Origin of the sequence: Actinacidiphila bryophytorum (assembly GCF_016916835.1) — a bacterium.
Taxonomy (GTDB): Bacteria; Actinomycetota; Actinomycetes; order Streptomycetales; family Streptomycetaceae; genus Actinacidiphila; species Actinacidiphila bryophytorum.
In genome coordinates this window covers 286,391-342,285 of the sequence record NZ_JAFFIX010000002.1, presented here as the reverse complement: position 1 = coordinate 342,285, position 55,895 = coordinate 286,391, and the positions used below count along the sequence as shown (strand labels likewise).

Sequence of the window (55,895 nt, the reverse complement as noted above, 5' to 3'; positions counted from 1 at the left end):
CATACCGAATTCCATGAATATGTTGCGATCGATCGCGAGCGCTTGTCCTTGATGCTGATCGTCGCGGCGGACGATTGATGTGGGGGCTCGATCAGTCCTAAGTTTGTCCGGGAGCGAACTCAGGCTGCCGGCAGGGGCTCTACCAGTTCACGTTCGACGGGACGGATTCGCCGGGTCGGGATGTGATCTGCGCCCTGCGTCCGCTCAAAGTGGCTTGGTGGCAGCCGGGTGGTCTGCCACCATGCGGCCATGCCCATCCCGGCCCCGAACGGCGACTACGCGCTCACAGCGATGTACTCCGTAGCCGACGACGCCTGGTATCTGGAGTTGGACCTCGTCGTTGATCACCAGACCGTCGTGGTGGCAGTTGTTCCCGACGAGGACCCGGCGCGGGAGCCCACGGTGTGTTTCAACCCTGCCGGACGCCAGGTGGACATTCCGTACGAGGTCATGCGCTGGTTCATGGGCCAGGTCGCGGAGGAGATTCGCACGTCTCGCGCCTGGATGCGGCTACGACCGGATCTTGTCGAGGTGATCCACGGGTTGCGCCAGGAGCACTGGGGCGCGGTGGACGACGACGAGTTCCCCAGTGTTCTGGCCGGCGTGCGTACCGCCGTCGCAGAGACTGATCTTCCGGCCGTGCTGGCAGCAGCCTTCGGGCGGAATCTCGACGGCACCCCAGCCGACGACGTGCAGGCGCTCCTGGCTGCACATGACCACGAAGCAGGCCGTATCTAGCAGGCTCTGCTTCGCGGTTTTGGTCCCGTTGCGTACGCGAGGGTGGAGTGATCACCGCCTTCGCGTCGGTGCATAGCTCGGCGAGGGAAGCACGGGGGTGGCAGTCGGCGGGGGCGTCGGGCGCTGGCCGGGCCGCTGAGCTTGGTAGAGCGGGGCGGCGGAGAGGTTGGCCTCGTGGCGGAGGCGCCAGAGGAGGACGTCGGTCAGGGAGTCTGCTGTCGTGAGTTCGCGGTTTTCCACAGCCCTGTGGAGGAGGGTGGCGGGGTCGTGGCCTGCCTGGGCGGCTTCGGTGAGGGTGGCCGCCAGGGCCGGCCAGTTGGGTTCGGCCTGGATGCGGGCCGCCTCGTTGGGCAGCACCGCTTGGACGGTTGCGGCTGCCTGGTGCCGGGCGGGAGCTGGGAGGGTCTGGCCCGTGGCACGCATCGTGGCGAGGGGTGTCGTGGCTGCTGCCTGGTAGGCCGCGCGGAGGTCGGTGGCCGTCTGGCGGGCGGCTGCGGCCTGTTGAGCGTGGCCCAGGGCCGCGTGCCAGTGGGCTGCCATCACGGCCGCCGTGATCAGGACGCTCAGGAGCATGGCCGTCGCCGCGCCGTCCTCGCCCTTGCCGAGGGCCGGGCCGGACTGGATGAGGTCGCGGGCCGCCTTGCGTAGGGCTTGGTTGTGGGTGTTGGCCGCCTGGATGCGCGAGCGGGTGGCTCGTTCGAAGGTGCGCGCTGCCGCTTGGAGTTCGCTGCGGGTCGGGGCTGCGCTCGTCTGCGCGAGGGCGTCGAGGACTTCGCCGATGCCGGTGAGCTGGTCGGCCGCGGATCCGTCGTCGTCCTTTGCCAGGGATCGGAGGGCGTCTGCTGTGGCTGTGGTTCCGGCGCGAAGGGCGCGGGCTGGGTCGGTGATCCCCTCGGAGGGGGCCGCGGTGGAGGCCAGGCGTTTGCGGATGCGGGGGAGGGACAGGTCCGGGGCGAGCTTGGAGCCGGAGAACCAGATGGGCTTGCCGTCGCGGTTGCGGTCGCCGGGGAGGGCGACGGTGAAGCCGGTGACGTCGCCGGAGGGGGCCACGCGCTTGGTGATCCGGACGCCTTGTGCGGTGAGGCGGTGGAAGAACTCCTCCTCGGTCGCCGCGCCTGCCAGGGCGCGGCGGACAGCATCGCGGAGCTGGTCGCGGGCGGGGCGGTCCAGGCCGCGGAGGTCGGCCTTGCGGCGTTCCGCGCTGGTGGCGCGCTTGGCCGCGGTGCCGTCACCTGGGTGGAGTTGGCGCAGGCCGTAGTCCTTCTCGATGGCTCGGGCCTCGGTCTGGACGGCTCGCTTGTCGAAGTTGCGGCGGGCGGTGCGGTCGTCCTCGCGGACGAGGGTGGCGGCGATGTGGATGTGGTCGGGTGCGTGGCGTACGGCGATCCAGCGGCAGGCCTTCGTGTCGCCCTCGGGTGCGATGCCGGCGGCGTGCACGATGCGGCGGGCGACGGTGGCCCACTCGTCGTCGGTCAGGGGCCGGTCGTTGGCAGCGGTGCGGACTGAGCAGTGCCAGATGGTCGTCTTCGGGCGCTGCTCGCGGGGCAGCGACTTGACCGGGAGGTCGAGTTGGCGGGCGAGCTTCGTGATGGCCTCGCGTTCTGCGGTGGGGCCGGGGTCGGGGGCGAAGCCGTTCCAGGAGGCGATCATGTGCTGGTCGGTGTGCTCGTTGGCCTTGCCGGGACCGTAGAGGTACGTGAGCAGGCCGTACGTGCCGCCCGCGCCTGTTGTGATCTTCGGGATCACCGATCTGCTACTTCCCCGCCACGGCGGCTGCCGCGGTGTCGACGGTATCGAGGGCGTCGCGGACGAGTCCGAGGGCGCGTTGGGCCTGATCGTGGAGGAGGCCGGTGGCGGGGAGGTGCGGGAGGAGCTGGGCGAGGTTGTTGCCGACGGCGGCGAGCTGGCGGTTGGCGTTCATCAGCTCCTCGAGCTGACGGCGTGTGTCGGCGATGGCCGCCCGGGGGTTCTGCGCGCGTGCGGCCAGGAGCGTGGCAGCTGCTGCGTACCCGCCGGGCTTGAGGCCGCAGGCGCTCGCCGCGGTGGTGAGGTCGGCCCATTCGCTGTCGCTGAAGCAGGGGTGGGTGCGGTTCCGGCGGGCGGTGCGCGATCGCTGTCGGTGGTGGTGGGTGATGTCCGCGGCTGGCGTTGTCGGGCGGGTTGGCTGCACTCCGGCCGTGGGGAGGGTGGTTACGGCCGAGGTGACGTGCGCGACGGCGAGGGTGACGCGTTCGAGGAGGTGGACGGCCGGAACCGGGTTTGGGGTGCCGCCGGAATTCAGGAAGTGGGCCAGGGAGTTGAGCTGGCCGCCGATCGCGTGGAGGGCGGTGTTGGCGTCCATGAGGGCTTCGAGGTGGTGGCGTTCGTCGCCGAGGCTGGTGCGCCGGTCGGCGCGGGAGTAGGCGATGGCTGCGGCGCTCGTGAAGCCGCCGGGCGTGAGCTGGCAGGCCGTGGCCGCGGTGGTGATCTCCGTCCATTCGTCGTCGCTGAAGCAGGGATCGACGCGGTGGCGGCGCGGTACGACGAGGCGTCGGCGGTGGTGCGCGGCGGCTTCAGTGCAGTTGAAGGTCGAGGGAGCGGTGGGGCGCGGCGTGGGCGCGGTGGCGTCGTAGGTCCTGCTCGGCACCCCTGGGCCGAGAGCCGACGCCACCCCCTTCGGGAGGGCGGCGTCGAGCCGGTCCGCCACCCCTGGGGCGGGCGCCATCCCGGGATGACTCATCCCGGGACAACTTGCTCCGCCGTGCGGTCCGTCGTCGTGGGCGTGGGCGGGGTGGGGGGCTTCTGCGTGGGCCTGACCTGGCGCGAGTGCCCGGCGGTTGCTGCTGGGGTGGTGCGGCATGGCGACTCCTGGGGACGGCGGGGGTTCTCGGTTGCCGAGGCGGGGGCGTCTGCGGTGGCAGCAGGACCACGTACGCGGACGCCCCGCCTTCTGGAGGGGCTCAGGCAGTGGGCAGTTGGGCCTGTTCGCTCCGGCTCTCTGCGAGGCGGGCGACGGCTTGGGCGACGCGGTCGTTGCCGGCCGAGAGACCGGCGGCCTGGATCGCCTCGCGGGCCTCGGCCCTGCTCACCTGGGCCGAATCCGGGTACGCGGTGGCGATGACGGTCGCCAGTTCGTCGATGCTGGCGTCGGCTCGTCGTCCGGGGCGGCCGGTGCCGGTCCGGGTGCGTGGACGGCTGGGCGCAGTACGGCGAGTGGGCGCCGCTTTCCGGCCGGAGGTTTCGGCCGGCGCCTTCCCGCTCGGTGCGGGCGATGCGGCCGCCGGAACCTGCTCCGTAACGGCCGGACCCGGGCCGGGGGTTCCGGCCGGGGCGGATTCCGGCGAGGGAGCGTGTCGCGTGACCAGGATGTGGAGGTGTGTGGCACCGCCGAGTGCCAGCGGGGCGATCGTGGAGAGCACGCCGACGGGGGCGTTTCCCAGGACCAGGATGTGGGTGCCGGGGGAGTTCAGGCGGATGGCGTGCAGGGCGTTGGCCCACAGGCTGGCGCTGCTCGCGGCGGCGAAGAGCGTCCAGGCGTAGCGGCGGGCGCTCGGCGGGGCGTCGCGCAGGAGGAGGATCGCGCGGACGCCGTAGCCGATGAAGCCATCGATGATGATCGGGAAGAGGTAGGCGAGGACGGGCCGTACGTGGGAGGCCAGGGCGACCTGGCGCAGCGCGTCGAAGGACAGCGTGCACGCGGAGCCGCCCAGCAGCAGGATCGCGAGGCTGTCGAGCGGTCGGGCGCGGCGTCGTCGGGTGCGCTCGGGTATCGGGGCGGAAGGCGTCGGCGACACGGACGTGGACATGCGGGCTCCAGGCATGGCGGGTGGGCGGCGCAGCGCGCGCGTCGGCGCGGGCAGGCGGCAGCGCCCGGCGGTTCGGGGGGAGTGGCGCGCGTCAGGGCAGGGACGGGCGCGGGGCGGCGTTGGCCGTGAAGGGGGAGGTCAGGCTCTCGCGCCGGTCAGCGTGCCCGCGCGGCTGTTGAGGGCGGCGCGGACCAGGGCTCGGCCGCGGGCGGCGGTACGGGCGCGCTCGTCTACGGCGTCGGGCGGTGGGGCGTCCGCTTCAGCGCAGGTACGGCAGGTGCCCTCGTACGGGATCGGGCGCGCGCAGCCGGCGCACTCGTGCGAGCGGGGCTTCGGCGGTCCAGTGATCGGCTCTGGTGCTGGGGGCAGCTTGCGGGTGAGGCGGTCGCGCAAGAAAGCCGACGCGCTGTGGACCCGTTCGGGCAGGCCGCTGAGCAGGGCGGGGGAGAGGTCGCGCGGGCCGAGGCCGCGCTCCAGCCAGGGCGTCACCAGGGGCGCGAGCGTCATGGCCTCTGCCGCGCCGAGGCGCAGGCGAGGCTCCGCTGCGGTCACGCGGTGGAGCAGGGCCGCCGCTTCGGTGCTCGCCGCGTTCGGCGGCTCGGCCTGGGCGAGGGGTGGAGACGGGATCTCCTGCCGCCCTCCCCGACCCGCGCCGGGTACGGCGTCGATCGGTGTCCGCTGCGCGGGGAGGGTGGGTTCTTTCCCACGGTCCTTTACGGAGTGGGCGTCACGGTCGGCGGTGGCTGGTCGACCGGAGCCCGGACGTACGGCACCCGGTCCCACCTGCGGGGTGTCGTAGACGTGGGTCTCGCTGACGAAGGTGCCGTCCGGGCGGCGTACCCGTTCGACGCGGTAGTAGCCGAAGGCGGTCAGTTCGCGCAGGGCCTTCGCCACCGCGAGGCGGCCTTGGGGGCTGGTGTCGGCCATGTGGCGGCCGTCCTCGCGCCAGCCGTCGGGGCGCGAGAGGAGGTCGGCGAGCAGGCCGCGGGCGGTGTAGGACAGCCGCCGATCTTGCAGCAGCGTGTTGGGCAGGACCGTGAAGCCGCGCGCATGGCGGCTACGATGAATCTGCATGAGGAGTTGCGTCTCCTTGTGCCGGACCCCGGAGCGTTGGCGCGCTGCCGGGGTCACCCTATTAAGTTCACTGGTGACAGAACGTACCACGCAGTTCGCCCAAGATCGACTGCTCTTGGGCGCCTTGTTGCCCGGCGGAACGTTCCTCCCGTGAGCGAGGACGACCTCGCGGGCTTGAAGCGTGTGCACGGCGTCCTCCCTCGGTCGGTGGCCGGGGCTCGGCCCGGCGGTGGGAGCGGCACGGTACACCCTTTTCCCGGACCGCCCTCAGATGCCTGTCCGACCGGCGGCCTTCTGGTCTTTACCGGGGGGCCAGGACGCGCAGGGCCGAAGGTCCGCACAATGAGTTCATGCGCGAGCAGGGTGGGGACGCGGCGGTGTGGCGGGTGCACCCGCGACTGATGGTCTGGGCCGGGGTGTTCTGGGGGCTCGCGGTGCTGGCCGCCCTGGGCGCCTGGCTGGCGTGGGCGACTGATCAGGCCGGGGGGAGGGCTGTGCAGGCTCTTGTGGCGACGGCTCTTGTCGCGGCGGTCTCCCTGATCTGGGAGCTGGTGCTGCTCCGGCCGCGGGTGGAGCTCTGCGGTGAGACCCTGGTGATCGTCAACCCGCTGGCCACGTATCGGCTGCGCCGTGAGGACGTCGTGGCGGTGACCGATGGTCTGCACGGGGCGGCGGTCTTCCACCGGAGGGACGGCTTCAAGACCCGCGCGGTTGCCTTGGGCGAGGCGTCCGCCGGCATCAAGGACGAGCGGCTCTCCGAGGTCCGTGCGGTGCTCGGGCTCTGAAGCCACCAGGTCATCCGAAGGCGCAACACGGCAGCTGTGGGCTGGTTACCCGTTGTCCAGGCGCTGGAGGATCTGCTCGAAGTCGCCCTCGTCGAGTGCGCCGCTGATCGCCTCGGCCATGTTGACGACGCCGGCCTCGCGAACGATCAGCCCGTCCGAGCACCAGAAGTAGCGACCTCCCGCCTCCTCGCCGGTCTGCGCCCACCTCTCCATCAGACGCTGCACCTCGGCGACGGTGAATACGGTTGCGCTCCAGCGTGAGCCGTCTGTCAGTCGGACCTCGACGTCGACGTTGCACACCGCGTCCAAGTCCTCGCCCGCACTGGGCAGGAAGGACGCCACGAACCTGTCTGTACGAACGCGGTACCAGGGCCCGTCCCACCAGCCTTCGGTCGTGTCTGATCGCGCGTTGTCGGTCATCCGGCGAGTATCTCGAGCAGGCGACTGGGGCATCAACGAACTTGCTGCGCGGGCCCAGGACCTGTCCGGGTTTCGTGTTGCCGCCCCCCGATGACCGCTCGACCAGCGAGAAGCTGTACGCGGATCAGCTTTCGCGTGGCGGCGGAAACGGACAGTACGCCCTCTCCCGGATGGACCTCCGGCACGATCCACGGCCGCGGCTCATCGCAACTCGTCTGGAGGCTGATCCGTTTGGGCGACGGGGTTGCCCTGGAGGTTGTGGTCGGCGCAGGGCCATGGGCCTGTGGCGAGCGGGGCGAGCGGCGTGGGTACGAGGTGAAGTGCGTTGCCGAGGGTGAGGGAGACCATGCCGTTGCCGAGGATCAGGACGCGGCTGGTGACGCCCGTGCCGGGAAGTTCGGCAACTCGGTGGGCGTTCAGGTCTGCGTCGACGGCGGTCAGTTGGCCGTTGCGCCAGTAGACGGTGGTGCCTTCCTGGTCCACTGCGGCGGGTGCGGTGTAGTAGCCGGGCAGGTCCGGGCCGCTGGTCAAGGTGCCGTCGCGCTCCAGTCGCCGGAATGTCGAGCGGGCGGACATATCGTTCGTCATTTCGATGATGGAGACCACGCCGCTGGCGCCCATCGTGAGTACACCGTGGCTCGGCCAGTCGGCGACGCGGCGGCCGTCGGGGGTTATCCGGGCTGTCTCGAAGGCTCCGTAGCCTTGGGCGCCGATGAGGAAGCCGCCGTCCTGGTCGATCGCCTTGTGCCCATCGGGTGCCGGCGGTGTCGCGGCCGACAGCTTTCCCGTACGTAGATCGAGAAGGAACGTGCGGGCGAGCCCACTGCCGCGGTCCTCGAACGATGCGGCCACAGAGCCACCGCTGATCATCAGCGGCTCGTGGTAGGCGACCGTGACCTCGCGTGGGGTCCATCTCGGCTTCTGCCGTACCTGCCAGCCGGAGTCCTCGCTCATCTCGACTATCCCGGAGTACGAGAGATCACCGAGGCGAATGGGTGTCGACCACAGAGGGCTGCCGTCTGCACGGTGGCGGGAGACCCGTGGCTCACGCCTCGGCCCGTCCCCACGCAGCGGTCCGCGCGCGGCGGTCCACAGGATGCAGAAGCCGTCGGGCAGCAGCGCGAAGGTGCCGATGTCCTCGCCTGGCTGGCTGGGCGGAACTACGGAGTTGACGGTGCGGCCGTTCGCGTCGACTTCTTCCAGAACCCTCCAGGCTGCTTCGGGCCGGGACACCCAGACGGTTCCGCGGCCGGTCGCCAGCGCCCAGGGGCGACCGGTTCCCGGGAACGAGCGCTGCCACTCGATATGTCCCCTCTGGTCGACGGCGGTGAGGACGGTTTCCAGGGGGTTCGAGCCATAGCTGACGGCGAAGAGCAGGCCGGTCGGGTCATCAGCGACGACATTCCACGCCTGGCCAGGCAGGGCGACGTGCGGAGGAGCACTCATGGCCTGCATCCTGCCTGGCGCCCCCGGGCATTGCCACCATGGCCGCCAGGCACGAGGGCGCGCACCTGACGTCGCTCGCACTCCGGTGACCTCGACCTCGTGCCCCTTGCGAGCGAAACAGGGGAGGAGCGGACGTGGTCCGTCGGTTCGAGCGGCCGGAGCGTGTCCGGGATTTCGTGCTACCGTCCCGCGGCGACCGTCCGACCAGGGCGAAGTCGTACGCGAATCCGCTTCCGCACGGCCGCGACGGCGAGGTACAACAGCACCTCCGTCGTCCGCCGCCCGTGCACGTAGCGCCGAGAGGGGAGGGTTCATGCGCGTGTCAGTCCCGTCGCGCCCGGCCCTCCGTCGGCGCTCCAGAGCGCTGGTCTGACCCAACTCGGCCGACGCCTCCCGGTTTCGGGGTGTCGGCGTCTTCGTCCGACCATCCCCTGACTGCTGATGGCATTCCCCCACGCCGTCGCGAGGACTCGCCATGCCTCTACCCGCTCCCGACGAACTGCCCGTCCTCTACCGGCCCGCCCAGATCGCCGACGTCATCGGCTGCTCCGAGTGGTGGGTCAGGGAGCAGGCCCGCCGCCGCCGTATCCCGTTCACCAGGCTCGGCGGCAGCTACCGCTTCACCGCCGGCCACCTCGCGGAGATCATCCGGATCTTCGAGGAACGGCCCCTGGCCCCGCCCGATGCCGGCACCCTGCCGTCCGCCAGGTCGGCCTACCGACCGGCCCGCGCGGCGCCCGTCGCGGCCGAGTCACGGCTCAACGCCCGCCCGCCGCGCCGACGGCGCGCGCCCGCAGGAACCCAGACCACCACCCCGGAAGGAGCCAGACATGGGATACGGCGAGAAGCGCGGCGACTACTGGCGCGCTCGCTACAAGATCGCGCCCGGCAAGTACCGCACCGTCGCGGACGCCAACGGCGAGGTGCTGCGCTTCCGCACCAAGCGGGCTGCCGAGCAGGCCGCCAACGAGGAGGAGGCGAAGGTACGTGGCGGGCGGTGGCATGACCCGGCGGCGGCGCGGATCACCTTCGGGGAGTACGCCAACCGCTGGTTCACCCTGCAGGACCTGGCTCTCTCCACCATGCAGAACTACCGGCGCCACATCGAGGAGCACCTGCTGCCGTACTTCAACGACCTGGAGGTCGGCGAGATCAACCGGCACCACGTCGAGCAGTGGGAGCGGCAGGAGCGGGGGCGAGGCTATGCGCCTGCCACCTTGAAGACCTGGCGCAGCACCCTGCACTTGGTCCTTGGTGACGCCGTGGACGACGGGCTGCGGGAGACGAACCCGGCCGCGCGGCGCAGGGGGCGCGGCAAGCGTGCCGGGCGCTCGCGCAACCGCGGGCCGGAGAAGGTGATCACCGACGCGCTCGGCATCCTGCTCATCGCCGAGCGCGCCGCGCTGCTCACCGGGCGGGACGACGAGTTCGTCGCCCTGGTCACCAAGGGCTACACCGGCATCCGGTGGGGCGAACTCATGGGGCTGGAAGCGCAGTTCATACGTCCCGGCTCCCTCCGCGTCGAGTGGCAGCTCTACGAGCTGGACGGGGGCGAGTTCCACCGGTGCCCGCCTAAGGACGACTCCTACCGGACCATCGACACCCCGGACTTCCTGTCCGGGCTGCTCTCCCGGCACGTCGCCGCCAAGCGGCCCGAACCTTGCGGCTGCCATGACCTTCGGTACGCCTTCAACGGCTACTCCTCCGCCAACGGCGCCGCCCGCCGGCCCGGCGCGAAGATCGTCGACGTGGCCCGCAAGGCCGGGGTCTCCGCCGGGACCGTTTCCAACGTCCTCAACTGGCCCGACAGCGTTTCCGAGGACACGCGGGCGCGGGTGGAGGCTGCCATCGCCGAGCTGGGGTACGTCCGCAACGCCAGCTCGGGGGAGCTCGCGCCCCACTGGCGGCGCAGCGGCTTCGCCTCGTGGCTCTTCTATCCGGCCACCACCGGCTCCTACCCGACCCGCGCCCCCTCCGACGCCCACCCCGTGCCGCTGCTCGCCGAGCCCTGGCCCGGCATCCCGGCCCGAGGCAGGGGCGCCGCCCAGCGCGCCCAGGCCTGCTGGGTGCCGATCGCCCCGGGCCTGACGCCGCACGGGCTTCGGCACACCCACCGGACGATCATGGAGGAGGCCGGCACCCCGCCCAAGCTCATGGACGAGCGCCTCGGCCACGAGGACGGCTCCGTCCAGGCCCGCTACTCCCACGTCACCCCGCGCATGCGCGCCCGGCTCATGGACGCGCTCACCGAGCAGTGGGAGGAGGCACTCGACATACGCCGCACAATGAGTCCCGGCTCCCCGGTCGCGGCGCTCGACGCGCTCCTGAGATCGGGAGAAAGACCAGGCCAGAGGGTGGAAGAAGAGCGCCCCCGACCAAGATCTTCTCCCAATTTTCTCCCAAGACCCCCTCGGAACGCCGTGAGGGGCGGTCTTCCGAATCGGAAGACCGCCCCTCACCTGCGTGTTCACCAGTCGGGGTGGCGGGATTTGAACCCACGGCCTCTTCGTCCCGAACGAAGCGCGCTACCAAGCTGCGCCACACCCCGGTGCAACGGGGATTACTTTAGCGGACCGCGGGCCGGAGGCGAAATCCGGTTTAGGTGGGGGTGGGGGCGGGGGTCAGGGTGAGGAGGGTGGCCTCGGGGGGGCAGGCGAAGCGGAGGGGGGTGTAGCGGTTGGTGCCGCAGCCTGCGGAGACGTGGAGGTAGGAGGTGGAGCCGGTGGCGGTGTGGGTGGAGAGGCCCTTCACGCGGTCGGTGTCGAGGTCGCAGTTGGTGACCAGGGCGCCGTAGAAGGGGATGCAGAGCTGGCCGCCGTGCGTGTGGCCGGCCAGGATCAGGGGGTAGCGGTCGGCCGTGAAGGCGTCGAGGACGCGCAGGTAGGGGGCGTGGACCAGGGCCAGGTTGAAGTCGGTGTCCGGGTCGGGGCCGCCGGCGACCGCGGCGTACCGGTCGCGCTTGATGTGCGGGTCGTCCAGGCCGGTCAGGCCCAGGACGGGGCCGTGGTCGAGCTTGAGGCGGCCGCGGGTGTTGCTCAGGCCGACCCAGCCGGCCGCGTCGAAGGCGTCGCGCAGGTCGCCCCAGGGGTTGCGGACGACGCCGTGGCCGCCGGCGCTCTTGCCGTTCAGGCCGTGCTGGCCGCGAGCCTTCTCGACCAGGTAGCGGCCGGGGTTGCGGAACTTCGGGCCGTAGTAGTCGTTCGAGCCGAAGACGTACGTGCCGGGGAACCGCAGCAACGGCCCCAGGGCGTCCAGGACTTCGGGGACGGCGGTGGGGTCGGAGAGGTTGTCCCCGGTGTTCACGACCAGGTCGGGGCGCAGGCCCGCGAGCGACTGCAGCCAGCGGCGCTTCTTGTCCTGGCCCGAGACCATGTGGATGTCGGACAGCTGGAGGATCCGGATCGGCCGCATCCCGGGGGGCAGCACCGGGATGTCCACCCGGCGCAGCCGGTACGACCTCGCCTCGAAGCCGGCCGCATATGCCACGCAGGCCGCGCCTGCCGCCATCACACCGAGGGGTACTCCGTATCGCGCGCGCATACGCCCATCGTGTCAGAGTCCGGCGGGGAAAGGCGCCGGGCCAACGCGTCGCTAATAGGGGCGCACCGCACGGCACCGTGGTGCGAAAATCGGGGTATGACCACGACGCTCAAGCAGCGACTCCAGGACGACCTGACCACGGCGATCAAGGGCCGTGACGAACTGCGCTCCGCCACGCTCCGGCTCACGCTGACCGCCATCACCAAGGAGGAGGTCGCCGGCACCACGGCCCGGCAGCTCTCCGACGACGAGGTGCTGACGGTGATCACCCGGGAGGCGAAGAAGCGGCGCGAGGCGGCCGAGGCGTTCGAGCAGGGCGGTCGCGCGGAGTCGGCGCAGCGGGAGCGGGCGGAGGGCGAGGTCCTGGCCGAGTACCTGCCGCAGCAGCTCACCGACGAGGAGATCGCCGCGATCGTCCGGGAGGCGGTCGCCGAGTCGGGTGCCAGCGGGCCGAAGGGCATGGGCGCCGTCATGAAGCTGGTCAACCCCAAGGTCGCCAAGCGCGCGGAGGGCGGCCGCGTCGCCGCCGAGGTCAAGCGCCAGCTCGCCGGCTGACCCGGCGGTACGTCAGCGGTACGCCAGCAAGTACGTCCGCGCCTCCGGGCCACCGGCCCGGCCGTACGCGCATCGCCCGCGCATAGGCCTATGCATAGGCACACGTAAGGGGCGCCCTCCAAGGAGGGCGCCCCTTACACGCTCACCCGCTCAGCCGAGCCCGCCCGGCGTCACGAGCGCCGCACTGCTCACGGCCCGTTCCCGCCGTTGCCGCCGCCCCCGGCCCTTCCGTTGCCGCCGCCCGTGATGCCGGGCGGGATCGTGAAGGTCGGGAAGGGGTTGGGCAGGCCCGTGCCGCCGGGACCCGTGCCGCCGGGGCCGTGGCCCTTGCCGTTGTCCGGCGGCTGGTTCGGGTCGGTCTTGGCCGGCGGGTCGGGCAGCGGCACCGTCACGAAGTGCTCGCGCTCGGTGCCCTCCAGGGCCCCGAGCATCGCGTCGCGCCAGATGGGCGCCGGGCCGGTCGCGCCCTCGACCTTGTCGAAGGTCTTGGGGCCGATCTTGACCTTGATGCCGCCGTTGTCGGGGGCGCCGGCGTACATCGAAAGGCGGCGGCCCTTGATGCCCTTGCCGAACGGGTCGCCCAGCCAGACCGCGGAGGCCAGGGACGGGGTGTAGCCGGCGAACCAGGCGTCCCTGCGGTCGTCGGTCGTACCGGTCTTGCCTGCCGTGTCGCGGCCGGGAAGGTCGGCCGCGGTGCCGGTGCCGTCGTCGACGACGCCCTTGAGCATGCTGTTGAGGGTGTCCGCGGTGTTCTGCGACATGGCCCGGCTGCACAGGGTCTTCGGCACCGCCATCTGCTTGCCGTTCGGGCCGGTGACGGCCTCGATGGCGGTCGGCGTGCAGTAGACGCCGCGGTTGGCGAATGCCGCGTAGGCGGCGGCGACGGTGAGCGGCGAGACCTCGTTGACGCCCAGGGTGAGCGACGCGGCCTGGATCAGCGGCTTGCCGTCGGCCCGGACGAAGCCGAGCTTGGACGCCATGTTGACGATCGGGCACAGGCCGATGTCGGCTTCGAGCGCCACGAAGTACGTGTTGATCGAGTGCTTGAGCGCGTCGGGCATGGAGTACGGCCCGACCTCGGACTTCGACTCGTTCTTGGTGCCCTCGCCGGGGTGGGCGTGGACGACCTGGCCGGCGCAGTTGGTGACGTCGGGGTAGATCTCCAGCTCGTTCGGCGACGGGTAGGTCTGGTCCGGCTTGTAGCCGGCCTCCAGGGCCGCGGCCGCCGTGATCGGCTTGAAGGTCGAGCCGTTCTGGAAACCGCCGCTGTTGCCCATGTTCCGGTCGACGGACAGGTTCAGCTGGGTCTGGTTCTTGCCGAAGCCGTAGGGCTTGCTCTGGCCCATGGCGACGATCTTGCCGGTGCCCGGCTGCACCATGGTGTCGGCGGCGACGAAGTTGTCGCCCTTGTACACGTGCTCGCCCAGGCCCTTGAGCAGCGCCTGCTGCGCCTTCGGGTCGAGCGTGGTCCTTATGGTGAGACCGCCTATGTCCCACGCCTTCTGCCGGTCGGTCTTGGTCTTGCCGAAGGCCGCGTTCTGCAGGAACGTCTCGCGCACGTAGTCGCAGAAGAAGCCGGCGCCGTTGGCCGCGGTGATGCAGCCGTTCTTCGGGGAGCTGACCTTGAGGCCGAGCGGCGCCTTCTGGGCGGCTGCGGCCTGCGCCGGGGTGATGTCCTTGAGCTGGGCCATCCGGGCCAGCACCGTGTTGCGCCGGTCGAGCGCGGCCTGCTCGTTGCTGATCGGGTCGTAGCGGCTCGGCGACTGCACCATGCCGGCCAGCAGGGCGGCCTGGGTCAGGGTGAGCTTCTTCGCGGAGGTGCTGAAGTAGCGCTGGGCGGCGGCCTCGATGCCGTAGGCCTGCTCGCCGAAGAAGGTGATGTTGAGGTAGTTCTCCAGGATCTTCTTCTTGCCCAGCTCCTTCTCGACCTGGATCGCGTACTTCATCTCCTTGATCTTGCGGCCGACGGTCTGCTGGGTGGCCTGGGCGACCTTGGTGGCGTCGTCGCCCGCCTCCTCCACGAAGACGTTCTTGACGTACTGCTGGGTCAGTGTCGAGGCGCCCTGGGTGCCCCCGTCCGAGGCGTTGTTGCTGAGCGCGCGCAGGATGCCCTTGAGGTCGAGGGCGCCGTGCTCGTAGTAGCGCGAGTCCTCGATGTCGACGATGGCCTTGAGGATGTTCGGGCTCATGGCGGTGATCGGGACGACCGTGCGGTCGCGCGAGTAGACGGTGGCGATCAGGCCGCCCTTGGAGTCCAGGATCTTGGACGCCTGGCTGAGCGGCGGCGCCTTCAGCTCGCCGGGCAGGTCGTCGAAGCCTGCCGCCGTGCCCTTCGCGGACAGGCCGAGCGCACCGGCGGCCGGCAGGGCTATTCCCGCCAGGACCGCGCCGGCCAGAACACTGACGCCGAGGAACTTGGCGGCCTGCTGGGCCGTCGTGAGCCCCCCGCCCGAACGCTTGTGAGCCATGGAAGCAGCCTACGTGGCGATTCCCCGGACGTACGCCCAGGTGTTCGCCTAGTCTGTAACAGACAGGATGCGAACGTCGGCGCATCACTGTCTCCCGTCATCACTCTTGTGAGTGATGAGAGGTGCCCGAATTTCGGTATATGCCGGGGGACTTGGTCCTTTCGGCGGGTGATACCTGACCGTATCGCCCCATATGTCCGATGCGACCAGCAGTCACTCCGTTGGGTGATCTGCTGGGCACGCATAGTCCATTCGGGCCATGCAAGATTGGGCCTGAAAGGGCTGTTGCGTCGCGCCTACCTTCCGTAACGTCCCAACTGGCGCCGGTGAATATGCCGGTTGCCGCCGTGGGGGAGCCTCGATTCGGGAGAGGACGGCGCCAGCATGAGCAGCTGGGTAACCGACTGGAGCACGCAGGCCGCATGCAGGACGACGGATCCGGACGAACTGTTCGTCCAGGGTGCGGCGCAGAACCGGGCGAAGGCGGTGTGCACCGGATGCCCGGTACGCACCGAGTGCCTGGCCGACGCGCTCGACAACCGGGTGGAGTTCGGCGTGTGGGGGGGTATGACCGAGCGGGAGCGCCGCGCACTGCTGCGCCGCCGCCCGATGGTGACCTCCTGGCGAAGACTGCTGGAGACCGCCCGCACCGAGTACGAGCGCAGCACCGGTCTGCTGCCGCTCGGTGACGAGGACGACTACGCCGCGGCGGGCTGACCCTCCGCGAGTTCCTGACCGATCGCCCGCAAACCCTCCAGGTCGTGTACGTCGCCCGGCAGGGCGGTGACATCCACCATCGGTACTTCGGGGTGCACTGACACGAAGCGGTCGCGGGTGCGTCGTTCACGCGCGACCACCTGCATGCGTTCCGCATGGAGGCGCAGGAGTCCGGCGGCGAGCCGCTCCGAGTCGTCGGTGCCCGCCGGCAGGTCCTGCCGGGAGTCATCATGCCCGGCCCGTTGATCCACAATGCCGCCGCCGGCAAGATTTTCTTCGCCTTCCGCGCCGGAGTGCGCCCCGGCGCCGTCGACGGTGCTTCCGTCCGTGCCCTCGGCCTCGCTCTCCGCGGCGCGCTCGGCCACGTAGTCCTCCAGCGCCTCCGCCGCCGCCAGCGCGCGCTCCGCGGTCAGCTGGGCCGCCCCGCTGCCGTGCACCCGGTTCAGTACGAGGCCGGCCAGCGGCATGTCCTCGTCGGCGAGCCGCTCCACGAAGTACGCGGCCTCCCGCAGCGCGTCCCGCTCCGGGGCCGCGACGACGAGGAAGGCGGTGCCGGGCGCCTGGAGCAGCCGGTACGTGGCGTCGGCGCGGGTGCGGAAGCCGCCGAACATCGTGTCCATCGCCGCCACGAAGGTCTGCACGTCACGCAGCAGGCCGGCGCCCATCACCTTGCTCAGGGTGCCGGTCATCATCGACATCCCGATGTTGAGGAACTTCACCCCGGCCCGGCCGCCGACCTTCGCCGGGGCCATCAGCAGCTTGATGAAGCGGCCGTCGAGGAAGGAGCCGAGCCGCTTGGGCGCGTCGAGGAAGTCCAGCGCGCTGCGGCTCGGCGGGGTGTCCACGATGATCAGGTCCCAGGCGTCCTGGGCGCGCAGCTGCCCCAGCTTCTCCATCGCCATGTACTCCTGGGTGCCGGCGAAACCGGCCGACAGCGACTGGTAGAAGGGGTTCTCCAGGATCGCCCTGGCCCGCTCGGGGTCGGAGTGCTGGACGACGACCTCGTCGAACGTCCGTTTCATGTCCAGCATCATCGCGTGCAGCGAGCCGCCGGCCGACCGATCGATTCCAGCCACTTCGCGCGGTGTGTTGTCCAACTCCGTCAGCCCCATCGACTGCGCCAGCCGGCGGGCCGGGTCGATGGTCAGCACCACCGCGGTACGCCCGCGCTCGGCAGCCCGTACGCCCAGGGCCGCGGCCGTCGTGGTCTTGCCGACGCCGCCCGAGCCGCAGCAGACGACGATCCGGGTCTTCCGGTCGTCCAGCAGCGGGTCGATCTCCAGTACGGGGCTCTGCAGGCTCATCTCAGGCGTCCTCGTCCTCGTCCTCGTCCTCGTCGTCGGCGTCGTCGGCGTCCTCGATGTCGTCGTCCTCGGGGCCGCCCGCCGCCGCTGTCCGGCCCTTCGCGCGGGCTGCGGCCTCCATGACGCCGGGGACGGCCTGTTTGCGCAGGCTGTCGGCCAGCCGGTAGAGGCCGCCGAGGTCGACGCCGTCGCCGAGCAGGTCCAGCTCGCGCACCGGCAGGCCGAGCGCGGCGATCTCGGCGCGCTGCTCGCGCTCCAGGACCACCCGCTGGGCGTGCTCGTGGGCCTGCGCGAGCAGCGGGTCCACCAGCCGCTCCGCGACCCCGCCGCGCCTGGCCCCGCCCAGGCCCGCCTGCGACAGCGCCTTGGCGACCGCGGTACGCCGCTTGCCGACGGCAACGGCGCTGCGGTCGGCGGCCGCCTTGGCCAGGTCGGCGTCGCCCAGCAGCACAGGGCGCACCATGTTGACGATGACCGCGCCCACCGGAAGGCCTGCGGCCCGCAGCTCGGCGACGCCGTCCATGGTCTCCTGGACCGGCATCTCCTCCAGCAGCGTCACCAGGTGGATCGCGGTCTGCGGGGACTTGAGCACCCGCATCACCGCCTGCGCCTGGTTGTGTATCGGCCCCATCCGCGCCAGGCCCGCGACCTCGTCGTTGACGTTGAGGAAGCGGGTGATGCGGCCGGTCGGCGGGGCGTCGAGCACGACGGCGTCGTACACCGGCCAGCCCGCCTTGTCCTTGCGGCGGACCGCCTCGCACACCTTGCCGGTGAGCAGCACGTCCCTGATGCCGGGGGCGACGGTCGTCGCGAAGTCGATCGCGCCGAGCTTCTTCAGGGCGCGGCCCGCCCGGCCCAGCTTGTAGAACATGTCCAGGTAGTCCAGCATCGCCAGCTCGGCGTCGATGGCCAGCGCGTGCACCTCGCCGCCACCCGACGCGGAAGCGATCCTGCGCTCCTCGTACGGCAGCGCCTCGGTCTCGAAGAGCTGCGCGATGCCCTGCCGCTCCTCGACCTCCACCAGCAGGACCCGCCGGCCCTCCGCCGCGAGGGCGAGCGCCAGCGAGGCGGCGACCGTGGTCTTGCCCGTGCCGCCCTTGCCGGTCACGATGTGCAGCCGGACGGCGGATGACTGGTGAGCGCTCACCTTGCGAGCCTAACCACTGGCGGGGCGGGCCACGCCCTGGGTCCCGGCGAGGCGATAAAGTCGCGGCATGGCGAAGAAGTGGGAATACGCGACCGTGCCGCTGCTCGTGCACGCGACCAAGCAGATCCTCGACACCTGGGGTGACGACGGCTGGGAGCTGGTCCAGGTCGTGCCGGGACCCAACTCCGAGCAGCTCGTCGCCTACCTCAAGCGGGAGAAGGCGTGAGCGGGGCCGTCGCGTCCCGGCTCGCAGAACTGGGCCTGACGCTGCCCGAGGTGGTGCCGCCTCTGGCGTCCTACCAGCCGGCCGTACGCTCCGGCGCGTACGTCTACACGTCCGGCCAGCTGCCCATGGTGGAGGGCAAGCTGCCGGCAACCGGCAAGGTGGGTGCGGGCGTCACGCCCGAGGAGGCCAAGGAGCTGGCGCGCGTCTGCGCGCTCAACGCGCTGGCCGCGGTCAAGTCGGTCGTCGGCGACCTCGACCGCATCGCGCGCGTGGTGAAGGTCGTGGGCTTCGTCGCCTCCGCCCCGTCCTTCACCGGGCAGCCGGCGGTCGTCAACGGGGCCAGTGAGCTTCTCGGCGAGGTGCTGGGTGAGAAGGGGGTTCACGCGCGTAGCGCCGTGGGGGTCGCGGTTCTGCCCCTCGACGCCCCCGTCGAAGTCGAGCTCCAGGTCGAACTCGCCCCCTGAGCGGGGGGCTTTTTCGGCGGGGCCGAGCACATATTCGGCGGGGCCGAGCCACCAGGGCGTTGCCCTTGCGCAGGGCGGTGAGCGTTTTTCAGGGGGGCGGGCACGCCCTGGGTGCCTCCTCCGCAGAGGGCGAGCGTTTTCAGGGGCGCGCCGCAGATCAGGTGCAGCCCCGCGCCCCCCAAGGGTTGCCCCCTTGCGGAGAGGGGAACGTAGGGTCGGCGCATGGGGAAGATGAGTGTGCCGGCGGCGTGGCCGGAGCGGATCCGGGCGCTGACCCGGGGGGAGCTGCAGCCGGTGGTGCCGCGGCGGGCGGCGACGGTCCTGCTGCTGAAGGACGACGGGCACCTGCCCGTCGTCCACATGCTGCGGCGCCGCGCCTCGATGGCCTTCGCGGCGGGCGCGTACGCCTTCCCCGGCGGCGGGGTGGACCCGCGCGACGAGCGGCCGGTGCGCTGGGCCGGTCCCGCGCTGGAGGAGTGGGCGGCGGCGCTGGGCGTCGGCCCGGCGGAGGCGCAGGCCGTGGTGTGTGCGGCGGTGCGCGAGACGTTCGAGGAGTCCGGGGTGCTGCTGGCCGGCCCGGACGCCGGCACGGTCGTGGCGGACACGACGGGGGAGGACTGGGAGCGGGACCGTACCGCCCTGGTCGCGCACGACCTGGCGTTCGCCGACTTCCTTGACCGTCGCGGCCTGGTGCTGCGCACCGACCTGCTGCGGGCGTTCGGGCGCTGGATCACCCCGGAGTTCGAGGAGCGCCGCTACGACACGTGGTTCTTCCTGGCGGCACTGCCCGCGGGCCAGCGCACCCGGGACGTGTCCGGCGAGGCGGACCGCACCGCCTGGCTGCGCCCGGCCGACGCGGTGGCCGGCTACGACCGCGGCGAGCTGGCGATGCTGCCGCCGACCGTGAGCATGCTGCGGGACCTGCTGCCGTACGGCTCGGTGGCCGCGGCCCTGGACGGCGCGGCGGGGCGCGACCTGGCCCCGGTGATCGCGACGGCCGCCGTGGACGCGGCCGGCGCGGTCGTACTGACCTGGCCCGGGCACGACGAGTTCACCTTCACCCTGGCCGCGCCGGGGGGTGGGGCGCAGTGACGTCGGGGACGGCGCCGGGGCGGCCGCGGGCCGCGATCGGCGGGTGGGCGACGGCCCGGGCGCTGTGCGTCCTGGCGCCGAACGCCTCGCCGATGACGCTGGACGGCACGAACACCTGGATCGTCGCCGAGCCCGACTCGCCGCTCGCCGTGGTGATCGACCCGGGGCCGCTGGACGAGGGCCACCTGGCCGCCGTCGTGGCCGCCGCCGAGCAGGCGGGCAAGCGGGTCGCGCTGACGCTGCTCACGCACGGGCACCCCGACCACGCCGAGGGCGCTGCCCGTTTCGCGGAGCTGACCCGCACCCGGGTGCGCGCACTGGACCCGGCGCTGCGGCTGGGGGACGAGGGGCTGGCCGCGGGCGACACGGTGACGACCGGCGGCCTTGAGCTGCGGGTCATGGGCACTCCAGGCCACACCGCGGACTCGCTGTCCTTCCTGCTGCCGGCCGACGGCGCGGTGCTGACCGGTGACACGGTGCTCGGCCGCGGCACCACCGTGGTCGCCCACCCGGACGGGCGGCTCGGCGACTACCTGGACTCGCTGCGGCGGCTCCAGGCGCACACCGTGGACGGCGGTGTGGACACCGTCCTGCCGGGCCACGGCCCGGTGCTCGGCGACGCCCGCGGCGCCGTCGAGTTCTATCTCGCCCACCGTGCCCACCGGCTCGCCCAGGTCGAGACCGCCGTCGAGTCGGGCCTGCGCACCCCGGCCGAGGTGGTCGCGCGCGTCTACGCCGACGTCGACCCGGCACTGTGGCCCGCAGCGGAGCTCTCGGTCCGCGCCCAACTCGACTACCTGCGCGAACACGGAATCATCGAGCTGCCATGACATCTGCCCCCGCCGTCTTCACCCCGCACTCCCGCGCCTTCGCCGCCGACCCCTACCCGGCCTACGAGGAGCTGCGGGCGGCCGGCCGCGCGCTCTACTACGAGCCGACGCGGCAGTGGCTGATCCCGCACTACGACGACGTCAACGCGCTGCTGCGGGACCGCCGGCTCGGCCGCACCTACCTGCACCGCTTCACGCACGAGGACTTCGGCCGCACCCCGCCGCCGCCCGAGCTCGAACCCTTCACCGTGCTGAACGACAACGGCCTGCTCGACCTGGAGGCCCCGGCGCACACCCGCATCCGCCGGCTGGTCGCCAAGGCCTTCACCCCGCGCCGGGTGGAGGAGCTGGTGCCGACCGTGCAGCGGCTGGCCGCCGAGCTGGTCACGGCGCTGTACGCGGACGGCGGCGGCGACCTGCACGCCAAGGTCGCCGAGCCGCTGCCGGTCGCGGTGATCGCCGAGATGCTGGGCATACCCGCCTCCGACCGGGACCTGCTGCGGCCCTGGTCGGCGGCCATGACCGGGATGTACGAGCTGAACCCCGGCCCCGACGCCGCCCGCGCCGCGGTGACCGCCAGCGAGGAGTTCTCCGCCTATCTGCGGGAGCTGATCGCCGTCCGGCGCACCGAACCGGGCGAGGACCTGATCAGCGCGCTGATCGCGGTCCAGGACGACGGCGACGTGCTCAGCGAGCAGGAGATGGTCTCCACCTGTGTGCTGCTGCTGAACGCCGGCCACGAGGCCACCGTCAACACCACCACGCTGGGCTGGCTGACCCTCTTCCGGCACCCCGACCAGCTGCGGGTCCTCCAGGAGGTGCCGCAGCGGCTGCGGGACGGCGTGGAGGAGATGCTGCGCTACGACACCCCGCTGCAGCTGTTCGAGCGCTGGGTGCTGGACGACATCGAGGTCGGCGGGACGGTGATCCCGCGCGGCTCCGAGGTGGCCCTGCTGTTCGGCTCGGCGAACCGCGACCCCGCCCGCTTCGAGGACCCCGACCGCTTCGACGTGACCCGGCCGGCCTTCGACAACCGGCACGTCAGCTTCGGCGCGGGCATCCACTACTGCCTGGGCGCCCCGCTGGCCCGCCTCGAACTCAGCGCCTCCTTCGGCACCTTCCTGCGGCACGCCCCCGGGATGCGGCTGCTGTCCGAGCCGCGCTGGCGGCCGAACTACGTCATCCGCGGGGTGGAGGAGCTGCTGGTCAGCTGGTGAGGTCCCGGCGCCGCAGCCCGGCCAGGCCCGCGGCCAGCGCCGCGGCGGCGACGAGTATGAGCCAGGCGTACGGGGTCGCCGCCACGTGGCTTCCCGGCAGGTCCGGCAGGTGCGTGAACGGCGACACGTCGAGCACCGGCTGGGGCAGCCGCAGCACCGGGCCGAGCTGGCCGAGCAGCACGCACGCCGCCAGCAGCCCCCAGGCGGCGGAGGCGGCCCGCGGCCGCAGCCCGAAGAGCAGCACGCCGAGGCCCACGAGCACCCACACCGCCGGCGCCTGGCCGACCGCCGCCCCGGTCAGCCGGGGCAGCTGCCCGCCGACGTCATGGACGGCCAGCCCGTACGCCAGGCCGGTCGCGGCCCCTGCCGCGGCCAGCAGCAGCACCGGGCCGAGCAGGGCGTGCGCCAGGTGGCCCGCCGCCCAGCGCAGCCGCCCCACCGGGTGGGCGAGCAGCGCCTCCGCACCGCCCGCGCTCTCCTCGGCGCGCAGCCGCAGCAGGCTCTGCACCGCGTAGCCGCCGGCGGCGATGCCGTAGACGCCCATGACCGTGGCCAGGAAGGCGTCGGTCAGGCCGGTGTGGCCGCCCATCCGCTCGATGATGTCGCCGACCTGGCCGTTGTCTCCGACGATGTCGCCGACCGAGTCGGTGACCGAGCCGTAGACGGCCCCGGCGACCAGCAGGCCCGCGCCCCAGCCGTACAGGCTGCCGCGCTGGAGGCGCCAGGCCAGCCCGGAGGGGCCGCGCAGCAGCCGGCCCGCGCCCGCGGGTCCCGGCCTTGCGGGCAGCAGGCTCGCCCCGATGTCGCGCCGTTCGACCAGCGCATAGGCGGCAGCGCAGCACAGCGCGGCGAATCCGGCGACCGGTGCCAGCACCCACCAGGACTCCCCGGCGTAGGGGTGCAGATGCTCCAGCCAGCCCAGCGGCGAGGCCCACACCAGGGGCGAGGACCCGCCGGTGCTTCCGGCGTCCCCCGCCGCCCGCAGCAGGAAGGCGGCCCCCAGCACCGTGCCCGCCAGCCCCCTGGCGAGCCTGGCGCTCGCGGTGAGCTGGGCGGTGACCGCGGCGACCGCCCCGAAGGCCAGGCCGCCCGCGGCCAGTTGCAGCCCCAGCGCGACCGACCCGGCGGGGCTCTCGCCGAGCACCGCCATGCCGGCTGCGACCACCAGCGCGACCACGGCGTCGGCCGCCGCCGTCGCCGTGAGGGCCGCGGTCAGCGGCGCCCGCCGGTCGACCATGGTGGCGCCCAGCATCTCCTGGCGGCCGGTCTCCTCCTCCTCGCGGGTGTGCCTGACGACCAGCAGGATGCTCATCAGCCCGGCGAGCGCCGCCCCGATGACGCCGATCCGCCAGGCGGTGAGGGCGCCCACGGAGTGGGCGTCGTAGATCGGCCCGTAGAACGCCCGCAGCGGCCCGCTGGCGTTCGTACTGCGCTGGAAGTCGGTGCGGTCGGCCTGGTCGGCGTAGAGCGAGCGGTAGGACACCGCGCTGCCGACGGCGGTGGCGGCCAGAGCGTAGATCCAGCCGGGGATCATGACGCGGTCGCGGCGCAGCGCCAGCCGGGTCAGGGTCGCGCTGCCGGCCGGGGCGCTCACCGGGTGCCCCCGTGCCCGGCTGCCGCGCCGGCCGGGACCTGGCCGGCGTCGGCCGTGTAGTGCCGCAGGAACAGCTCCTCAAGGGTGGGCGGGCGGCTGGTCAGGGTGCGGACCCCGGCGCCGGTCAGGGCCTGCAGCAGGGTGTCGAGCCGGTCGTTGTCCACCTGGAGGGTGACCCGGGTGCCGTCGACCGCGAGGTCCCGCACACCGGGCAGCCGGTCCAGGCCCTCGGGCGCCCGGCCCAGCTCCGCGGTCACCGAGGTGCTGGTGAGGTGGCGCAGCTCGCCGAGCGCACCGGACTCCACCGTGCGGCCCTGCCGGATGATGCTCACCCGGTCGCACAGCGCCTCGACCTCGCTGAGGATGTGGCTGGACAGCAGCACCGTGGCGCCCCGGTCGCGCGCCTCGCGGACGCAGCCGCGGAAGACCTCCTCCATCAGGGGGTCCAGGCCCGACGTCGGCTCGTCGAGGATCAGCAGCTCGGCCCGCGAGGCGAAGGCGGCGACCAGGGCGACCTTCTGCCGGTTGCCCTTGGAGTAGGCGCCGCCCTTCTTCGCGGGGTCCAGCTCGAACCGGTCGAGCAGCTCGGCTCGGCGGGCCGGCTCCATCCCGCCGCCCAGCCGGCCGAAGAGGTCGATGATCTCGCCGCCGCTGAGGTTGCGCCACAGCGTGACGTCACCGGGTACGTACGCCACCCGCCGGTGCAGCGGCACCGCCTCGCGCCAGGGGTCGCCGCCGAGCAGCCGCGCCCGGCCGCCGTCGGCTCTCAGCAGCCCGAGCAGGATGCGGATGGTGGTCGACTTCCCCGAACCGTTGGGTCCGAGGAAGCCGTGCACCTCACCGGTGGCGACGGACAGGTCGAGTCCGTCGAGTGCGCGTGTGCGGCCGAAGGCCTTGGTGAGCCCGGCCACGTCGATAGCCCCGTTCATGTTTTCGAAGGTACGCTGTCTTCAGAAATTTGTGAAGTTCACGAACGGGTTAAACTTGGCGAAACCGAGCGGGAGGCGGACCGTGCCCCAGGAATCGCAGCAGCAGGCACCGCGGCAGACGCGGCAGACACAGCAGCGCGAGGAGGAGCGCGCCGGCGCCGGCGCCGTCGAAGTCGCCGTCGACGCCGACGTCATGGCCTTCATAGAGCGCTTCGCGGCCCAGCTCGTCGAGGCCGGCATGCCGCGGATGCCCAGCCGGGTCTTCGCCGCCCTGCTCGTCTCGCCCGACGGCGCGCTCAGCTCCGCCGCGCTCGCCGACCAGCTGCAGATCAGCCCGGCCGCGGTCTCCGGCGCGGTCCGCTACCTCGCGCAGGCGGGCCTGATCCTGCGCGAACGCGACCCCGGCTCGCGCCGCGAGCTGTACCGGCTGCACAACGACCAGTGGTTCGAGACCTTCACCAACCGCGAGCACATGCTGGTGCGCTGGGAGAGCACCCTGCGCACCGGCGTCTACAGCGTCGGCGAGGACAGCGACGCCGGCCGCAGGCTCGCCGAGACGGCCGCCTTCTTCGAGTTCCTGCAGCGGGAGCTGACGGGGATGATGGAGCGCTGGCGCGTCTACCGCACCACCCTCTGACGAGGCGTCACGAGTCCGGCCCTCTGGGAGCCCCCGCCGCCCCCGTCCGGCTCAGCGCCGCGGCACCGTCAGCCGCCACGCCGCCGGCTCCACCGTCCAGGTCCTGGTCCGCACCGGCCCGGTGACCGCGGAATCGGCGCGGTAGCGGAAGTCGCGGCCCGAGACGGTGATGGTGCGCGCCCTGGTGCGGACGTGCGAGGCGCCCTCGGTGCGCCGGACGTAGACCTCGGCGAAGCCGGAAGGGGCCGGGCGGACCGAGATCTCCTGCACCGGCTGGTCGAGGTCGGCGAGCAGCACCCCGTCGGCCTCCACCCGCAGCCGCTGCCGGGGCGGCGGGTGGGCGGCGGCAGGGATCGGCGCGGTCAGGGTGCGCACCAGCGAGCGGGCGGTCTTCTCCACCGGCGTCCACCAGTGCGCGGCGGTGTGCGAGACGGGGCTGCCGCAGGGGATGCTCAGCGCGCCGAGCACGATGCCGCCGCTCTCGTCGACCAGCAGGTCCAGTTCGCGCGGGGCGCCGTCCAGCACCGCCCGGGCCGCGGCCGGCACGTCGCCGGGCACGCCGAGGGCGCGGGCCAGCGTCGAGCGCGGCCCGATCGGCACCAGCGACACCGGCGCCTCGTGCAGCGTGCGGTCGCGGTGCAGCGAACGGACCGTGCGCAGCAGTGCCTGGTCGTCGCCGAGGACGACCGGGTGGCGGCGGCCGCGGTGGGCGAGCGCGCGCTCGGCCTCCTCGGCGGACTCCGGGAAGACGATCTTCACGGAGGGCGCCCCCGCACACAGGACATCCTTCGCGATCCGCACGGACTCGCCGTCGGTCGCGCGTGCCGCCGGGTCGATGACCAGCAGCAGCGGCCACCTCCGGTCGGAGTCCGGTGGAGGATGCCCGGGAGGGTGAGCCGACACCTTGGTCCTTCCTCAGGTAAAATCTCGGTGCAAGAGCCCCTTGCGCCTTTGCGTCAGGGGCTTCGTCTATTCCGGGGCAGGTTCGACGGCTCTCTGCACGTTGGACATGCCCCGCCCGGAAGGGGTGTACGCCTGTGCCCGCACTTGTGCTGCTCGGTGCTCAGTGGGGTGACGAGGGCAAGGGGAAGGCCACCGACCTGCTCGGCGGCTCCGTCGACTACGTGGTGCGCTACCAGGGCGGCAACAACGCCGGCCACACGGTGGTCGTCGGCGACCAGAAATACGCACTGCATCTCCTCCCCTCCGGCATCCTGTCACCTGGATGCACCCCCGTGATCGGCAACGGTGTCGTGGTCGACCCGGCGGTCCTGCTCTCCGAGCTGAGCGGGCTGAACGAGCGCGGAGTGGACACGTCCAAACTGCTGATCAGCGGTAACGCCCATCTGATCACGCCGTATCACCAGACCATCGACAAGGTGACGGAGCGCTTCCTGGGCAACCGGAAGATCGGCACCACGGGCCGCGGCATCGGCCCGGCCTACGCCGACAAGATCAACCGGGTCGGCATCAGGGTCCAGGACCTCTTCGACGAATCGATCCTCCACCAGAAGGTCGACGCGGCGCTGCAGGACAAGAACCAGGTCCTGGTGAAGATCTTCAACCGGCGGGCGATCAGCACCGACCAGGTGGTCGAGGAGTACCTCGGCTACGCGGACCGGCTCAGGGACTACGTCACCGACACCGCCCTGGTGCTCAACCAGGCGCTGGACGACGGCAAGGTCGTGCTCATGGAGGGCGGGCAGGGCACGCTCCTCGACGTCGACCACGGCACGTACCCCTTCGTCACCTCGTCGAACCCGACATCGGGGGGCGCCTGCACCGGCAGCGGTATCGGCCCCACGAAGATCACCCGGGTGATCGGCATCCTCAAGGCGTACACAACGCGTGTGGGCTCGGGACCGTTCCCCACCGAGCTGTTCGACGAGGACGGCGAGCGACTGCGCACCGTCGGCCACGAGTTCGGCGTCACCACCGGGCGCAACCGGCGCTGCGGCTGGTTCGACGCGGTCATCGCCCGCTACGCGACCCGCGTCAACGGCCTGACCGACTTCTTCCTCACCAAGCTGGACATCCTCACCGGCTGGGAGCGCATCCCGGTGTGCGTCGCCTACGAGGTCGACGGCCGCCGGGTGGAGGAACTGCCGTACAGCCAGAGCGACTTCCACCACGCCAAGCCGGTCTACGAGTACCTGCCCGGCTGGTCGGAGGACATCACCAAGGCGCAGACCTTCGCCGACCTGCCGAAGAACGCGCAAGCCTACGTCAAGGCGCTGGAGGAGATGTCCGGGGCGCCGATCTCCGCGATCGGGGTCGGCCCCGGCCGCACCGAGACCATCGAGATCAACTCCTTCCTCTGAGCCGGTCGCCGCCGGCGTACGAGGAGGTCAACTGACCTTCTCGTACGTCAGCGGCGTCTTCTCGCCCGCTACGCCGTCGCGCATGAGGTGGGTGGCGTCGACCAGGGTCAGCGTCGTGGCGGTGCCCTTGGAGCAGGAGGCGGCAGGCTTGCCGCTGACCACCTCGGACGGGCTCAGCTTCACCGGCGGTCCCGCGTCGGTCACCACCATCTGCCAGGCGCACTCGTAGAGCGTGTCGGTGCCGTTCGTACGGGAGCCGGTCAGCTCCACCGAGCCGTCCTCGTGCACGGTCAGGGTGCGGGTGTCGTAGATCGCCGGCGGGGTGCGGACCATCGACTGCCAGGTGCCGACCAGGTCCTGCGGCGCGTCGACCGCGACCGCCGGTACGGCGGGGGCCGTGGTCGGCTGCTCGGTGGGCGTGGCCGGCGGCGTGGTGGTCGGCTCGCCGGTCGTCGGGGTGGCCGTGGGCGTGGTCGCCGAGGGCGTCGGCGCGGACGAGGCGGTGGTGGGCGGGGGCGAGGGGGTGCCGGTGCCGGTCGGCGGCGCCTGGTGGGCGTCGTTGCCGCGGTCCTTCTCCTGGACGACGACATAGGCGGTGGTGGCGCCCGCGATGACCGCGAGCAGCGTCAGTACGGCGACGAGCGCGCCGCGCCTGCCGCGGCGGGGGGCGGGCGGCGCCGCGGCCGGTTCGGGAGCGGCGACGGCGGTGGCCGGCGCCGGGGTCTGCACGGGAGCCGCCTGCACGGGAGCCGCCTGCACGGGAGCCGCCTGCACGGGAGCCGCGGCCTGGACAGCGCCAGGACCCGAAACGGGCGCCGCGGCAGGGGCCGCCTCCTCCGCCCCCGACGGGGCCGCCGCCTCCAGCTCCAGCAGCTGCACCGCGTGCCGCCCCAGCTGGGCGACGATCGCACCGGGCAGCCACGGCTCGACGCGGCCCGCAGGAGTGTCGGGCGCCTCGTCGGCAGGCGGCCCGATCAGGTCGAGCACCTCGGGCAGCGAGGGCCGCTTCTCCGGCTCCTTGACCAGGCACGCGCTCACCAGGGCGCGCAGCCCGTCGGGCACCGCGTCCAGGTCGGGCGGCTCCTGCACGATGCGGAACATCTGGGCGTGCACCCCGCTGCTCGCCGCCCCGAAGGGCTGCAGCCCGGTCGCCGCATAGGCAAGGACCGAGCCGAGGCAGAAGACGTCGCAGGCCGGGGTGACCCGGTCGCCGCGCACCTGCTCGGGCGACATGAAGGCGGGGGAGCCGACCATGGCACCCGTATGGGTGAGCGTCGGCGAACCGTCCGCGACGGTCTCCAGAGCGCGGGCGATGCCGAAGTCGATCACCCGGGGGCCGTCGATCGTGATCATCACGTTCGAGGGTTTGAGATCCCTGTGCACAAGACCCGCGGCATGGATGTCGGCCAGCGCGTGCGCAAGGCCGGCGGCGAGCACCGTCACCGAGCGCTCCGGCAGCGGGCCGTAGTCCTTCATGACCTGCTGGAGCGAGGGTCCCGCGACATAGCCGGTGGCCACCCACGGGATGTCGGCCTCGGTGTCCGCGTCGAGCACCGGCGCGGTCCATGCGCCGCCGACCCGCCGGGCCGCCAGCACCTCGCGGCGGAAGCGGCTGCGGAACTCCTCCTGCGCGGCCAGTTCGGCCCGCACCAGCTTCACCGCGACCGTGCGGCCCCGGTCGGAGCGCGCCAGGAAGACCCGGCCCATGCCGCCCGTGCCCAGCCTTCCGAGCAGCCTGTATGTGCCGATCCGCTGCGGATCGTCCGCTCCGAGCTGCTCCATGGCCTTCCCCCCGCTGCCGCGTTCGGCTCCCGAACCCCAGAGCGAAGAATATGCGCAGCACCGGCCCGGGTTACCAGGTGGTCGTCCCCCTGCCGTCCATGTGCCGTCCGCGGCGCGGAAACCTAGCCTGGAGCCATGACCACTCCGTCCTCGCCCGGCACCACCTTCGCGGACGCCGACCCCGCCACAGGGGCCGCGGTCAAGGCGGCGGACCGGGCACACGTCTTCCACTCCTGGTCGGCGCAGGAGGTCATCGACCCGCTCGCGGTGGCGGGCGCCGAGGGCTCGTACTTCTGGGACTACGACGGCAACCGCTACCTGGACTTCTCCTCGCAGCTGGTCAACACCAACATCGGCCACCAGCACCCGAGGGTCGTCGCCGCCATCCAGGAGCAGGCGGCCAGGCTCGCCACCTTCGCACCGGCCTTCGCCATCGACGTACGCTCCGAGGCCGCGCGGCTGATCGCCGAACTGACCCCGGGCGACCTGGACAAGATCTTCTTCACCAACGGCGGCGCGGAAGCCGTGGAGAACGCGGTCCGCATGGCCCGGCTGCACACCGGCCGGCCCAAGGTGCTCAGCGCCTACCGCAGCTACCACGGCTCCACCGCCGCCGCGATCAACCTCACCGGCGACCCGCGCCGCTGGGCCTCCGACACCGCCTCCGCGGGCGTCGTGCACTTCTGGGGCCCCTACCTCTACCGCTCGCAGTTCCACGCCTCCGACGAGGCGCAGGAGTGCACCAGGGCGCTGGAGCACCTGGAGCAGCTCGTCGCCTTCGAAGGCCCGCAGTCCGTGGCCGCGGTGATCCTGGAGACCGTCGTCGGCACCGGGGGCGTCCTCGTCCCGCCGGACGGCTACCTGGCGGGCGTGCGCGAGCTGTGCGACCGGTACGGCATCGTCTTCATCCTCGACGAGGTCATGGCCGGCTTCGGCCGCACCGGCCGCTGGTTCGCCGCAGACCACTGGGACGCCGTACCCGACCTGCTGACCTTCGCCAAGGGCGTCAACTCCGGATACGTGCCGCTGGGCGGCGTCGCCATCTCCGAGCGGATCGCCGCGACCTTCGCGACCCGCCCCTACCCCGGCGGCCTCACCTACTCGGGGCACCCGCTGGCCTGCGCGTCCGCCGTCGCGACCATCAACGCGATGCGCGACGAGCACATCGTGGAGAATGCCGCGCACATCGGCGAGAGCGTGCTCGGCCCAGGTCTGCGCGACATCGCCGAGCGCCACCCGAGCGTCGGCGAGGTCCGCGGCATGGGTGTCTTCTGGGCGCTCGACCTGGTCAAGGACAAGATCACCCGTGAGCCGCTGGTGCCGTACAACGCGGCAGGCGCCGACAACGCCCCGATGGCCGACTTCGCCGCCGCCTGCAAGCGCTCGGGGCTGTGGCCCTTCGTCAACATGAACCGCACCCACGTCGTGCCGCCCTGCACGATCACCGAGTCCGAGGCGAAGGAAGGCCTCGGCCTGCTGGACGAGGCCTTGAGCGTCGCCGACCGGCACACCGCCGCAGCCGCGGGCTGACCCGGCCGGCGGGCCGCGGCCACCGGCCGACCGGGCCGCACCCGGCGGCCCGCCGCCGTATCGTGTGCGGGCGGGTGCGCGGCCGGAAGCCACCCGCAGCCGCGACGCGACAAGGAGTGACGCCATGCCGGAGGCCGCAGGGCCTGCCACACCGGTGCGGCGCAGCAGCCTGCGCCAGCAGATAGCCGACGCCCTGCGCGACGAGGTGCTCACCGGCAGGCTGCAGGCCGGGCGGCACTTCACCGTCAAGGAGATCGCCGAGCTGTACGGCGTCTCGGCCACGCCCGTCCGCGAAGCGCTGGTCGACCTGGCCGCACAGGGCCTGCTCGACGTCGAGCAGCACCGCGGCTTCCAGGTGCGCCGGCTCACCGCTGCCGACTTCCGCTCGCTCAGCGAGGCGCGGCTCTTCATCGTCGACGCCGCCTTCCGGCAGATGGCCGAGCACGGCATGGGCGACCTGCCCGCCGACGCCATCGCCTCCGTACGCCGCCGGGCCGAAGCCGCGGCCGGCGCCGCCCAGGCCGGCAGCCTCGACGTCCTCGTCGGCTGCGACCTGCGCTTCTGGCGTGAGCTGACCGCCATCGGCGGCAACCCGCACATCTGCGAGTTCCTCGACCGCATCCGCACCCAGACCTGGGTGTACGCCGTCCCGCACCTGCGCGCGCTCCGCGACCCCGCGGGGGTGTGCTGGGCCGGCCACGTCGCCCTGGTCGACGCGGTCGCCGCCCGCGACACCGCGGCCGCCCACGCCCTGACCACACAGGCCGACGCCCACACCCGCGCCCTCGTCGAGAAGCTGGCACCCGCACGCTCCTGACGCGGCAGGCACCGCCGACTTACGCTGTACGCCTCCGACCGGATGGAGTGTTCGTTGGCCTGCGACCTGTGGCTGGTGCCGCTGGTGGATGTGCTCTGCCACAGCCCGGAAAACCCGTTCTCCGAGGAACTCGCCCGCTACGACAAGGCCCTCAGCGACGCCGGACAGCCGCCCGTACCCGTCTACTCCTACATGCCCGGCCTGTCCGGCGACGTCGGCCCCGTGGCCTGCTTCGACTACGACGCCCTGCACTTCCTGCGCCGCGCCTACCTGCTGCGCCTCCAGGGCCTGGAGGTCTCCCCCGTCGACGCGCTCGGCGGCGACTACGAGCAGCTGCTGGAGATGTTCGAGACCACCGCCCAGGCATCGCACCTGGTGTGGCACTACGACCACGCCGGCGCATATGTGCCGCTGGACTTCCCGCACCCCGTCGTCAACGACGAACTCCTCGAAGGCGGCGGCCCGCTCGGCTCCAGCCACGGCCTGCTGCGCGAGCTGGAGTTCGTCGCCCCCGCCCTCGGCATCGACCCGGCCAACCCGCCGCTGCCGCCGGCCCCGCCGGAACGCCACACCACCCTCGAAGAGCCCGCCCTTCAGCCGCCGACCGCCTTCGACGGCCCCTTCGCCCGCGAACACCACGTCTGGCTCGGCCTGCACGCGGCCGCGACCCGCTCGCTCGGCCAGGGGTCGATGATCGTCTTCAGCTGAATTTCCGCGAGCGCCCCCGGCGGTCATCCCTGCCGGGGGTTCTCCGGGGGGCGCTGGCGCGGCATGTTCGGGCGCGTGCTCGGGTGCGGGAGGCGGGGGGCAGGCGGGGCCTCCGGGCGGACAGGGGTCCAGCCCGGGTACTGGGTGCGCAACAGGGTGCCGGCCGCCGTACGGGAACCGAAGTCCAGCATCCAGTCCGCGGTCTCCATCCGCACCAGGTCGGCGACGTCGTCGCAGAAGCGGCGCAGGATCGCCAGACACCGCTCCGCCGCCTCCGACGCGGTGCCCTCCGTCGGGCCGAGCACCTCCCGCACGCTCTCCGACGCCCAGTCGAAGCGCAGCTGCTCAAGGCGCCGCTCCACGCCCTGCGCGGTGCCCACGTCCCGCATCCAGCCCGCCGTCAGACCCAGCACCCGGTCCAGCACCACGCACACCGTCGCCATCAGCAGCGCCAGATACCCCCAGGCCACCGTCGACCCGCCGGTGCCGGTCAGCTCCACCAGCGGCAGCGCCGCACCCACCGCGGCGAACAGCGCGGCACCGCAGCGCAAGGCCCGCGCGCCCCTGCGCTTCCACACCCGGTCCCGCAGATACCAGTCCGCCGTGAGCAGCGCGCCCGACTCCGCCCAGCGGTACAGCTCCTCCAGGCGCTCGGCGGGCTCGCCCCAGTCGCCCAGCGGGAAGGGCAGCGCCCGCAGGTCCTCGTGCTGCTGGTGCAGCGCCCGCCGCTCGGGCTCCTCCCGAGGGGCCTCCTCGGGAAACATGTCCGGCTGGCTCACTGCACGCTCCCTCGACGGCTGCCGGTGCTTCCCGGCAGTGATGAAGGTCTCTTCTTAGCGCCGAACGGCTGAGCGTGGGATGGGGAGTGCGGGAATTCCGCCCGTACGGGCTGCGTGATCAGGTATAGGCCGCGGAATGCGGTCACCCGAAAGAGTGAGGGCGGCCGGTGCCGGTACGGGCCACTACCCTGGTGCGCGTGAAGGTCCTTGTCATCGGCGGCGGCGCCCGCGAACACGCCCTGTGCCGCTCCCTGTCCCTCGACCCCGACGTGACGTCGCTGCACTGCGCTCCCGGCAACGCCGGAATCGCCGAGGTGGCCGAACTGCACCAGGTCGACGCGCTCGACGGTGCGGCGGTCGCCGACCTCGCCGCGTCCCTCGGAGCCGAATTCGTCATCGTCGGCCCCGAGGCGCCGCTCGTGGCGGGCGTCGCCGACGCGGTACGCGCACGCGGCATCGACTGCTTCGGCCCCAGCAAGGAGGCCGCGCAGCTGGAGGGTTCCAAGGCCTTCGCCAAGGACGTCATGGCCGCTGCCGGCGTACCGACCGCCCGCTCCTACGTGTGCACCACGGAGGAGGAGATCGACCGCGCCCTCGACGCCTTCGGTGCGCCTTACGTCGTCAAGGACGACGGGCTCGCCGCGGGCAAGGGCGTCGTCGTCACCGGCGACGTCGCCAGTGCGCGCGCCCACGCGCTCGCCTGCGTGGCCGCGCCCGGCCGGGTGGTCATCGAGGAGTACCTCGACGGCCCCGAGGTGTCGCTGTTCGCCGTCACCGACGGCGAGACCGTCGTGCCCCTCCAGCCCGCCCAGGACTTCAAACGCGCCCTCGACGGCGACGAAGGCCCCAACACCGGCGGCATGGGTGCGTACTCGCCGCTGCCCTGGGCCGACCCGAAACTCGTCGACGAGGTCGAGCGAACCGTGCTCCAGCCGACCGTCGACGAACTGCGCCGCCGCGGTACGCCCTTCGCGGGCCTGCTCTACGCCGGCCTCGCCATCACCTCGCGCGGTGTGCGGGTCATCGAGTTCAACGCGCGCTTCGGCGACCCCGAGACACAGGTCGTCCTCGCCCGGCTCAGGACCCCGCTGGCCGGGCTCCTGCGCGCCGCCGCCACCGGGCAGCTCGCCGCGTACCCCGCGCTGCGGTGGAGCGAAGGCGCCGCGGTGACGGTCGTCATCGCGTCGTACAACTACCCCGACACGCCGCGGACCGGCGACCCCATCACCGGGCTCGACGCGGTCGCGTCCCTCGGGGGCGACGCGTACGTCCTGCACGCCGGGACGCGGCGTGAGGACGACGGGCGGGTCGTCAGCGCCGGCGGTCGCGTCCTTTCCGTGACCGCGACCGGGGCGGACGTGGCTGCCGCCCGGGAGCGGGCGTACGCGGCCGTCGACTGCGTCGCGCTTGAGGGAGGCCACCACCGCCGGGACATCGCCTCCGCGGTGTAGCCCCCGCGCCCCCCTCGCCCTGCCTTCCCGGGCCGCCCCGGGACCTTCCGCCCGGCGGTGGGTTGCGCGCGCAGCTCCGCCCCCAGAGCTTCGCCTGGGGGCACCCCCAGCGCCTCCTGAGGTCCTGCCCCCTGCGGTGCGTTGCTTGCCTGCGGCTGCGTGGGGGCTTGTCGCGCAGTTCCGCCCCCAGAGCTTCGCCTGGGGGTACCCCCAGCGCCTCCTGGGTGATTGCCGCTTGCGGTGGGCTTGCACCTTTCGGTGGGTGAGTGATCGGGCGCGCAGTTCCCCGCGCCCCTGGGTGTTGCCCTCTGTGCAAGAGGGTGAGCGTTTTTCAGGGGCGCGGGGAACTGCGCGCCCAGCCCATCACCGGGCGGAAGGTCCCGGGGCGGCCCGGAGGGGGATGTTCGGGGGGAAGCCACTCCAAGGAGTGATGGGTCGGCCGTATGGATGACTGGTTCGCGGGGGGCGAACTAGGGTGCCGCCGAGGCGCACTGCGAGACATTGCGGCAAACAGCCGTACGGCCATTGCGATGTCGGTGGGCGGTGCGACAGTGGGGGGAGGCCGTCACCGGGGCGGTCGCCACAGCGCAGGGGGTGAGCCGCCCGATGGCTGGAGAAGCAGGCGAGGCAGTGGCGCGGACCCGCGCGCTGGCGGTGCTGCGCGTCCGCGGCGCCGCGCTCGGCGCGGCCCTGCTCCCGGCCGCCGCCGCGGTGGTCCTGCACGTGGCCGGGTCGACCGGCCGGATCGACGGCCCCGCGTGGGACGGCGTGCGCTGGGGTGTGACGGCCGCCGCGGCCGTCCTGCTCGCCGTGGCCGCGGCGGTGGCCGCGGTCATCACGCGGGCGCGCCCCGCCGTGAGCCCCGCCGTACCCGTCCCGGAGAGCGCCGCACCCGACCTGCACCGCATGGTGCAGGACCTGGCCGACAAGCTGCAGGTCCCGCTCCCGTCGGGGATAGAGCTGACCCCCGACTGCGACAGCTGGCTGGAGGACCGCAGGCCGGAGGCCGGCGAGCAGGAGCGCCGGCCCGCCCCCGTGCTGGTGATCGGCTCGCCCTTCCTGTGGTGGATGCGCGTCGCCGAGCTGCGTGCCCTGCTGGCCCCGGTGGTCGCGGGCACAGGTGCGGCGGCCGACCCCGAGATATACGCGGCCCGGCGCTTCGTCCGCGGCCTGGACGCCGCGGTGGGCGTCGCCGCCCAGGGCAGGCAGCGGCGTTCCGTGCTGCTGCGCCCCGCGTACGGCTTCCTCGGCTGGGCAGGCCGCCTGCTGCTGCGCGGGTGCAGTCCGCATGTCGCGGAGATGGAGCGGGGGGTGGCCGCAGCCGCGTCCGAACGGGCGCAGGCCGTCGACTACGGCCTGCGGATCGTCGCCCAGGAACAGGTCGGGCTCGCCTACGCCGGGTGGGACCGGCTGCTGACCCGGGTCGCACTGCCAGCCTGGCGGATGGGACGCTGGCCGTCCCGGCTGGACGCCGGCGTCGTCGCCGCACTCACCGAACTGTCCCGGCGCGACCGGCTCGCCGACGGCTTCGAGACCAGGCTCGGCGAACGGCCCGCCTGCGACCTGCTCGAAGAGCCGGGCGTGGTGGACGAGGCGGTGTCCCTGCTCGCGGCCCGGCTCTTCCACGGCGGCCCGTGCCGCATCGGCCCCGAGTTCGCGCCGGTGAGCTGGGCGCGCTACCCCGAGGAGGTCGTGGACCGCATCTGGCGCGCGGAGGCCGCACGGCTGGTGCAGGTCCTGGACGAAGTACGCCCTGGCGCCCGCGCCCGGGCCGCGGAAGCCGCGACCGCCCGCGGGCCGCGCGACCGCGGACTGCTGCTGCGGGACGAGGCCGGGCGCGCGACGCTGGGCCGCGTCATCGACCGGCTCGCCGCCGGTGGCAGCGAGGAGTTGGCGGCGCGGATCGGGGCGCTCGTCGCGCAGGACGAGGCCACGGCGGCCGTGGCCGTGGAGGCGTCCGCCACGCCCGTCTACCAGTTGCTGCCGCCGCGCACCGGGCGGGAACTGCTCGCCGACCACGTCACCGCGATGGTGTGCTGTGCGGCCGTCGACACGGCCGGCGCCGGGGCCGGGCTCGACTGGCTCGACGGCCCCGCCCTCGTGGTCGACGGCACCAGGCGGGGTGACCTCAGCTTTCCCGTTCTTCGACTCGTCGAGAACGGGGACGCCGCGCCGCTCCGCGCATGGCTTTCCGCCCTGGGCGTCCACCCGGAAAAGTCCGTCCGCCTCGCCTAGGCCGTGTTTTGGAAGTCCCGCCTGCCCCGCGACGCCTGGCACGCACGCTCGCTGCGTTGTCGGAGTCGTCCGAGTAGGCCCACTACGAGGACGACCCTGCGCCTTGCGATCGCACGCACCAGACGCCGCGGGGCCCGCCCTGTGGGCGGACGGCGCTACTTCCAAAACACGGCCTAGCCCCTCCCCGCGCCCCCCCGGCGCCCCGGCCCTGCCCCTTGCGACAAGCCCCCGCGCACCGGCATGTGGCGGCGCCACAGCACGTGGCACTCACCGGCCCGCCCGGATCGTGGCGGCGCCACAGCACGTGGCACCCCCCTTCCGTGTGGCCGGAAAGGGTGGCTCGGGCGGGAAGATTTTCGCCACGAACCGTGACGGCGGGGCCGCGAACTGTGATGTGCTGGGCGCGTACCGCAATAGTGCCCCCGCCGCCTGCGGCGGCAGTCGCGGGCGGTGCGGTGGGGACGGAGGGGATGGGTGATGGCCGCGGATCGCATCAGGCGGTGGGAGTCGGGCGCGCTGGCGCACGGGGTGTCGGATCCGTTCGGGCAGGGGCCGTTGCCGTGGCTGCGGGGGGAGTCGGACTACCCGGGGGACGACGGCCAGCCGGTGCCCTGGTACGTGGACCTGGCCGCGAGCAGCGGTGAGGCGCCGCGGCGCCCGCATCTGCCGGGGCCGCGGATGGCGGACGACGTGCGGCGGCAGATCAAGGGCTTCGCGTCGGCCGGGGCGGTGGCCCCGGGCGAGGCCGTGGACTTCCGGATCACCGTGGACCCGCCGCAGGAGTTCACCGTCGACGTGTACCGGATCGGGCACTACGGGGGTGACGGCGCCGCGCAGGTGAGTGCGAGCCCGCGGCTGTCGGGCATCGTGCAGCCGGCCCCGCTGGCGGCGGGAAGGACGATTTCCTGCCACCACTGGTGGCAGTCCTGGCGGTTGCAGGTCCCGCCGCACTGGCGCACCGGCGCCTATGTGGCGGTGCTGACGACGGTGGACGGCTACCGCAGCCATGTGCCGTTCACGGTGCGGGACCCGGCGGCCCGCGCCGACCTGCTTCTGCTGCTGCCGGATGTGACGTGGCAGGCGTACAACCTGTACCCGGAGGACGGCAGGACGGGGGCGAGCCTGTATCACGCGTGGGACGAGGAGGGCCGGCTGCTGGGTGAGGAGGAGGCGGCCGGGACGGTGTCCTTCGACCGGCCGTACGCGGGTGCGGGCCTGCCGCTGCACATCGGGCACGCCTACGACTTCGTGCGGTTCGCCGAGCGGTACGGCTACGACCTGGCCTATGCGGACGCCCGCGACCTGCATGCGGGCCGGGTGGATCCGGGGCTGTACCGGGGCATGGTCTTCCCCGGGCACGACGAGTACTGGTCGGTGCCGATGCGCCGGGCGGCGGAGGCGGCCAGGGACTCGGGCACCTCGCTGGTGTTCCTGTCGGCGAACACCATGTACTGGCAGGTGGAGCTGGCGCCGTCGCCTGCCGGTGACGCGGACCGGCTGCTGAGCTGCCGCAAGCCGCGCGGGGACACCAAGGGCCGCGGCAGCCTGTGGCGGGAGCTGGGGGAGCCGGAGCAGCTGCTGCTGGGGGTTCAGTACGCGGGCCGGGTGCCGCAGCCGTCGCCGCTGGTGGTGCGCAATGCGGGGCACTGGCTGTGGGAGGCGACGGGCGCGGCGGAGGGTGACGCGGTGGAGGGCCTGGTGGCGGGTGAGGCGGACCGTTACTTCCCGCGGACGCCGCTGCCGGAGTCGACCGAGCGCATCCTGCTGGCGCACTCGCCGTACGAGGCGGCGGACGGGCGCCGCTGCCACCAGGAGACGTCGCTCTACCGGGCGCCGAGCGGTGCGTACGTCTTCGCGTCGGGGACCTTCGCCTGGTCGCCGGCGCTGGACCGGCCCGGGCATGTGGATGCGCGCATCCAGCGTGCGACCGCCAATCTGCTGGATCGTATCTGCAAGCACTGCTGAGTCCACAGGCGCATCCGGCCCGGGCGCCGCGACCTGCGCGCGCCGCATCCCTCCCGGTACGCGAGAATCAGGGGCTGAACCACCGATTGGGGAGGACGACCGATGCCCGGATTCGTCGACAAACCGGAGCCGGTGCAGGTGCCGGGACTGGTCCATCTGCACACCGGCAAGGTGCGCGAGCTGTACCGCAACGAGGCCGGGGACCTGGTGATGGTGGCCAGTGACCGCACCTCGGCGTACGACTGGGTGCTGCCCACCGACATCCCGGACAAGGGGCGGGTGCTGACCCGGCTGTCGCTGTGGTGGTTCGACCAGCTGGCCGACCTGGTGCCCAACCACGTGGTCTCGACCGAGGTGCCCGAGGGTGCGCCCGCGGACTGGGCGGGCCGGACGATGGTGTGCAGGTCGCTGCGGATGGTGCCGGTGGAGTGCGTGGCACGCGGCTATCTGACCGGCTCGGGGCTGCTGGAGTACGACGAGCACCGTACGGTGTGCGGTCTCGCGCTGCCCGAGGGCCTGGTGGACGGCTCGGAGCTGCCGGCGCCGATCTTCACCCCGGCGACGAAGGCCGCGGTCGGCGACCACGACGAGAACGTGTCGTACGAGGAGGTCGCCCGCCAGGTCGGCGCGGAGACGGCGGCGCAGCTGCGGCAGACGACGCTGGCGGTCTACGGGCGGGCGCGGGACGTGGCCAGGGAGCGCGGGCTGATCCTGGCGGACACGAAGTTCGAGTTCGGCCATGACGACCGGGGCGGGCTGGTGATCGCCGACGAGGTGCTGACGCCGGACTCGTCGCGCTACTGGCCGGCCGACCTGTGGGAGCCGGGGCACGCGCAGCCGGCCTTCGACAAGCAGTTCATCCGCGACTGGCTGACGTCCGACGCCTCGGGCTGGGACCGCAGCGGCGACGCCCCCCCGCCCGAGCTGCCGCCGGAGGTCGTGGAGCAGTCCAGGGCGCGCTACGTGGAGGCGTACGAGCGGCTGACCGGCACCCCCTGGTCGTAGCCCGGACGGTAGGAACGGCGAAGGCCCCGGTCGGGTGACCGGGGCCTTCGTTCTTCCTGGAGCGGACGACGAGATTCGAACTCGCGACCCTCACCTTGGCAAGGTGATGCTCTACCAACTGAGCCACGTCCGCAGGTCGTGCAGATACTGTACCCGATCGGCCCAGCGCACCGGAAACTGCTTTCCGCCGGGTGTGAGACCCGACACACGACGGGCACATGGCGAAGGCCCCGGTCATGTGACCGGGGCCTTCGTTCCTGCTGGAGCGGACGACGAGATTCGAACTCGCGACCCTCACCTTGGCAAGGTGATGCTCTACCAACTGAGCCACGTCCGCAGGTCGTGCTGACCACTCTACCCGATGCGCCACATGTCAATGACCGGAGTCATCGGCCGTGGCGCTTTCGCGTCGGCGATCGGAGCGGGCGACAGGAATTGCACACTGCGCCTCCCCCCTGGAAGGGGGGCGCTCTACTACTGAGCTACACCCGCATGATGTCCGCTGACCTGGCCTTTCGGTCCTGCCCTCGGCGTGCTCCACACACTAGCGGACGGATGGGGGTGGCTGTCCAGTCGGCCCCTGCCCGCCGTGTCGCGGTCGGAGCCGGGGGTGCGGCCGGCTGCTGACCGGTCGGTCGCACCCCCAACTGCCCTGCGTTCAGCCCGCCTTGTTGAACGCCTCGTAGACCTTCTTGGGAATGCGGCCGCGGGCCGGCACCTCGAATCCGTTGGACTGCGCCCACGCGCGGACGGTGGCCGGGGTGGGGGCGATGGGGGTGCGCTTGTAGGCGCGGCCGGAAAGCGTGCGGCGGCGGCCGGCTTCGACGTAGGGCGCCAGCTCGTGGCGCAGTTTGTCCGCGTTCTCGGACGAGAGGTCGATCTCGTACCACTGCCCGTCGACGCCGAATGCGATCGTTTCCGCGGCCTCGCCGCCGTCGAGATCATCGGCGAGGGTGACCAGTACGCGTTGCGCCATGGGGAATCGGTCCTTTCGTACGCCGTCGGCATGCCCCCGCGGTGACCGGCCGGTGTCGCCGGGGCCGGCGGCCGCGCCGTGCCGCCGTGGCCTCGCGGCCCGGTGCGGTACGGGTACGGCCCGGCTGTGGTGTCGCGGGCACGCCGACGCGCAGGTGTCGACAAATGTGCATTCAGGGCGGTGCTTGTGCGGTGTCACGGAATGGGACGGCAGATGTTACTGATAATTCCCGGCCGCGCGTCATCCCAAGCCTTGTACGCCATCGGGACCCTATGATTTTCCGCCGGGTTTCCCCAGGTATTTTGACAGCCGATACATAAACGTGATGCATGATCTGCCGCTGATCGGACGTACATCCCATATCTACTCGCGTAGAATTTCGCACCGGGTACGCTGGAGCCACCTCACGCACCACACCACCGGGAGTGCCAGTGGCACGCGTCGTAGTCGACGTCATGCTCAAGCCGGAGATCCTCGACCCCCAGGGCCAGGCAGTACAGCGTGCGCTGCCGCGCCTCGGCTTCGCCGGGATCTCCGACGTCCGCCAGGGAAAGCGCTTTGAACTCGAGGTCGAGGGGCCGGTCGACGACGCCGCCCTCGCCCGCATTCGGGAGATGGCGGAAACCTTTCTCGCCAACACCGTGATCGAGGACTTCGACGTAAAGGTCGAGTCGTGACTGCCCGCATTGGTGTCGTCACATTTCCCGGCACGCTGGACGACCGCGACACGCAGCGGGCGATCGGCATCGCGGGCGCGGAAGCGGTTCCGCTCTGGCACCGCGACAAGGACCTCAAGCAGGTCGACGCGGTCGTTCTGCCCGGCGGCTTCTCCTACGGCGACTATCTGCGGGCCGGCGCGATCTCCCGCTTCTCGCCCGTGATGGGATCGATTGTCGAACAGGCGAACGCAGGAATGCCCGTGCTCGGCATCTGCAACGGTTTCCAGGTGCTGTGCGAAGCGCATCTGCTGCCGGGTGCGATGCTCAGGAACACCGGGCTCCACTTCGTGTGCCGCGACCAGAAGCTGCGGGTCGAGACGGCAGCCACCGCCTGGACCGCGGACTACGCGGCCGGCGAGGAGATCTCCATCCCGCTGAAGAACATCGACGGCCGCTACACCGCCGACGAGCGCACCCTCGACGACCTGGAGGCCGAGGGCCGGGTCGTCTTCCGCTACCGGGACGTCAACCCGAACGGGTCGCTGCGCGACATCGCCGGCATCAGCAACGCGGCGGGCAACGTCGTCGGCCTCATGCCGCATCCCGAGCACGCGGTCGAGCCGCTGATCGGCACCGGCCGCACCGACGGCCTCGCCTTCTTCACCTCGGTCATCAAGAAGCTGGTCTCCGCATGAGTCTCGATACCGGAGCCGCCGAGGGAGCGACTGAGCGCCCCAGCCAGCGACGTCAGCACCACATCGCGCGAAGGAGCGACCGAGCGTGACCCTGGATACCGTCAAGCACGCCGCCGAGACCCCCGAGTCGGGGCAGCCCTGGAAGGAACTCGGCCTCAAGGAGGACGAGTACGCCCGGATCAGGGAGATCCTGGGCCGCCGCCCGACCGGCGCCGAGCTGGCCATGTACTCGGTCATGTGGTCCGAGCACTGCTCGTACAAGTCCAGCAAGGTGCACCTGAAGCAGTTCGGCGAGAAGGCGCCGCAGACCGACGCGCTGCTGGTCGGCATCGGTGAGAACGCCGGAGTGGTCGACGTCGGCCAGGGCTACGCGGTCACCTTCAAGATCGAGTCGCACAACCACCCCTCGTACATCGAGCCCTACCAGGGCGCGGCCACCGGTGTCGGCGGCATCGTGCGGGACATCCTGGCCATGGGCGCGCGCCCGGTCGCGGTCATGGACCCGCTGCGCTTCGGCGCCGCCGACCACCCCGACACCAAGCGCGTACTGCCCGGCGTCGTCGCCGGCGTCGGCGGCTACGGCAACTGCCTGGGCCTGCCCAACATCGGCGGCGAGGTCGTCTTCGACCCCTGCTACCAGGGCAACCCGCTGGTCAACGCGCTGTGCGTGGGCGTCATGAAGCACGAGGACATCCACCTCGCGCAGGCCTCGGGCGCCGGCAACAAGGTGATCCTGTACGGCGCCAGGACCGGCGGCGACGGCATCGGCGGTGTGTCGGTGCTGGCCAGCGAGACCTTCGACTCCACAGGACCCTCCCGGCGGCCCGCCGTCCAGGTCGGCGACCCCTTCCAGGAGAAGCTGCTCATCGAGTGCACCCTGGAGATCTTCCGCGAGCAGCTGGTCGCGGGCATCCAGGACCTCGGCGGCGCCGGCCTGTCCTGCGCCACCTCCGAGCTGGCCTCGGCCGGCTCCGGCGGCATGCGGGTCGAGCTGGACACCGTGCCGCTGCGCGACGCGACGCTCTCGCCCGAGGAGATCCTCATGAGCGAGTCGCAGGAGCGGATGTGCGCGATCGTCGAGCCGGACAAGGTCGACCGCTTCCTGGAGATCTGCGAGAAGTGGGATGTCATCGCGACCGTCATCGGTGAGGTCACCGAGGGTTCGCGGCTGGAGATCTTCTGGCACGGCGAGCAGATCGTGGACGTGCCGCCGCGTTCCGTGGCGCACGAGGGGCCGACGTACCACCGCCCCTACGCCCGCCCCGACTGGCAGGACACGCTGCAGGCCGACGACGCGGGCCGGCTGCCGCGGCCCGCGGACTCCGCGGAGCTGCGCGCCCAGGTGCTCACGCTGGTCGGCTCGCCCAACCAGGCGTCCAAGTCCTGGGTCACCGACCAGTACGACCGTTTCGTGCAGGGCAACACGGTGCTGGCCCAGCCCGAGGACTCCGGTGTCGTACGCATCGACGCCGACACCGACCTCGGCGTGGCGCTGGCCACCGACGGCAACGGGCGCTACGCCAAGCTCGACCCCTACACGGGTGCGCAGCTCGCGCTGGCGGAGGCGTACCGCAACGTCGCCGCGACCGGTGCGAAGCCGCTGGCCGTCTCCGACTGCCTGAACTTCGGCTCCCCCGAGGACCCGGCGGTCATGTGGCAGTTCGCCGAGGCCACCCGCGGTCTCGCCGACGGCTGCCTGGCCCTGGGCACCCCGGTGACCGGCGGCAACGTCTCGCTGTACAACCAGACCGGGGACGCGGCCATCCACCCGACCCCGGTGGTCGCGGTGCTCGGCGTGATCGACGACGTCAACCGGCGTACGCCGATGGCGTTCGGCGAGCAGGGCCAGCTGATCCTGCTGCTGGGCGAGACCCGCGAGGAGTTCGGCGGCTCGGCCTGGTCCCAGGTCGTCCACGACCACCTCGGCGGCATGCCGCCCGCAGTGGACCTGGAGCGGGAGAAGCTGCTCGCCGAGATCCTGATCTCCGGCTCGCGCGACGGCATGATCGACGCCGCCCACGACCTGTCCGACGGTGGCCTGATCCAGGCGGTCACCGAGTCCTGCCTGCGCGGCGGCCACGGTGCCCGGCTCGTCGTGCCGGACGGGCTCGACGCCTTCACCTTCCTCTTCTCGGAGTCCGCGGGCCGCGCGATCGTCGCGGTGCCGCGCTCGGAGGAGCTGCGCTTCACCGACATGTGCGGTGCGCGCGGTCTGCCGGTCACCCGGATCGGCGTGATCGACGGCGACGCGGTGGAGGTCCAGGGCGAGTTCGCGATCCCGCTGGCCGAGCTGGGTGCGGTGCACGAGGGCACGATTCCGGGGCTGCTGGCCTGAATCGCGCGACCCCTGGGGGGCGTACGCGGCGGCCCGGCGCTTCAGCCGGGCCCGCCGCGTACGCCCCCCGGTGCGTCACCGCCCACTTCGGCCCCGCCCCGGTGTCTGCACCCCTGCCGGACACGAACCGGGGACACGGACCGCGGGAAAGAGGCAGTGATGCGCAAGCTGATCGTGACGACGTACGCGACGCTGGACGGGCACGTGGGGGACCTGCAGGACTGGGGGCTGCCCTTCGACCACGAGGCGACGGCCCGCTACCACGGGAGTCTGCTGAAGAACTGCGACGGGCTGCTGCTGGGCCGCAGGACCTACCAGCTCTTCGCCGCCATCTGGCCGGGCAGGTCCGGGCTCGCCTACGTCGACAAGCTCAACAGCCTCCCCAAGCACGTGGCTTCGACCACCCTCACCGAACTGCCGTGGCAGAACTCGCAGCTGCTCGAAGGGGACGCGGTCGCGGCCACCTGCAAGCTCAAGGAACAGCCCGGCGGCGACCTGGTCGCCTACGGCGGCGAGTCCTTGACCGCGGCGCTGCTGGAAGCCGGCCTGGTGGACCAATACCGGGTGCTGGTCTCGCCGGTGCTGCTGGGCAAGGCGGGACCCCGGCTCTTCGAGCCGGGCTCGCGCCGGGTGGACCTCACGCTCGCCGAGGCCACCGTGATGGGACCGGGGGTGGCGGCCCTCACGTACTGCCCGTCCGCGTAGCGAAATTGGCTGGCAGGGGCGCTGCGCGGGCTGGTTGGGTGCGGGCATGACGCACGAACTGCCCGACGGCTACGAGTTGTCCACCGACCCCGCGCGGCTCGACGCGGCGCTCATCCACCGGTGGCTGTCACAGGACGCGTACTGGGCGCTCGGGCGTCCGCGGGACAAGCAGGACGCGGCGATCGCCGGATCCCTCAACTTCGGGGTCTACGACAGCGCGTCGGGCGCCCAGTCCGCGTACGCGCGGATCGTCACCGACCTGTCCACCTTCGCCTGGCTCTGCGACGTCTACGTCGATCCCGCCGCCCGCGGCAAGGGCCTCGGGACGGCGCTGGTGGCCGCCGTGCGCGACCACCTCGCCCCCTACGGCCTGCGCCGCATCATGCTGGCCACCGCCGACGCGCACGGCGTCTACGCCCAGGTGGGGTTCGAACCGCTCGCGGACCCGGGCAAGTGGATGGCGCTCGGCGAGCAGTAGCCGGCACGCCGTCCCGTCTCTTCACGCCTTTCGCGCCGCCTGCTCGCTCCCCAGGTGCTCGGCCGTAAAGCCCTCGCGCCAGGTCGGGTAGCGCGGCGCCCACTCCAGGGCCTGCCTGGCCCGGGAGTTGTCGGCGCCGCGCAGCCTGGTCATGAAGGCGGCGCCCCATGCGCCGGCGGCGAGCCGGGCCATCGCCGTGGGGACCTTCTGCGGCGCCGGGGCGCCGAGCAGCGCGGCCACCCCGGGCAGCCAGTCGCGCAGCAGCGCGGGCTCGTCGTCCACGATGTTGAGCGCCCCGGTCACCTGCGGGTGGTCCAGCGCGGCGACCACCGCGGAGGCCGCGTCCCGGGTGTGGGTGAAGGAGAAGGTGCCGCTGCCGTCGCCGACGACCGGCATCTTGCGGGCGCTGATCTGCGCCAGGCCCGACCCGCCGCGCCCGAAGGCGGTGCCGGGTCCGTAGAGGTGCCCGAAGCGCAGCACCAGGCCGCCGGCCTCCGCGGTGATCCGCTCCAGCGTCCGCAGCGCCTCCAGGGTCGTCGCCCACTGCTTGGGCGGCCGGTTCCAGAACGGCGCGTCCTCGTCGGCCGCGCCGGGCGCCGGGTCGTAGGCGTAGGCCAGGCCCTGCGCGAGGAAGCGGGCGCCGGCGTCGCCCGCGGCCGAGGCCAGTGTCCGTGCGGACTCGGTGCGCAGCCGGTTGGTCAGCGCGAAGTCCCGTTCCATCCGGCGCGGGTCGATCCGCGCGGGGATCGCGGTGAGCAGGTGCACGACGGCGTCCGGCTGCGCGTCCCGCACGCTCGCGGCCAGTGCGGCCTGGTCCAGGGCGTCCACGCCGACGGCCCGCACCCCTGCGGCCCGCTGCGGTCCCGGCCTGCGCGACAGCGCGACGACCTCGTGCCCCGCGGCGGTGAGCAGCGGCACGACCTGCCGCCCGACGACCCCGGTCGCGCCCGCGACGACTACTCGCATGATGACTCCCCTGCCTGTGCGTACTTCCCTCGCGTACTTCCTTGACGCGGGGAGGACGGGCGGGTGCGGGCGGGCGTGACAACCGCGGCCGTGACGCCGGTCACAGGGGGTCAGGCGGGCGGGTCCTGCGCCCGTCGCGCGAGGTCGGCGAGGCGCCGGCGGGCGCTGTCGAGGTTGTCGCGGACCGTGCGGGTCTGCGGGTGGTCCGCGCCGAGGGCTCGCTCCACGTCGGCGAGCAGGGGTTCGAACAGCGCGGCGGCCCGTGCGACGTCCCCGGTCGCCCTGACGGTGCTGGCGAGGTTGTTGCGCGAATTCAGGGTGTTGGGGTGGTCGGGGCCGAGGATGCGCAGCCGGGCCGCGAGGATCTGCTCGTGCATGGCCAGTGCCCGGTCCACCTGCCCCGCAGAACGGTAGGCGGTGGCGAGGTTGTTGCGGGCGATCAGGGTGGTGGGGTGGTCCGGGCCGAGGACGCGTTCGGAGTCGGCGACCAGCTGCTCGTGCTGCGGGATCGCCCGGTCGAGGTCCCGCTTCGCGTGGTACGCGTCGGCGAGGTTGGTGCGCGAGCCCAGGGTGTTGGGGTGGTCGGGGCCGAGGACGCGTACGCGCTCGGCCAGGTTGTGCTCGTGCAGTGCGATGGAGCGGTCGAGGTCGCCCGCAGAACGGTAGGCGAGGGCGAGGTTGTTGCGGGAGACCAGGGTGTTGGCGTGGTCGGGGCCGAGGATGCGCAGCCGGTCTTCGAGGTTCTGCTCAAGCAGCGGGAGCGCCCGGTCCAGGTCCCCGGCCTCCCGGTAGGTGTAGCCGAGATTGTTGCGGCTGGTCAGGGTGTTGGGGTGGTCGGGGCCGAGGATGCGCAGCCGGTCGGCGAGGTTCCGCTCGTGCAGCTCGATCGCCCGCTGGAGATGGCCCGCGCCTTCGTGGGCGAGCGCGAGGTTGTTCAGCGAGATCATCGTGCTGGGGCTGTCGGCGCCCTGCAGGCGCCGGTCGCTGTCGTAGGTGCGGCTCAGCTGGTCGATCGCGCGCGGCAAGTCCCCCTGGTCCTGCAGGAATTCACCGGTGAGGCCCAGCAGCCGGCAGGTCGTGAGGGTGTCGGTCTCCGGGGAGGTGTGGTCGGCGAGTGCGAGGACGTGCGGGAGCAGGCGGCGCCACACCGGCCAGGTCGCCGGGCTGCCCGGCTGCCGGGGGGCGGCGTCGATCAGCAGCCTGGTCGCCCTGGCGCGGGCCTCGTCGACCAGCTCCGGTGTGCGGTGCGGGTCCGCCGGGTCAGAGGTGCGGGAGACCGCCTGGACCAGGCGGTGGACGGCGAGCAGCGGTTCTTCCGGGTCGCCGCCGCGGGTGAGCATGTTGTACGCGGCCAGCTTCCCCAGCGCCTCGCCCAGGCCCGGCTGCGGGGCCAGGCCGTTCAGCAGGCCGGCCGGGATGCCGTCCGGGGCGAACCAGGCCAGGACCCGCAGGATCCGCCCCGGCAGCGGGTCGTCGGCGGCCAGCCGGTCCAGGATCAGCCGCCAGGTCCTGGCGATGGTGCGGCCGGGGTCGGTGTCCTCGTCGCCGGTCGCGTAAAGGTGCGCCGACTGCTCGGCCAGCAGGGCCAGATACGCCCGTGCCGTCAGGCCGTTCTGCGCGATGTAGCCGCCGGCCTGCACGATGGCCAGCGGGAGGTGGCCGAGCTGCGCGCACAACTCGTCGCCCCCGTCGAGGGTTTGCGCCGCCGCCCCGACGGTCCTGCCCAGCAGGGCCAGCGCCTCGTCCGGCGCGAGGACGTCCAGGCGTACGGGCGTCGCGCCGATCCGCTGCCAGCCGACCGCGCGGCGGCTCGTGGCCAGGAAGCGTCCGCCGCCCCCGCCCAGCCGCTCCAGCAGGGCGCTGATGTCGCGCATCGCGGTGACGTTGTCCAGGACCAGCAGCCAGCCGTCGTGCGCGGCCAGCCAGGCGACCGCGCGTTCCGCCAGCGCCTCGGAGGACAGGAAGCGGTCGAGCTGCGGTTCCAGCGCGATCGCCAGCCGGCGCAGGCCCGCCTCGACGCCGGCGCCGTCCTCCGCGGTGAGCCACACGACCTGGGTGAACTCCCGGGCGTGCAGGGCCACGTACTGCGCCGCCAGAGCGCTCTTGCCGATGCCGCCCAGGCCGTGCACGGCCTGGACCACGGCTCCCCTGCCGCCGGACAGGGCCTGCTCCAGCACGGCCAACTCCCGTGTGCGGCCCACGAACTGGCGGGCCTGCGCGTCGAGGCCGACGGGGCCTGCGGCGGGCGGGACGTCCGCGACCGGGGGGAGGGAGCCGACCGTCACGGCGGTGATCGGGGAGTGGTCGCCGGTGGTGACCGGGGCGTGGTTGGCGGCGCCGACGGTGACGGAGCGCTCGCCGCCGGGGGGTTGGGGGAGAACGGCTCCGGGCCGGGCGCCCGGGGGTGCGGTGTGTGCGGCTTCGGGCTGCGCGCCCGCGCCCGGGGGGCCGCCTGCCTGCGGTTCGGTGCTCAACCGCCGTCCCTCACCGGGGAGTTGTCGCCCGTCGTGATCGGCCCCGTGTTGTCGCCCGCGACGGCCACCGACCGGGTGCCGGTCGCATGCGCCTGCGGCCCCGCGGGGAACATCCCGGCCAGCTCGGCCGCCAGCTCCGGGTGCTCCAGCAGGATCCGCCGGACCTGCAACCGCAGTGCGGCCACCGCGTCCGGGTCGTCCTCCTCGGCCGCCGCGAGGTCCTCGACGGCGCCCTCCAACCGCCCGGGTTCCGCCGCCACACCCAGCAGCCGCGCCAGCAGCCGCCGCCCCAGCCCGACCGTGCCCTGCGCCGCCGCGTCCTGCACCCGGCTGAGCACCCCGACCCCGTACGCCCCGACGGCCGCACTGATCGCGGGCACCACCTGTCCCACCAACACCTCGACCTCGGGCATGGTCCCCCTCCGGCGCGAACGATCCGTCCCCCCATCGTAGGGACGACCCACCCGCGGGACACGCTTTACGCGGGGCCGGCCGCGTACGCCTCGTGCACCGGGACCTCGCGCATCGAACGTATCGGCGAGGCCAGCAGGATCAGCCCGGGCAGCAGCGTCGCCCCGGCCAGGACCAGCAGCGCCGGGCGCAGCCCCGCCCAGGTGGCCAGGGCGCCCGCCGCCAGCGGGCCGAGGAAGCGCAGGCCCTGCGCCAGGAAGCGGGTGGTCGCCGTCATCCGGCCGAGCATGTCCGGCGGGCAGACCAGCTGGCGTACCGACCCCGTCGCCGTCACCGCGACCATGCCCGTCGCGGTCAGCGCGGTGAAGGCCAGCGCCACCGTCCACTGCCCCGCCGGGCCGCGGCCCACCAGTGGCGTCACCGTCTCCAGCGGCGCCGACAGCAGGGTGCCCAGCACCATCGTCCGGCTCATCCCCACCCGTTCGACGACCCGGCGGGCCGCCATGCCGCCCAGGACGCCGCCGATCAGGCTCAGCCCGTACACCAGGCCCGCCGCGCGCACGCTCCAGTGCAGCTCCCTGATCACGTACAGCAGCCAGAAGGCGCTGACCCCGGCCAGCAGGAAGGTCGTCACCGCGTCGGCCAGCACCATGACCCGCAGCAGCGGGTGCCGCAGCACCAGGCGCAGGCCCTCGCGTATCTCGTGCCGCAGCCGCGTGCCCGCCGCCCGCGGCTTCGGGGCCGGCTCACGGAAGCGCATCAGCGCGAGCATGCCCGCGCTCAGGACGTACGAGGCCGCGTCGACGCTCACCGCGCGGGCCGCGCCCAGCGCCCCGACCAGGAAGCCGCCCGCGCTCGGGCCCGCCATCTCGGCGAGCCCGCGCCCGGTGTTCATCCGCCCGGTCGCCTCCACCAGCCGCTCCCGCCCCACCAGCAGCAGCGGCAGCGACCCGGCGGCGGCGTCGAAGACCACCGTCAGCGAGCCGACGACGAGGGCGACGGCGTAGAGCTGCGCGAGCGTCAGGTGCCACAGGGCGTTCGCGAGCGGCACCGACCCCATCGCGAGCGCGCACCCCGCCGCGCACCAGATCATCACCGGCCGCCGCCGCACCCGGTCCACGACGGCCCCGGCGGGCAGCGACACCAGCAGCACGGGCAGCGCCCCCGCCGCGCCGAGCGCGGCCACCTCGAAGTCCGAGGCGTGCAGGGTCACGATCGCCACGAGCGGCAGCGCCAGCCGGCTCACCTGCGACCCGAACTGGTCGACCAGCTGCCCGCCCCACACCAGCCCGAAGTCCCGCCCGAGCTTTTCCCTCTTCCCCCGCCACCACATCCGCCCGAGTCTAGGCGGCTCGGGCCACGCGGACCCGGCGGACCGACTTGCCGACGGCTACGCTCGATTCCTGGGCGCGGAAGCGCATCGAGGCGTCGAGTGTGATCATCCGGTCACGGACGGTTCGTTGATCCGATAGAGTGATGAACCGAGCGTGAATACCCGGACACAGGGAGGTACGGGGTGACCGCTGTGGACGACCGGCCGCAGGCGCGTAACCAGGCGCTGGAGCCCGAGGCTTTCGAGCACCTGGCCTCCCTCGCGGCACGAGAGACCGAGGGGCTCCGGCTTGAGCTCATAGGCGGAAAGCTGGGGGCCAAAGCCGTGCCAGATGTGATTCACACGGCGATGACGATGTGGCTGGTGCGGCAGTGCATCCAGCAGCGGCCGGAATGGGAGCTGAGCGTCGGGCAGGGCCTCAAGATCGAGACCTACCTCAACGGCCGCGCGATCCCGGACGGCGTCCTCGCCCCGGTCAACCACCTCGTCGAAACGTCCCGCGGCGAGTGGGCCGAACCGGACGGTGTGCTCATGACGGTGGAGGTCACGTCGTTCGACCGTGACACCACGCAGCGCGACCGTATCGAAAAGCCTCGCGCATATGCCGAGTCGGCGATTCCCGTGTACCTGCTCATCGACCGCGACACCCGTGAGGTCACCGTCCACAGCGAGCCGGACGGCGGTGTCTACCAGAAGCGGGTCATCGTGCCCTTCGGGAAGACCGTCAGCCTCCCCGAGCCCGTCTCCATCGACCTGGACACCGAGCAGTTGCTGACCTGGGTGCAGGGCGAGGGCGCCTGAGCGGGACAATGGCCCGGTGACCACGGAACGGCCCTGGCCTCCCAACGTCGCCGGTGAGCGCGAGACGCTGCGCGGCTTCCTCGACCACCACCGGGCGACGCTCGCCCTCAAATGCGACGGGCTCACCGACGAGGAGTTGCGGCGGCAGTCGATGCCGCCCTCGACGCTGAGCCTGCTCGGCCTCGTACGGCACATGGCCGAGGTCGAACGCGCCTGGTTCCGCCGGGTCGTCGCCGCCGAGGACATCCCCCTGGTCTGGTCCGACTCCCTGGACTTCCAGGTCGCCTACGACGCCGCCACCGCGACCCGCGAGGAGGCCTTCACGGCCTGGCAGTCCGAGATCGCCCACGCCCGCCGCATCGAGGCCGCAGCCCCCACCCTGGACGCGGTCGTCCACAACTCCCGCGGCCCGGAAGACCTCTCCCTGCGCACGGTGATGCTCCACGTCATCCTCGAATACGGTCGCCACAACGGCCACGCCGACCTCCTCCGCGAGGCCATCGACGGCACGGTCGGGGAGTGACGTACTTCTGCCGGTGCGCGCCGCGTGGCAACCTGGTGGCATGGATCGCCGCGATGCCAACGACCAGGTGCGCGCCGCCTTACGGGACGCGACGTACGAGACGCTCGCCAGGTCCTTCCGGGACAGCCCGGAACCCGTCTACCGGCTGCGGACGGCGTGGTTCGAGCCGTGCACGCTGGCCGAGAGCCACACCGTCGACGGCTCGCTGCAGTCGCTGACCCTCGCGTACGGCCCGTGGGACACCGGGCAGCCACACGTCAGGGTGACGACCTGGCGGGACCTGCTCGACCAGAACACCGTCGACGACATCCCGGCCGAACTCGCCGCCGTACCCCTCGAAGACGTCACGGTCGACATCGACGGCACCCCGCACCCCGGGGCGCTCCAACGGCACCCCGCCGGCGCCTGGGCGCTGCGCGTCGACCTCGGCTCCCACCACCTCCTGGCCTCCGGCCGCGGCCCCACCGGCGACCTGGCCTTCACCCCGCTCACCGACCTGACCCGGACGATCGAGGCCCGCCGCAAGTACCTCGCGTCCCGCCCCCGCTACAGTTCGCGGCATAGGTACTCGACCGCCACATCTAGCGACGAAGATTCCCGTGTCGAGGATCAGGCGTCGGGCCATGACGCACTTGGCCCATCCGTGAGCAGTTCGCGGGTCGCGTATACATCGCGGGCGAAGCCCTCGTCCGGACGATGTGCCGCCAGGATGTCGTTAATCACCGTCGGGCGAGCTGACCCCCGGCTGGGGCGGTCAGGGGCGCCAGGGGGAGGTCGCCGGACTTTATGGCGGTGATGAAGGCGGACCAGGCGGGGTGGGGGAAGAGGAGGGTTGGACCCTCGGGGTCCTTCGAGTCGCGGACGGGGCGCACGCCGGGTATGCCGTCCGCGACCTCTACGCAGTTGCCGCCGTCTCCGTTGCTGTACGACGACTTACGCCACTGAGCCGTGCCCAGGTCCCGCGCTGTGCTCATGTCTGCCGTACTCCTCTGCCACCGACTCCATCAGCGTCAGGGACGCCCCCGGTGACAGTGCGACGGCCCTGGCGCAATCGTATGACCGCTGGTACTCGCTGACGATTGCTGGTGAGTCCAGCAAGTGACCTGAGTGAGCACCTTCCAGGTAGACGGCGGGTGGTGCGTCCTCGAAGGTCATCAGGGTGAGGGCGCTTCCGGCGAGCGGATGGGCTCCCGCACTGAACGGGACGATCTGCACCATGATCCGCCTACTGCGGGCGAGTTCGGCGATGTGCAGCAGTTGCTCCCGCATACCCGCGCGATCGCAGACGCCCGTCCGCAGGGCGGCCTCGTGCAGGATGGCCCAATACTGCGGCGTTGTTGGGTCGTCGAAGAGGACAGCTCGCTCGATACGGGCGTGCACCCGCTCCTCGACCTGTCTGTCGGCCAGCAGCGGGCTGGTCGCCCGGATCAGGGCTCGCGCATACGCCTCGCTCTGCAGCAGGCCGGGCAGTATCTGCGCCGCGAACTCGCAGATCGCAGCCGCCTGCGTCATCAACTCCGCGACGTGCGCGAAATACTCCGCATGCTTCGTCGTCTTCAGCACCATCCGGCACAGCCGCTCCAGGTGGCCGCCCGTGTTCAGCACGGAGTCCATCCGCTGGGAAAGGTCCAGCTGCGGGCGGCGGTTGGCGGATTCGATCTGGCCGACATACGCGCCGGAGCAAAAGACGCGTTCGCCGAGGGCTTCTTGGGAGAGGCCCGCCTTCTCGCGTAAGCGGCGCAATTCTGCGCCGTAGAAGGACTGGGGGGAGTCGAAGGGGTTGAGTTCCTTGGGCTGAACCACGGCGTGCGGCCTTCCTGACAGTGCGGGAGCTGGGTGCCACTCCATTGCCGAGCCTAACTGCATACGGCAACGCTTGTACGACGGACGGTAATTGTCGTGTGACGAGAGAGTGGTGTGGGACGGATGGAGACTCTGTACGGCCGGGGTGTGAGCGCGGGGTGGAGCTTCACCCGGAGCGCGAAGGCCCCGGGCAGGGCGCGGCGGCTGCTGCGGGAGCAGATGGAGGAGTGGGGGGTGGGTGGGGACGTACGGGACGTGGCGGAACTGCTGGTCAGCGAGCTGGTGACGAACTCCGTGCGGCATGCGTGCCGTCCGACGGGGCGGCTGATCGCGGTCGGTGCGGAGATGGACCCGGGCCGGCTGCTGCGGGTGGAGGTCGCGGACGCCTCCGACGTACCGCCGGTCGTGAAGGCGGGCGCGGCGCCGGAGGCGGAAGGAGGGCGGGGGCTGGTTCTGGTGGCGGCGCTTGCCGCGGACTGGGGGACGTATCCGCGGCAGCACGTGGGCAAGGTTGTCTGGTTCGCGCTCGGGCTCAAAGCGCTGTGAAGGCCCGGCGGGAGGCCTCTCATCAGCGGGTTGGCCCGATGCGCACCCGCTTTTCTATATTCCTGGCCATGCCAGAGATTCAGCTCCTCCGCCCCGGTCACATTCCCGCCCTGCTCGACTTCGAGCTGGAGAACCGGGCCTACTTCGCCGCGTCGATCTCGGATCGGGGGGACGACTACTTCGCCCACTTCGACGAGCGGCTTCATGCGCTGCTCGCCGAGCAGGATGCGGGGATCTGCTACTTCCATGTGATCGCCGGGCCGAAGGGGGAGATCCTGGGGCGGGTGAACCTCGTGGACGCGGCGGACGGCGAGGCCGAGCTGGGGTACCGGATCGCCGAGCGGGCCGCGGGGGCCGGGCTGGCGAGCTGGGCCGTACGGGAGCTGTGCGGGATCGCCGCCAACAGCTACGGGCTCACCGACCTGCGGGCGGCCACGACGCTGGACAACAAGGCGTCGCGGGCGGTGCTGGCCAGGTCGGGGTTCGAGGTCGTCGGGGAAAGCGAGTTCGGCGGGCGGCCGGGGCTGACCTTCCACCGCAGCCTCGCCGAGTTCGCCGTACGGCCGAGCGCACCGGCCGTACCGTAGGCAGACCGGCGGCCTGTAGGCCGCCTCCCGGACAACAGCCGCACCCCTTGGCACCTCCCGTACCGGCAGCCATCCTGGGTCCGCCGCAACCGCGGCTGGCACCCGTACGGTTACCGAAAGGGACAGCGATGACCTCGTTCTCAGCCCCGTTCAACCGCCGCACTCTGCTGCGCGGCAGCCTGGCCGCCGGTGCCGGGGCAGCCCTCGGGCCGCTGCTGCTGTCGTCCTCCGCGTACGCGTACTCCTGGTCGCGCACCCTGTCGCAGGGGATGACCGGCGCGGACGTCACCGAGTTGCAGATCAGGGTCGCGGGCTGGCCGACGGCCAGTGCCGGGCACGTACGGGTGGCGATCGACGGGGACTTCGGGCCCGGGACGGCCGCGGCGGTGCGGCTCTTCCAGTCGGCGTACGGCCTGTCGTCCGACGGCGTCGCCGGCCCCGCCACCCAGGCGCAGCTCAACGCCCTGCAGCAGTCGGACGGTTCGACCGTGCACTTCGACTTCAGCGAGTTCACCGACCGGGTGAGCGGCACCTTCGACGGCGGCAAGGTCAGTGCCGCCGCCGCCAAGGAGAACGTCCGCCGGGCGATGTACAAGCTCGAAGCGCTGCGCAAGAAGCTCGGCAATGTGCCGATCACCGTCAACTCCGGCTTCCGCAGCATCGCGCACAACGCCGACGTGGGCGGGGCGAGCGACAGCATGCACCTGTACGGCACCGCCGCCGACCTCGACGTGCCCGGCGTCTCCAACCAGACGGTCTACCGCAAGGCGGAGACCTGCGGCTTCTCCGGTCTTGAGACCTACACCGAGGACCACCAGCACGTGGACAGCCGCGCGGACCTCGGCCGCGCCTGGTGGTGGCAGGACGGCACCATCTGAGCCCCGCCCACAGACGACGGGGCTCAGCCCAGCAACAACCAGGCCCGTCGCCGCCGCCCCCGCCGCCGTGAGGAACGCGAGGGCGGCGGTGCCGTCGGGGGCGGACGGTTGCGTTCCGCGCGGGCGGCGTGGACACCGGCATGGGGCGGTGCGAGCATCGGTCG

52 protein-coding genes, 4 tRNA genes and 1 pseudogene (1 of these 57 cut by a window edge) are annotated in these 55,895 nt (G+C 72.3%); 31 read left to right on the top strand and 26 right to left on the bottom strand.

Annotated elements, in window-relative coordinates; translation table 11 throughout:
* Both JT723_RS04700 and JT723_RS04695 read left to right on the top strand, forming a co-directional pair.
* Nucleotides 1-78 carry the end of a hypothetical protein gene (locus JT723_RS04700; RefSeq protein ID WP_205043077.1) on the top strand. 429 nt of this gene lie to the left of the window's left edge, so 78 of the gene's 507 nt are visible here — the last part of the coding sequence; the start codon falls outside the window, past its left edge; it ends in the stop codon at nt 76-78.
* A gap of 171 nt (nt 79-249) precedes the next feature.
* Complete coding sequence (locus JT723_RS04695) at nt 250-738, top strand: hypothetical protein (protein WP_205043076.1); 489 nt, start codon at nt 250-252, stop codon at nt 736-738.
* 51 nt (nt 739-789) lie between these two features.
* On the opposite strand, the gene JT723_RS04690 is transcribed toward JT723_RS04695, so the two are convergent.
* From JT723_RS04690 to JT723_RS04675, 4 genes are all read right to left on the bottom strand, one after another.
* Entirely contained in the window at nt 790-2,484 is a 1,695-nt protein-coding gene (locus JT723_RS04690; RefSeq protein WP_205043075.1) for a relaxase/mobilization nuclease domain-containing protein, read from the bottom strand.
* Between the two features lie 7 nt (nt 2,485-2,491).
* The gene (locus JT723_RS04685; RefSeq protein WP_205043074.1) at nt 2,492-3,457 is read right to left on the bottom strand and encodes a hypothetical protein; all 966 of its coding nucleotides are present in this window, start codon (nt 3,455-3,457) and stop codon (nt 2,492-2,494) included.
* Between the two features lie 220 nt (nt 3,458-3,677).
* Nucleotides 3,678-4,523 (bottom strand): DUF2637 domain-containing protein, encoded by an 846-nt coding sequence (locus JT723_RS04680; RefSeq protein WP_205043073.1) that lies wholly within the window; start codon nt 4,521-4,523, stop codon nt 3,678-3,680.
* A 138-nt stretch (nt 4,524-4,661) separates the two neighbouring features.
* Nucleotides 4,662-5,597 carry a hypothetical protein gene (locus JT723_RS04675; protein ID WP_205043072.1) on the bottom strand — a complete coding sequence of 312 codons (936 nt, stop codon included), beginning with the start codon at nt 5,595-5,597 and terminating at the stop codon, nt 4,662-4,664.
* Nucleotides 5,598-5,947: 350 nt separating this feature from the next.
* Between JT723_RS04675 and JT723_RS04670 the strand changes: the two genes are divergently transcribed.
* A complete protein-coding gene (locus JT723_RS04670) occupies nt 5,948-6,382 on the top strand; it encodes a hypothetical protein (protein WP_205043071.1) in 435 nt (144 codons plus the stop codon).
* 45 nt (nt 6,383-6,427) lie between these two features.
* On the opposite strand, the gene JT723_RS04665 is transcribed toward JT723_RS04670, so the two are convergent.
* Both JT723_RS04665 and JT723_RS04660 read right to left on the bottom strand, forming a co-directional pair.
* Entirely contained in the window at nt 6,428-6,802 is a 375-nt protein-coding gene (locus tag JT723_RS04665) for a hypothetical protein (RefSeq protein WP_205043070.1), read from the bottom strand.
* A 201-nt stretch (nt 6,803-7,003) separates the two neighbouring features.
* The gene (locus tag JT723_RS04660; RefSeq protein ID WP_205043069.1) at nt 7,004-8,248 is read right to left on the bottom strand and encodes a hypothetical protein; all 1,245 of its coding nucleotides are present in this window, start codon (nt 8,246-8,248) and stop codon (nt 7,004-7,006) included.
* 683 nt (nt 8,249-8,931) lie between these two features.
* Here JT723_RS04660 and JT723_RS36385 point away from each other — a divergent pair.
* Nucleotides 8,932-10,452 (top strand): annotated as a pseudogene (locus JT723_RS36385) (LacI family DNA-binding transcriptional regulator); the annotation flags it as partial.
* Nucleotides 10,453-10,722: 270 nt separating this feature from the next.
* Here the strand turns inward: JT723_RS36385 and JT723_RS04645 are convergent.
* Together JT723_RS04645 and JT723_RS04640 are read right to left on the bottom strand one after the other, a co-directional pair.
* A tRNA-Pro gene (locus tag JT723_RS04645) sits at nt 10,723-10,796 on the bottom strand.
* Between the two features lie 50 nt (nt 10,797-10,846).
* Nucleotides 10,847-11,788: a metallophosphoesterase gene (locus JT723_RS04640; RefSeq protein WP_205043068.1), complete on the bottom strand. Its 942-nt coding sequence runs from the start codon at nt 11,786-11,788 to the stop codon at nt 10,847-10,849.
* A gap of 96 nt (nt 11,789-11,884) precedes the next feature.
* Between JT723_RS04640 and JT723_RS04635 the strand changes: the two genes are divergently transcribed.
* Nucleotides 11,885-12,343 carry a GatB/YqeY domain-containing protein gene (locus tag JT723_RS04635; RefSeq protein ID WP_205043067.1) on the top strand — a complete coding sequence of 153 codons (459 nt, stop codon included), beginning with the start codon at nt 11,885-11,887 and terminating at the stop codon, nt 12,341-12,343.
* A gap of 188 nt (nt 12,344-12,531) precedes the next feature.
* Here the strand turns inward: JT723_RS04635 and JT723_RS04630 are convergent, their stop codons facing one another.
* On the bottom strand, nt 12,532-14,811 hold the full coding sequence (locus JT723_RS04630) for a transglycosylase domain-containing protein (RefSeq protein ID WP_205043066.1): 2,280 nt from the start codon (nt 14,809-14,811) through the stop codon (nt 12,532-12,534).
* Between the two features lie 384 nt (nt 14,812-15,195).
* On the opposite strand from JT723_RS04630, the gene JT723_RS04625 reads away from it, so the two are divergent.
* A complete protein-coding gene (locus tag JT723_RS04625; RefSeq protein ID WP_033175459.1) occupies nt 15,196-15,528 on the top strand; it encodes a WhiB family transcriptional regulator in 333 nt (110 codons plus the stop codon).
* On the opposite strand, the gene bagB is transcribed toward JT723_RS04625, so the two are convergent.
* Nucleotides 15,510-16,832, bottom strand: a complete 1,323-nt coding sequence (bagB, locus tag JT723_RS04620; protein ID WP_205043065.1) for an ATPase BagB — start codon at nt 16,830-16,832, stop codon at nt 15,510-15,512. The genes JT723_RS04625 and bagB overlap by 19 nt on opposite strands.
* Nucleotide 16,833: 1 nt before the next feature.
* Nucleotides 16,834-17,979 carry an ATPase BagA gene (gene bagA, locus JT723_RS04615; protein ID WP_205043064.1) on the bottom strand — a complete coding sequence of 382 codons (1,146 nt, stop codon included), beginning with the start codon at nt 17,977-17,979 and terminating at the stop codon, nt 16,834-16,836.
* Nucleotides 17,980-18,046: 67 nt separating this feature from the next.
* On the opposite strand from bagA, the gene sp36 reads away from it, so the two are divergent.
* The 5 genes from sp36 to JT723_RS04590 all read left to right on the top strand — a co-directional run bounded on the left by sp36 (nt 18,047) and on the right by JT723_RS04590 (nt 21,808).
* Complete coding sequence (gene sp36 / locus JT723_RS04610) at nt 18,047-18,205, top strand: Sp36 family protein (RefSeq protein ID WP_205043063.1); 159 nt, start codon at nt 18,047-18,049, stop codon at nt 18,203-18,205.
* The gene (locus JT723_RS04605; RefSeq protein ID WP_205043062.1) at nt 18,202-18,669 is read left to right on the top strand and encodes a RidA family protein; all 468 of its coding nucleotides are present in this window, start codon (nt 18,202-18,204) and stop codon (nt 18,667-18,669) included. Before sp36 ends, JT723_RS04605 begins: the two co-directional genes overlap by 4 nt.
* Before the next feature lie 222 nt (nt 18,670-18,891).
* Nucleotides 18,892-19,761 carry an NUDIX hydrolase gene (locus JT723_RS04600; RefSeq protein ID WP_205043061.1) on the top strand — a complete coding sequence of 290 codons (870 nt, stop codon included), beginning with the start codon at nt 18,892-18,894 and terminating at the stop codon, nt 19,759-19,761.
* Entirely contained in the window at nt 19,758-20,591 is an 834-nt protein-coding gene (locus JT723_RS04595; protein ID WP_205043060.1) for an MBL fold metallo-hydrolase, read from the top strand. Before JT723_RS04600 ends, JT723_RS04595 begins: the two co-directional genes overlap by 4 nt.
* Complete coding sequence (locus JT723_RS04590) at nt 20,588-21,808, top strand: cytochrome P450 (protein ID WP_205043059.1); 1,221 nt, start codon at nt 20,588-20,590, stop codon at nt 21,806-21,808. Before JT723_RS04595 ends, JT723_RS04590 begins: the two co-directional genes overlap by 4 nt.
* Here JT723_RS04590 and JT723_RS04585 read toward each other — a convergent pair.
* The gene (locus JT723_RS04585; protein WP_205043058.1) at nt 21,798-23,402 is read right to left on the bottom strand and encodes an ABC transporter permease; all 1,605 of its coding nucleotides are present in this window, start codon (nt 23,400-23,402) and stop codon (nt 21,798-21,800) included. The two genes, JT723_RS04590 and JT723_RS04585, sit on opposite strands and share 11 nt — an antisense overlap.
* Nucleotides 23,399-24,331: an ABC transporter ATP-binding protein gene (locus JT723_RS04580; protein ID WP_205043057.1), complete on the bottom strand. Its 933-nt coding sequence runs from the start codon at nt 24,329-24,331 to the stop codon at nt 23,399-23,401. The genes JT723_RS04585 and JT723_RS04580 overlap by 4 nt, the downstream gene beginning before the upstream one ends.
* Before the next feature lie 193 nt (nt 24,332-24,524).
* On the opposite strand from JT723_RS04580, the gene JT723_RS04575 reads away from it, so the two are divergent.
* Complete coding sequence (locus tag JT723_RS04575; protein WP_240165112.1) at nt 24,525-24,968, top strand: GbsR/MarR family transcriptional regulator; 444 nt, start codon at nt 24,525-24,527, stop codon at nt 24,966-24,968.
* A 51-nt stretch (nt 24,969-25,019) separates the two neighbouring features.
* On the opposite strand, the gene JT723_RS04570 is transcribed toward JT723_RS04575, so the two are convergent.
* Nucleotides 25,020-25,871, bottom strand: coding sequence for a diacylglycerol kinase family protein (locus JT723_RS04570; RefSeq protein ID WP_251513066.1), 852 nt, complete (start codon nt 25,869-25,871; stop codon nt 25,020-25,022).
* Between the two features lie 134 nt (nt 25,872-26,005).
* Between JT723_RS04570 and JT723_RS04565 the strand changes: the two genes are divergently transcribed.
* Entirely contained in the window at nt 26,006-27,289 is a 1,284-nt protein-coding gene (locus JT723_RS04565; RefSeq protein WP_205043055.1) for an adenylosuccinate synthase, read from the top strand.
* Between the two features lie 27 nt (nt 27,290-27,316).
* On the opposite strand, the gene JT723_RS04560 is transcribed toward JT723_RS04565, so the two are convergent.
* Entirely contained in the window at nt 27,317-29,071 is a 1,755-nt protein-coding gene (locus tag JT723_RS04560) for a serine/threonine-protein kinase (RefSeq protein ID WP_205043054.1), read from the bottom strand.
* Nucleotides 29,072-29,206: 135 nt separating this feature from the next.
* On the opposite strand from JT723_RS04560, the gene JT723_RS04555 reads away from it, so the two are divergent.
* The 3 genes from JT723_RS04555 (at nt 29,207) to JT723_RS04545 (ending at nt 32,126) form a co-directional block, all read left to right on the top strand.
* Nucleotides 29,207-30,601 carry an aspartate aminotransferase family protein gene (locus tag JT723_RS04555; protein WP_205043053.1) on the top strand — a complete coding sequence of 465 codons (1,395 nt, stop codon included), beginning with the start codon at nt 29,207-29,209 and terminating at the stop codon, nt 30,599-30,601.
* Nucleotides 30,602-30,725: 124 nt separating this feature from the next.
* Nucleotides 30,726-31,418 (top strand): GntR family transcriptional regulator, encoded by a 693-nt coding sequence (locus tag JT723_RS04550; RefSeq protein ID WP_205043052.1) that lies wholly within the window; start codon nt 30,726-30,728, stop codon nt 31,416-31,418.
* 54 nt (nt 31,419-31,472) lie between these two features.
* Nucleotides 31,473-32,126, top strand: a complete 654-nt coding sequence (locus JT723_RS04545) for a putative DNA-mimic protein (RefSeq protein ID WP_205043051.1) — start codon at nt 31,473-31,475, stop codon at nt 32,124-32,126.
* A gap of 23 nt (nt 32,127-32,149) precedes the next feature.
* Here JT723_RS04545 and JT723_RS04540 read toward each other — a convergent pair whose 3' ends face one another.
* On the bottom strand, nt 32,150-32,905 hold the full coding sequence (locus JT723_RS04540; protein WP_251513064.1) for an SLATT domain-containing protein: 756 nt from the start codon (nt 32,903-32,905) through the stop codon (nt 32,150-32,152).
* A 197-nt stretch (nt 32,906-33,102) separates the two neighbouring features.
* Between JT723_RS04540 and purD the strand changes: the two genes are divergently transcribed.
* The 4 genes from purD to JT723_RS04520 all read left to right on the top strand — a co-directional run bounded on the left by purD (nt 33,103) and on the right by JT723_RS04520 (nt 39,561).
* Complete coding sequence (gene purD / locus JT723_RS04535; RefSeq protein WP_205043050.1) at nt 33,103-34,356, top strand: phosphoribosylamine--glycine ligase; 1,254 nt, start codon at nt 33,103-33,105, stop codon at nt 34,354-34,356.
* Between the two features lie 606 nt (nt 34,357-34,962).
* Complete coding sequence (locus JT723_RS04530; RefSeq protein ID WP_205043049.1) at nt 34,963-36,591, top strand: hypothetical protein; 1,629 nt, start codon at nt 34,963-34,965, stop codon at nt 36,589-36,591.
* A gap of 477 nt (nt 36,592-37,068) precedes the next feature.
* Nucleotides 37,069-38,556, top strand: a complete 1,488-nt coding sequence (locus JT723_RS04525; RefSeq protein WP_205043048.1) for a N,N-dimethylformamidase beta subunit family domain-containing protein — start codon at nt 37,069-37,071, stop codon at nt 38,554-38,556.
* A 102-nt stretch (nt 38,557-38,658) separates the two neighbouring features.
* A complete protein-coding gene (locus tag JT723_RS04520) occupies nt 38,659-39,561 on the top strand; it encodes a phosphoribosylaminoimidazolesuccinocarboxamide synthase (protein ID WP_205043047.1) in 903 nt (300 codons plus the stop codon).
* A gap of 57 nt (nt 39,562-39,618) precedes the next feature.
* On the opposite strand, the gene JT723_RS04515 is transcribed toward JT723_RS04520, so the two are convergent.
* From JT723_RS04515 to JT723_RS04500, 4 genes are all read right to left on the bottom strand, one after another.
* Nucleotides 39,619-39,694, bottom strand: a tRNA-Gly gene (locus tag JT723_RS04515).
* A gap of 128 nt (nt 39,695-39,822) precedes the next feature.
* Nucleotides 39,823-39,898: transfer RNA gene (locus tag JT723_RS04510), tRNA-Gly, on the bottom strand.
* Nucleotides 39,899-39,981: 83 nt separating this feature from the next.
* Nucleotides 39,982-40,053: transfer RNA gene (locus JT723_RS04505), tRNA-Gly, on the bottom strand.
* 166 nt (nt 40,054-40,219) lie between these two features.
* Nucleotides 40,220-40,537, bottom strand: a complete 318-nt coding sequence (locus JT723_RS04500; RefSeq protein WP_033177966.1) for a histone-like nucleoid-structuring protein Lsr2 — start codon at nt 40,535-40,537, stop codon at nt 40,220-40,222.
* A gap of 431 nt (nt 40,538-40,968) precedes the next feature.
* Here JT723_RS04500 and purS point away from each other — a divergent pair, with 431 nt between their 5' ends.
* From purS to JT723_RS04475, 5 genes are all read left to right on the top strand, one after another.
* Entirely contained in the window at nt 40,969-41,214 is a 246-nt protein-coding gene (purS, locus tag JT723_RS04495) for a phosphoribosylformylglycinamidine synthase subunit PurS (RefSeq protein WP_031516589.1), read from the top strand.
* Entirely contained in the window at nt 41,211-41,891 is a 681-nt protein-coding gene (purQ, locus tag JT723_RS04490) for a phosphoribosylformylglycinamidine synthase subunit PurQ (RefSeq protein WP_205043046.1), read from the top strand. Before purS ends, purQ begins: the two co-directional genes overlap by 4 nt.
* An 85-nt stretch (nt 41,892-41,976) precedes the next feature.
* Nucleotides 41,977-44,226, top strand: a complete 2,250-nt coding sequence (gene purL / locus JT723_RS04485) for a phosphoribosylformylglycinamidine synthase subunit PurL (RefSeq protein WP_205043045.1) — start codon at nt 41,977-41,979, stop codon at nt 44,224-44,226.
* 159 nt (nt 44,227-44,385) lie between these two features.
* Nucleotides 44,386-44,931, top strand: a complete 546-nt coding sequence (locus JT723_RS04480; protein WP_205043044.1) for a dihydrofolate reductase family protein — start codon at nt 44,386-44,388, stop codon at nt 44,929-44,931.
* Between the two features lie 46 nt (nt 44,932-44,977).
* Nucleotides 44,978-45,409: a GNAT family N-acetyltransferase gene (locus JT723_RS04475; protein WP_205043043.1), complete on the top strand. Its 432-nt coding sequence runs from the start codon at nt 44,978-44,980 to the stop codon at nt 45,407-45,409.
* Between the two features lie 21 nt (nt 45,410-45,430).
* Here the strand turns inward: JT723_RS04475 and JT723_RS04470 are convergent, their stop codons facing one another.
* From JT723_RS04470 to JT723_RS04455, 4 genes are all read right to left on the bottom strand, one after another.
* Nucleotides 45,431-46,375: an NAD-dependent epimerase/dehydratase family protein gene (locus tag JT723_RS04470; RefSeq protein WP_205043042.1), complete on the bottom strand. Its 945-nt coding sequence runs from the start codon at nt 46,373-46,375 to the stop codon at nt 45,431-45,433.
* A 110-nt stretch (nt 46,376-46,485) separates the two neighbouring features.
* The gene (locus JT723_RS04465) at nt 46,486-48,849 is read right to left on the bottom strand and encodes a tetratricopeptide repeat protein (protein WP_205043041.1); all 2,364 of its coding nucleotides are present in this window, start codon (nt 48,847-48,849) and stop codon (nt 46,486-46,488) included.
* On the bottom strand, nt 48,846-49,262 hold the full coding sequence (locus JT723_RS04460) for a hypothetical protein (RefSeq protein WP_205043040.1): 417 nt from the start codon (nt 49,260-49,262) through the stop codon (nt 48,846-48,848). The genes JT723_RS04465 and JT723_RS04460 overlap by 4 nt, the downstream gene beginning before the upstream one ends.
* 65 nt (nt 49,263-49,327) lie before the next feature.
* Nucleotides 49,328-50,593 (bottom strand): MFS transporter, encoded by a 1,266-nt coding sequence (locus tag JT723_RS04455; RefSeq protein ID WP_205043039.1) that lies wholly within the window; start codon nt 50,591-50,593, stop codon nt 49,328-49,330.
* Between the two features lie 183 nt (nt 50,594-50,776).
* Between JT723_RS04455 and JT723_RS04450 the strand changes: the two genes are divergently transcribed.
* From JT723_RS04450 to JT723_RS04440, 3 genes are read left to right on the top strand one after another with little or no spacing between them, the layout of a single operon-like run.
* Entirely contained in the window at nt 50,777-51,394 is a 618-nt protein-coding gene (locus JT723_RS04450) for a Uma2 family endonuclease (RefSeq protein ID WP_251513063.1), read from the top strand.
* 16 nt (nt 51,395-51,410) lie between these two features.
* The gene (locus tag JT723_RS04445; RefSeq protein WP_205043038.1) at nt 51,411-51,917 is read left to right on the top strand and encodes a DinB family protein; all 507 of its coding nucleotides are present in this window, start codon (nt 51,411-51,413) and stop codon (nt 51,915-51,917) included.
* A gap of 40 nt (nt 51,918-51,957) precedes the next feature.
* On the top strand, nt 51,958-52,713 hold the full coding sequence (locus JT723_RS04440) for a hypothetical protein (RefSeq protein ID WP_205043037.1): 756 nt from the start codon (nt 51,958-51,960) through the stop codon (nt 52,711-52,713).
* On the opposite strand, the gene JT723_RS04435 is transcribed toward JT723_RS04440, so the two are convergent.
* Nucleotides 52,637-52,891, bottom strand: a complete 255-nt coding sequence (locus JT723_RS04435) for a DUF397 domain-containing protein (protein ID WP_205043036.1) — start codon at nt 52,889-52,891, stop codon at nt 52,637-52,639. The two genes, JT723_RS04440 and JT723_RS04435, sit on opposite strands and share 77 nt — an antisense overlap.
* Nucleotides 52,851-53,720, bottom strand: a complete 870-nt coding sequence (locus JT723_RS04430; RefSeq protein WP_251513061.1) for a helix-turn-helix domain-containing protein — start codon at nt 53,718-53,720, stop codon at nt 52,851-52,853. The genes JT723_RS04435 and JT723_RS04430 overlap by 41 nt, the downstream gene beginning before the upstream one ends.
* Nucleotides 53,721-53,843: 123 nt before the next feature.
* Here JT723_RS04430 and JT723_RS04425 point away from each other — a divergent pair, with 123 nt between their 5' ends.
* The 3 genes from JT723_RS04425 to JT723_RS04415 all read left to right on the top strand — a co-directional run bounded on the left by JT723_RS04425 (nt 53,844) and on the right by JT723_RS04415 (nt 55,731).
* Complete coding sequence (locus JT723_RS04425; protein ID WP_205043035.1) at nt 53,844-54,266, top strand: ATP-binding protein; 423 nt, start codon at nt 53,844-53,846, stop codon at nt 54,264-54,266.
* Nucleotides 54,267-54,334: 68 nt separating this feature from the next.
* On the top strand, nt 54,335-54,853 hold the full coding sequence (locus JT723_RS04420) for a GNAT family N-acetyltransferase (protein ID WP_205043034.1): 519 nt from the start codon (nt 54,335-54,337) through the stop codon (nt 54,851-54,853).
* Nucleotides 54,854-54,981: 128 nt separating this feature from the next.
* Complete coding sequence (locus JT723_RS04415) at nt 54,982-55,731, top strand: D-Ala-D-Ala carboxypeptidase family metallohydrolase (RefSeq protein WP_205043033.1); 750 nt, start codon at nt 54,982-54,984, stop codon at nt 55,729-55,731.
* The last annotated feature ends 164 nt before the right edge of the window (nt 55,732-55,895 follow it).

Coding starts and splice junctions, on each gene's coding strand:
- JT723_RS04695 (WP_205043076.1), top strand. CDS start 250: ATGCCCATCCCGGCCCCGAACGGCGACTACGCGCTCACAGCGATGTAC.
- JT723_RS04685 (WP_205043074.1), bottom strand. CDS start 3,457: ATGAGTCATCCCGGGATGGCGCCCGCCCCAGGGGTGGCGGACCGGCTC.
- JT723_RS04680 (WP_205043073.1), bottom strand. CDS start 4,523: ATGTCCACGTCCGTGTCGCCGACGCCTTCCGCCCCGATACCCGAGCGC.
- JT723_RS04675 (WP_205043072.1), bottom strand. CDS start 5,597: ATGCAGATTCATCGTAGCCGCCATGCGCGCGGCTTCACGGTCCTGCCC.
- JT723_RS04670 (WP_205043071.1), top strand. CDS start 5,948: ATGCGCGAGCAGGGTGGGGACGCGGCGGTGTGGCGGGTGCACCCGCGA.
- JT723_RS04665 (WP_205043070.1), bottom strand. CDS start 6,802: ATGACCGACAACGCGCGATCAGACACGACCGAAGGCTGGTGGGACGGG.
- JT723_RS04660 (WP_205043069.1), bottom strand. CDS start 8,248: ATGAGTGCTCCTCCGCACGTCGCCCTGCCTGGCCAGGCGTGGAATGTC.
- JT723_RS04640 (WP_205043068.1), bottom strand. CDS start 11,788: ATGCGCGCGCGATACGGAGTACCCCTCGGTGTGATGGCGGCAGGCGCG.
- JT723_RS04635 (WP_205043067.1), top strand. CDS start 11,885: ATGACCACGACGCTCAAGCAGCGACTCCAGGACGACCTGACCACGGCG.
- JT723_RS04630 (WP_205043066.1), bottom strand. CDS start 14,811: ATGGCTCACAAGCGTTCGGGCGGGGGGCTCACGACGGCCCAGCAGGCC.
- JT723_RS04625 (WP_033175459.1), top strand. CDS start 15,196: ATGAGCAGCTGGGTAACCGACTGGAGCACGCAGGCCGCATGCAGGACG.
- bagB (WP_205043065.1), bottom strand. CDS start 16,832: ATGAGCCTGCAGAGCCCCGTACTGGAGATCGACCCGCTGCTGGACGAC.
- sp36 (WP_205043063.1), top strand. CDS start 18,047: ATGGCGAAGAAGTGGGAATACGCGACCGTGCCGCTGCTCGTGCACGCG.
- JT723_RS04600 (WP_205043061.1), top strand. CDS start 18,892: ATGGGGAAGATGAGTGTGCCGGCGGCGTGGCCGGAGCGGATCCGGGCG.
- JT723_RS04590 (WP_205043059.1), top strand. CDS start 20,588: ATGACATCTGCCCCCGCCGTCTTCACCCCGCACTCCCGCGCCTTCGCC.
- JT723_RS04580 (WP_205043057.1), bottom strand. CDS start 24,331: ATGAACGGGGCTATCGACGTGGCCGGGCTCACCAAGGCCTTCGGCCGC.
- JT723_RS04575 (WP_240165112.1), top strand. CDS start 24,525: ATGGCCTTCATAGAGCGCTTCGCGGCCCAGCTCGTCGAGGCCGGCATG.
- JT723_RS04560 (WP_205043054.1), bottom strand. CDS start 29,071: ATGGAGCAGCTCGGAGCGGACGATCCGCAGCGGATCGGCACATACAGG.
- JT723_RS04555 (WP_205043053.1), top strand. CDS start 29,207: ATGACCACTCCGTCCTCGCCCGGCACCACCTTCGCGGACGCCGACCCC.
- JT723_RS04550 (WP_205043052.1), top strand. CDS start 30,726: ATGCCGGAGGCCGCAGGGCCTGCCACACCGGTGCGGCGCAGCAGCCTG.
- JT723_RS04530 (WP_205043049.1), top strand. CDS start 34,963: ATGGCTGGAGAAGCAGGCGAGGCAGTGGCGCGGACCCGCGCGCTGGCG.
- JT723_RS04525 (WP_205043048.1), top strand. CDS start 37,069: ATGGCCGCGGATCGCATCAGGCGGTGGGAGTCGGGCGCGCTGGCGCAC.
- JT723_RS04520 (WP_205043047.1), top strand. CDS start 38,659: ATGCCCGGATTCGTCGACAAACCGGAGCCGGTGCAGGTGCCGGGACTG.
- JT723_RS04500 (WP_033177966.1), bottom strand. CDS start 40,537: ATGGCGCAACGCGTACTGGTCACCCTCGCCGATGATCTCGACGGCGGC.
- JT723_RS04480 (WP_205043044.1), top strand. CDS start 44,386: ATGCGCAAGCTGATCGTGACGACGTACGCGACGCTGGACGGGCACGTG.
- JT723_RS04475 (WP_205043043.1), top strand. CDS start 44,978: ATGACGCACGAACTGCCCGACGGCTACGAGTTGTCCACCGACCCCGCG.
- JT723_RS04470 (WP_205043042.1), bottom strand. CDS start 46,375: ATGCGAGTAGTCGTCGCGGGCGCGACCGGGGTCGTCGGGCGGCAGGTC.
- JT723_RS04460 (WP_205043040.1), bottom strand. CDS start 49,262: ATGCCCGAGGTCGAGGTGTTGGTGGGACAGGTGGTGCCCGCGATCAGT.
- JT723_RS04455 (WP_205043039.1), bottom strand. CDS start 50,593: ATGTGGTGGCGGGGGAAGAGGGAAAAGCTCGGGCGGGACTTCGGGCTG.
- JT723_RS04440 (WP_205043037.1), top strand. CDS start 51,958: ATGGATCGCCGCGATGCCAACGACCAGGTGCGCGCCGCCTTACGGGAC.
- JT723_RS04435 (WP_205043036.1), bottom strand. CDS start 52,891: ATGAGCACAGCGCGGGACCTGGGCACGGCTCAGTGGCGTAAGTCGTCG.
- JT723_RS04425 (WP_205043035.1), top strand. CDS start 53,844: ATGGAGACTCTGTACGGCCGGGGTGTGAGCGCGGGGTGGAGCTTCACC.
- JT723_RS04420 (WP_205043034.1), top strand. CDS start 54,335: ATGCCAGAGATTCAGCTCCTCCGCCCCGGTCACATTCCCGCCCTGCTC.
- JT723_RS04415 (WP_205043033.1), top strand. CDS start 54,982: ATGACCTCGTTCTCAGCCCCGTTCAACCGCCGCACTCTGCTGCGCGGC.